This is a genomic window from Providencia sp. PROV129 (assembly GCF_028482245.1).
GTDB classification, from domain to species: domain Bacteria; phylum Pseudomonadota; class Gammaproteobacteria; order Enterobacterales; family Enterobacteriaceae; genus Providencia; species Providencia vermicola.
The window spans coordinates 345,667-403,337 of sequence record NZ_JAMPQD010000006.1; the positions used below are offsets into that span (position 1 = coordinate 345,667).

Genomic DNA, 57,671 nt, shown 5'->3' on the forward strand with positions numbered 1-57,671 from the left:
GGCAGCAAACCTATGGGCAGCAGCAGAAAACATCGATAGTTCAAGAATGCAAAGCAGGGTTTATCGCAATTAAAATGGTGGATGGCCGGTTGGCATTTAAGGCACCACCACTCATCCGTAGTGGTGAAATTGCTCAAAATGAAAAAATAAAGGTATTTAAAGGGTTGGGGATCACCGAAGATGATGTTGTTGACAGTAATTGGGTAGATAACGGCCCAGGTTGGATGGGGATTCAGCTTAAGTCAGTGGACACACTCTTAAATATTAAGCCTGATTATTTTCAACTGAAGGGCTATGATATCGGCTTGTGTGCGATTTACCCTGAAGGTAAAGATAAACAGCTCGAAGTCAGAGTTTTTTGTGGTACCAGTTCAGTAGAAGACCCCGTGACAGGAAGCTTTAACGCGGGTGCGGCACAATGGTTAATCCCTCAAGGAAAACTCCCAAAACAGTATACTGTTGGCCAAGGGCAGTGTGTTTATGGCGAAGGGCGAGTGTATGTGAGTGCAGATGATGACGGAATTTGGATTGCTGGTGATGTAATTAACTGCATCAGTGGGACGATTGAACTCTAATTATTTGGTTATCATAAGGTTGCCATTCATTAGCAACCTTATGATATTCATTAGACTAAACGCGGATAAAACGGGTAACAAATGCAATAAATACTAATAATACAGAAATCATTAAAAGGGCAGTCGCTAGTGTTAATTGGAATGCGACAAAGCCAATTACTGCAGGTCCCGCCAAGATCCCTAAGTAACCCAATGTCGAAATCGCAGGTACAGCCAAGGCTTCTGGCATCGTGTTTTGTTTACCCGCTGCAGAAAACATCACAGGAACGATATTCGATGAACCAGCTCCCACTAAAGCAAAACCAATAATTGCAAGGGTTAAATAAGGGGAAATAACTGCGATTACGAAACCAAGGCAAGCTAGGAGTGCACCTAGAAAGACTACACGAGCTGAACCGACCCGCATCACTATTTTGTCACCCAGTAACCGGCCAATCGTCATTGTTGTAGCAAAAGCAGCAAAACCCAAACCACCTAAGGTCTCTTTAAGACCATGGTGTTCGATTAAAAATACGGCCCCCCAATCTAGCACAGCCCCTTCGGCAAGGAACACAGCAAAACAGACGATACCAATCACCAATACAATCCCTTTAGGGATAGCAATAAGCGGGCCTGTTGGGGCATTCGCATACGTAATTAAGCCGTTATAACAGATGGCTAATAAAACTAACGCAATAACAGAAACAAAAATAGACGCTAAAGTCGCGGATACCCCTAAGAGCAGAACTAAGCTCATAGTACCTGCACCCGCAATTCCCCCGACACTGTAGAATCCATGAAAGCCCGACATAATAGGCTTATCTGAGGACTTTTCCACAATGACGGCTTGCACATTCATCGCACAATCGGTCAAGCCAATAAAAATACCAAATAATAATAAGCCTGCCACCAGAAAAATGATGCTAGAAAGTGACGATAAAACAGGAAAAAGCATACAAAAACCAATAGTTGCGATAACCATCAAGCGGCGACAACCATATTTGGCGGCTAATGCTCCTGTCACTGGCATGGCAACAAGTGCACCACCACCAAAGCAAAGTAGTAACATGCCAAGTGTTGCATCATTTGCTCCTGTATTGACTTTGACATAGGGGACGATAGCCGCCCATGCTGCGGTAACAAAACCAGCGATAAAAAAGATAATGCGCGTGGAAATTTGCTCCCTTTTCGCAGATGCTAAGTGAACAGTGGTATTAACGTGTTGAGTAGATTGCATTTTTTATAATACTTTTTTAAATGATAAATTAACTACCTGAATTTAGGATAGTCAGAACGCGCTCATGAAGGATTGGGCAACCCGTTGCGACGACAGCCCCGCCAGATTCTGCACGTTTTCCTTCAAGTGTGGTAACGACTCCACCCGCACGCTCTATAATAGGGATTAATGGAACAATATCATAAGGTTCCAGTGCGAATTCAACACAAATATCAATTCTTCCTGCTGCAAGCATTGCCATCCCATAGCACTCTCCACCATAGCGGGTCATTAAAACACGTTCATCGAGCGCCTTAAAGTGAATATCAGGTCGAGATAATATTGGTTCTGGGGACGTCGTATGTAATATAGCCTGTTCTAATTTAACGTTTTTTCGAGTAGCTAAACGAGAATGTCCATGCGGGCTACTCGTCCAACTGCCATGCCTATCTGCCCAAAAGCGTTCCCCAATATAAGGTTGGCTCATCATGCCCATCACGGCTTTTCCCTGTTCAGTCAGGCCGATTAAGTTAGCCCAAAGTGGAATACCACATAAAAAAGGGCGAGTACCGTCTATCGGGTCGAGTACCCATTGAATGTCACCATCCCCTGAAATTCCATACTCTTCACCCATGATAGAGTGATTTGGATAGGTTTTAGTGATGTGTTCGCGCATGGCTTTCTCAGCCAGCTTGTCTGCTTGCGTGACAGGGTCAAAACGATAATTAGCCTTTGTCTTGTTTTCAACCACACTGAGCTCACTAGTGCGGTAATAATCGAGAGAGATTTTCCCCGCAATATTTGCGAGTTCATGTAAAAAGAAGCTGTCAGGTAGCGGTAAGTTGTTCATATCTTCTTCCTTATTACGTTGTAAAGAGGGATTGACATAATTTTGTGCTCGATTATGATCACTTTAAAATAATTAAGAGGTATTACATGCTCGATTATGCAGCTTTTCCAGAGCAAAGACAAAATAAAATTCGCCAATTGTTACGTGAGCAAGGGCGAGTAATTTGTACTATCCTTGCCCGTAATATGCAGGTTTCTGAACATACAATTCGTAGGGATTTAAATGAATTAGCTCAAGAAGGCGTTTGTCGTCGAGTACATGGCGGAGCGGTGAGTATACTTGATGAATTAGGCTCGTTCGAGCAAAGAATCGAGCAAAATCAAGCGGAAAAAATTAAAATTGCACAGGCCTGTAGCTTGTTAATTAAACAAGGGGCGTGTGTATTTATTGATACAGGCTCAACGAATCTAGAAATTGCACGCAATTTACCTGCACATATTGCGTTTACCGTGGTGACAAACTCTCCCGCCATTGCAATTGAATCAATGAAAATGCCGCTTTGCGAAGTGATTTTAATTGGTGGGAAATTAAATCGTGAAATTGGTGCCAGCATTGATACATCGGCAGTTAACCAAATTGCTCATATTCATTTTGACCAATGTTTTATTGGTGGCTGCGCTTTAGATCCACAGATGGGGGTGACTATTTTTGACTATGAGGAAGCTGAGTTAAAAAAAACACTCATTGAGCGTAGTAACCAAGTCATTATGGGGGTTACTGCAGATAAGTTACCAGGTGTTGCCCGCTACACAATTGCAAACTGCGATCAAATATCTATTTTGGTAATGGATAAGAATTTGAACTCAAATATCGTTGAATTATTTGCAGAGACTTCACTAAAAATAGTGATGACAGATTAACAAGTGGAGCATGATAAGAACCAACTTAATAACCTTATTTTATATAATGGCGAATAAAAATAACTCATGGTTTCTCTATGACAATTAAACTGACTGTACTTTTAACTTCTTTTTGTTCATTTAGTGTACTTGCTGCACCTAGCTCATATCAAAAACAAACCTTACTCAATGATGGTAAAGAAATTCATTATTACGTTATTCAAAAAGGTGATAACAAATCGCAAGATTTGCTAGTTTTATTGCAGGGTTCAGATTGCAAAAGCGTGGTAAATAACCCCAATATGGTTAAAAACTTTGGTGCAGTTTTTCCCAGAAACGATATTTTATTAGTTGAGAAAACAGGGTTGAATAGTTTAGTCGGCGCAGACGGTGAAGAAGCGTCAGAAGAAGATTGCCCTGTAGAATATATGTCTCAAGATTCTCCTATTGAGCGAGCGGATAATTATGTGGCGGTATTAAAACAACTCAAAAAAGATTATCAACATATTATCTTATTAGGGGGTAGTGAAGGGGCGTTAGTCACGCATTTAATTGCAGCTAAAGGCGACTTTATTTCGGCATCCATTGCGCTAAATGTGGGTGGGCAATATTTTATCGATGATGTGCTTTATAGCATTAAAAATAATACGCCAAAGGAAGATGTCGCTAATTCATTAGAGGGCTTTAATCAATTTGCGCAGGCGGCAAAGCATAAACAATTAAATGATGACCAGTTTGTCAGTGGTCATGGGCCACGCTGGTGGTATGAAATGCTGACGATTGATAACTTGAAATTAGTGCAGGCAATTAAAACGCCGCATTTGGTTATTCAAACTATGGCAGACACGAATGTCGATGCTTACAGCACAGAAAGAATGATGAGCCAAACGAATAACCCATCAGTTAATTTTAAAAAATATGAAAAACTCGACCACTTCTTTAAGGATAATAAAGGGCAATTGCACACTGAGATGATTGTGAAAGATATTCAAAGCTGGTACAGCAATGCTGGATTAAAATAGATAACTAAATATAAGGTTTGTATCTGTGGATATACTGGGTTTTATAGTGACGTTGCTTCCAATCGTTGTTTCCCCAGGGGCAAGCTTTGCAATTGCGCTGAATAGTACATTAACTCAAGGAATGAAAGGGCTACTTGTTCCAATCATTGGGACTGGGTTAGGGATATTGACTCATGGCTTATTAGTTGGTATTGGTCTATCAAAAATTCTAGCCTCTTATCCATGGGCAATGCGTTCAATCGGTATTTTAGGAACATTATATTTAGTTTATTTGTCTATCACATTAATTAACACAGGTTTAAAAGTAGGTAAAAGTACAGCAAATAATGTGATAAGGACAGTTACGGTTAAAGATGCGTATTTAGCCAATCTACTTAATCCCAAGGCAATTGTTTTATATTTAGTGGTGGTATCAAACTTTGTTGGCACAGACCCTTCTCTAATCAGTTTTCTGGTTTTATCTAGTATACATGTATTGATGATGGCGGCTTGGTTGGCGGTATCATGTGGAAGCCTTATTATCTTTTCCTCATCAATTCAAATTAATACACTGAGAAAATATATTAATATTGGTGGTGGTATATTGCTGTTACTGATTACACTCATGCCGTATTTATTTTAAATAGCATGTACCTTTATGGCTCAGGTACACGCTAAATATTTATTCCGCAATAAAACTTAAGTAGCTAAAAATAGGCTCAAAACCCAGTTTTTTGTAGATTGAAAGCCCGTCTGATGATGCCTCTAATACGCACTGTTCAAGACCTTGCTGGTTGCAAACTGCTAATGCGTGTTTGATAAGTATTGTCGCAAATCCTTTTCCCTGAAATTGAATATCAGTGCCAATATCATCCAACCGTGCAGTTTTATCATTTACTGTTAAAGTTAAGGTAGATACAGGTTGCTCACCAGAAAATAAGACAAAATGCATCATATTGGTTTGTTTGTCTAATGCCCTTTGGTGGTAACGAATATATTCATTAATGACGATGCCGTCCTCTTCCTCATCATCGGAATCTGCAGGAAATGCGGTAATCAACGGTTGTGCCCAATCACTCAACCGTTCATTACATTGCTCAATTCGGTAGCCAGTCTCAATTGATGGTGGCTCCTTAAATAAAGACAGTGAGGATTTTGGTAAAATCATTGCTGTAGACTCGCCATCTGCAATGAAACCTCGCTTCTCAATTTCTTGCTCAAATTGGGGCAGTTCGTCTTGATGAACAACTAATATATAAGGTTTAGATTGTTGCTTAAATGTATTTTCTGCCTTTTCAAACTCGCTAAGATTAGTACCTTGGTGCAGGTATATAAAATTGAAAATAGGTAAATTGAGTTCAGAAAAATAGCTAATAGTATTTTCACTAATCTTTAAAGTGTCGGAACAAATAGCAGACCAAAAATGTTCTTCTTGTTGGTAAAATAAGGTTTCGTTATTATTCATTATTGATATCCAGTTTTTTTAATCATGTTCAGATATAATTGTATAGAAAGCCTTGCTCCAACAGTAGAGTAAAGGCAAGCCACAGCACGAAAACAACCATTTGGTTGCATTTTGGCGATGTTATAAGAAAATGTGTTTTCAATAGGTTTTTTAATAAAATTTAGAGAAAAATTATGAATGATGCACCAGATACAATTACGTTTTTTGAGCGATTACTGCCATTGGTGGTATCTGGAAAAAAGGTAATCACAATCCGTGATAAAAGTGAAAGCCATTACGTACCAAACACAACCGTTAAGGTATATGCGCTTGAGACAGGGAAATATTATACCGAAATTGAAATACTCTCTGTTGAGCCTATTTTCTACAATGATATTTCTGAGTACCATGCAGAACAAGAAGCAATGACATTAGATACATTGAAAAAGCTCATTAAAGAAATTTATCCGACAGAGCAATCTTTATATGTGATCACCTATCGGTTATTAAATTAACCATACGTTTTTTTAGCAATTTGAATAAAAGCCTTTGTCGCGGGTGACAGTTGGCTTTTATCATTAACAGCAAAGGCGATATTGCGTTTAACTGGCGGGTCTAGTGGTTTTACAACAATATTTTGAATGTAATCTGGAATTGCAAGCTGTGCAACAATTGAAACAGCATCACCGCGAGCAACTAAAGCAAATGTACTAAGTAATTGCCGCGTTTTAAATTGGATTCTTGGTGTCAGCTTTTGTGCATGAAATAAGTCTAACACGAGTTTCCCAGACCCTGCCTGCGTTAAATTAAAAGGGTATTTGCACAATTCTTTCAATGAAATACTTGGTAGGTTTGTCAAAGGATGATTTTGAGGGAGAATAGCCACCATTTGGTCGTCTTTTACTTTAAAAGTATCAAACCGTTCATCAGGTAACACAACTACACCGATATCAATACGCTTTTCTTGTAACCACTGAGCGACAGTTTCGTCATCACCTTCATCAACCACAATATTAATCAGCGGGTATTTTTGGCGAAATTGGGCTAAAAGTGGTGGCAATAAGTTTAATGATGATCCAGGGCCAAAAGAACCAATCCGTAAAACACCTGCTTGTAAACCATTGGATGCAAGAGCTTCTTGTTTTATAGCTTCTTGGATATTTAGCATATGGTGAGAATGCAATAACAGTGTTTTACCTATTTCAGTTAATGTTGTTTGATTTTGCTCACGAGTGAATAGCATAACATTGAGATCTTTCTCTAAGGATTTTATCGCGTGAGAAACGGCGGACTGGGAAATATTTAGTTTCATTGCCGCTAAAGTAAAACTTCTTAATTCAGCTACGATGGTAAAGATTTCAAGTTGCGTTAATGTCATGAGTAAACACTCATTAGTTTATGATGTTAGATTAGGGTTAGCTTATCAGTGGGAAAGAAATTAACAAGATTTATCTTTATCGCTGAGAGAACAAAATGCAAAACACAGTAACGATAGCAAAAAAGCGCTCACTAAATATTATTGTCATTCAAATGGTGTTTGTTTCAGTTATTTGGGGAGGTACATTTATTGCGGGTAGAGTTATCCAACCTGAGATCTCCCCTTTATTGTCTGCAACATTACGTTTTCTTTTTGCTAGCCTTTCATTAATTTTAGTTTTGTTTATTGGCCGTATTGGTTGGAAACGCATTTCAGTGAAGCAATTTTGCCAAATTATAGTGTTGGGGGCGAGTGGGGTATTTATTTATCAAATTTTATTTTTCTATGGGTTACAAATTATTCCTGCGTCACGAGCCGCTTTATTAGTCGCAATTAACCCTGCAATGATTGCATTAATTTCATTTATTCTATGGAAAGAGAAAATTTCAATTAAAAAAAGCATTGGAATCAGTTTTTGCGTAATAGGTGCAATTATCTTATTGTCTGATAAAACACCAGACTCAGATGGGGTTGTGGTCAGTAGCGGTGATTTAGCTATTTTAGGTTGTGTGATTAGCTGGGGGATATATACCGTCGCAGGTAAAAACGTTATCCAAGAAATAGGGGCATTACATACTGTGACTTATGCGGTTTTGTTTGGCACTATCTTATTAGTCCTTACATCTGTTTATACACAAGAAATGAATTTTGGGGCGCTGTCTTTGTTATCTGTGGGCGACTTAATCAGTTTAAGTTATTTAGGTGTCTTAGGGTCGGCTATTGCTTATGTATGGTATTACCAAGGTGTTGCACAACTAGGGGCTGCGGGAGCAGGATCATTCATTGCGCTTAATCCGTTAAGTGCTGTTATTATTGGTACGCTTTTTCTTAATGAAAAAATGAGTTCAATGATTATCATTGGTGGGGTATTCATCATACTGGGGATAATGATAACGAATAAGAAACAGTAAAAACTGAGTTGCTCGCCAGTATGTGTAGAGCAACTTATTTTATATTCTAAACTAAAGAGTTTTGTACATAATGTACTCAAGGGTTTGTTGGGATTTACTTTTAAATAAAATTTCCTTGAAGATTTGCAGCCCATTCGATTGGTATAACTGGATTGCCCGAGAATTACTGGCAAGCACATCTAACCAGAGTGCGTTAGAGCCTTTATTTATGGCTATATTTTCAATGAGTTTGAAGGTTAATTTCCCATAACCTTTTCCTGTCGCTGAGGGTAAAAAATAGAGTTTATTTAATAACGTTCCAACGACTTGAGTATCGGGTATTTTTTCTTGATGTGTGAGCTTCACTAACCCTATAGGAAACTCGGATTCAATAACATACCACTCTATGTTTGTCTGGCTAATATCATGGATGATTTTATCAGCACTGTATTCCTGATTTAAGTATTCAAATAACTCATCTTTATTATTCCAGAGCACCGCAAAATGGTGCATATAGCTTTGCATACCAATTTCATGGAGAGTTAATGTATCTTGTTCACTGGCTAATTTGAGTGTGATAGGCATTGGTGTCATTGCGCTGTCTCTATGTCTACTAGGTGGATTGATATCCATTAATAAAAATGAGCTTATCAGAGGATTTTTGATACAAAGAATATAATGAAAATATTAGGTAAAAGAAAAGGGCAAAAATGCCCTTGGGGATAAACTGGAGCGATTAAATTGTTTGGCTAATATCTGCATAAGCAAACAAGGCTTGTGCACCGCCAGTATGAACAAACAACACAGGTGTTTTTTCGGCTGAGTTTTCTAAATAGTCAATTAAACCCGCCATAGCTTTTCCAGTATATACAGGGTCCAGTAATATGCCTTCTTGCTGAGCAAGAAGTGCAATCGCTGCAAGACCTTGCTGGTTAGGCATCCCGTACATGGGAGCAAAAAAACTATCCCATAAAATGACGTCAGGCACTTGATTCAAGGCTAATAGCTGGGCTAATTCATTCTGTAGCTTTTCAACTTTAGGGGCTTGGTCTTGCTGCTTTCTTGAGACTGTCACTCCAATGACTTGGCTTCGAGGTAACAATTCTTTTAATCCAATAGCAAGACCTGCATGTGTGCCAGCACTACCTGAGGCAACGATGACTTTATCAAACTCAATGTTTTCTGGTTTCTGCCCAGCAATTTCTACCGCACATTGAATATAACCTAATGCGCCTAAAGCATTAGAGCCACCAACAGGCACAATATAGGCATCACGAAGTGACTGTGATGTAATGAGTTCTTCCATTTGGGCTTGTGGATCAGTTAATTCATCGCACATAACACAGCGCGCACCAAATAAATCCGTCAATAACTTATTACCATTATGCAGGAAATTTGTGTCATTGCTTTGAATTGGATTTTCTAATAAGGCCACACATTCCAAACCATACATAGCAGCAACTGCCGCGGTTTGTCTAACGTGGTTTGATTGAATTGCACCCGCAGTAACAATAATCTTTGCATTTTTTGCTAGTGCATCTGCCATAAGAAATTCAAGCTTACGTAATTTATTCCCACCCATAGCGAGAGGGGTCATGTCATCACGCTTAATATAAATTTCACGGCCAAACCTTTTCGACAAGTTATCAAGACGATGAAGTGGTGTTGAGGTTTTTAATAAATCAACTTTTTCAAATTGGCGTAGTGTTTGTTGAATTGACATCTAAATTTCCGTGTAATTAGTGGGTAAAACCAAGATAAAGGTAAATAGCAAGCACGACACTGGCCGTCACTAATGCATAAGGCATTTGTGTGCGAATATGTTCAATATGCTCACAATCTGTTGCCATCGAAGCCACAATAGCATCTGCAGAAATAGGCGACGTCATATCACCAAATATTGAGCCTGAAATCGCAGCGCCAATCATATACTCTACAGGCATTCCTACTGATAAGCCTAATTGCACACCAATTGGGATCATAATTGCAAATGTTCCCCACGATGTACCTGTTGCTAACGACATAATTGCGCTAATAATAAAAATAAAGCCAATGGAAAAACCAGGTGCCATTACCCCTTGGGTAACTTCAGCAATATAAGCACCGGTATTGAGTTCAGCAGAAACATCGCCCATTAAGAATGCCAAAATCATAATAGAGCTTATTTTTAGCATGTTGGCATAACCAATAAATAACTCTTTAAAAAAACTATCGATATTTAATAGACGACGACCAATGAACCAACAAAATGACACAGTAGTACCAAACATTACTCCCCAGTAAACAGAGGTTGAGCCACTACCTTTACTGAAATCGCCATCACCAGTGATATAAAGAGCGATAGGCACCATTAATACAGTGGATAAAATAGGAATAAAGAAATTTAGCGAAGAGTGAGCATTTGGATGATTGATAATCTCTTCTTCATTGTCTTGAACATTAGATGTTGAAATATTTCCAGCAATAAACGCTTGTTGATACTTGTCTTCCGCTTTTTTCATCGGTCCCCATGAAAAATTCATGAAGACATAGATTAAAATCGTACCGAGGGATAACCAAGCCATCAGGTTATAACCAATAGAGGTAATTAAAATATCAAAAGGCTCACCTGTAATTAACCCTTGTGAAATTTGTACGCCAATTAATCCCATGATAACGGCTCCCCAGCCATTAATAATGGCGGAAGAACAAACCGAAACGCATGCAGTTTGAATTAGATAAGACATTTTTTCTGGTGCGACGCCATATTGACGTGCCAAATTTTTGGTAGAAGCACCTGCAACTAATTGGTTAATGGAGCTTTCAATAAATATGAGGGAGGTAATCACAATAGCCAGTAATTGTGTTGCTGTACGGTTTTTGATTAACCGAGTTTTATTTGTCAATAATTGAACGAGGGCTCTAACACCCCCAGTAACAACAACCAACCGCATAATTCCACCAATCATCACCATAAAAACAATAGTGCGAGTATTTCCTGCGGATGAAAAGGTGTTAATAATACCATCAACGGTGCCTTTAACACCTAAAAGAACGTTCTGATCATTAATAACCGTAAAACCTACAAGTATTCCTAACATTAGGGAAAGCATTACTTGGCGGGTGAGTATTGCCAATATAATTGTCACAATAGGGGTGATTACTGTCCAAATACCATAGTCGTGCATGTGTTTACCTGTTAATCCTATATAAAAATTTAAATTTTTGACTTTATAATTATCGAAAAATCATAGCATTAATTGGTAAAGGGTAGAATATGTTTGTGCGTTTAGAAATGTGTTGTGACAATAAAAAAGAATAAGGCATTCAGTAAGATGGCCTTATTCTCTTAAACATTACAGTAATGAAAGCCATTCTTGTTTTGTAAGTCGGCTTATTTCTTCAGTTTTTGTTTCGCCAATTAATTTAATAAATTGAGGTGCCAAGGTTTTGTAATATTTAAAACCACATTTTTCTTGTGCAATTTTTGATTGCTCATTGCCTTGAAAATAGCCACACCATAGATTATCTAATTTTAGGTCTATGAATCCATGGCGAATAATTTCTTTAATAGATTCAGGTATCAATCCTTTACCCCAAAATGGTACGCCGATCCAATAGCTGACTTCAGCATCATTATCCCCTATAGGGAAATTACTTTCATGGCTTAAAGATAATCCGATTAGGCCAATTGCGCGCTTGTCTTCTTTTAAAGTAACGGCATAAATTTCATCGCGCATGAAAATCTCTTTAATAATCATACGACTTTCTTCAACGCTTTGATGTGCAGGCCAACCAGCAACTGGGCCTATTCTTTCGTCTTTTGCATAAAAATATAGATCTTCAGCATCCGTTTCTTGCCATGGACGTAAAATCAGTCGTTCTGTATAAAGTACCATCTGTTTTCCTCTTAATGATGGAAGTAATTAATGCGTGTATTTTAGGTATTAATGAGTAATATTTAAGAGGTAAATTTGTTCATTTTAGGTACTTATGACAACTATTGTGGACTGAGGCACTGTTTGCTAAGAGGGACAAACGTGATGTTAAGCATACAAACATGTTTGATTAATATTCCAGAAGCGCTCCGCATTGGCGTGACCAATATGGATAAAATGCAGAAAAAACAATTATCTTCATCATACGTAACAGTGTGCATTTGTTTGCAAGGCTGCGCGATTTTTAGTATTAATTTTAGGCAGTACCGAGTACAAAAAAATGACCTGATTGTTTTATATGATGATACCTTTGCCATGCTACAAGCAAAATCACGATGTTTTAACCTTGAATATTTGTTAATTGATAAAAAATTTGCCACCTCTATTGCTTATTCGCTGCCTCAACAGTTATTTGCATTTTTTAATGACTACCCTATTATTCAAATCCCTATAGAAAAGCATGAGTTGTTTGATTATTGGAAAAAAATCATGCTTTCAATAGTGATTGAACGTGGAGAATATTGGCAATTACAATTGAAAAACCATTTGCAAAATTTGTTTTTGGAAATCAGTAATGGCACTAAAACGATTTTAGTTAAACCTGAAAAACGAAATAGGCAAGAGCAACTTTGTTGGCGTTTTTGGGGCTTAATCACACGGCATTGTAAACAGCATAAAGAGGTTAAATTTTATGCTGAAAGATTATCGATAACCCCATTTTATTTATCAAAAATTAGCCAAAGCTTCTTTAATGATCCACCAAAGGTGTTGATAGATAGACAAGTTATTTTAGAAATAAAAGCATTACTTGAGATTGGCAAATTATCAATAAAGGAAATAGCAGATGAAGTTAATTTCGAAGATACCTCGTATTTATGTCGTTACTTTAAACGGCATACAGGAATAACGCTGACAGAATTTAAAAAAGGAGTAAGGTTTAAAACGGGGAAAAGCTAGAGAGGCTCTATTTTGGTTGAATATTTCTTTATAAAATCAATGAAACACCGTAGGCGAGGTGATACCGCTTGGTTTCGGTAATAAACGGCATTAATGGGCTGGCGAATAACTACGGTTTCTTTTTCTAAAACTTGCACCAATTGACCACTGGCAAATGCGTCCATGGTTACAAAATCGGCAGAGCATAAAATTCCAGCGCCTTGCATTGCGAGGTGGAATAAGACTTCACCACTTGTCCCTGCAATATTGGGTTTAATTTTAAGTAAATCTTCATTTGAATTTTTTACGGGCCAAATATTCAGTGAGTCGGGTTGAGTAAAGCCCAGTAAACAGTGTTTTTTTAATTCGTTGCTATTTTGTGGCACACCATACTTTGCTAAATAAGCAGGGCTGGCGACTAATCGCTTTTGACTAAAACCTAATAAGGTGGCATTGAGTGATGAGTCTTTTAGTACGCCAATGCGAAAAGCCACATCAATTCGATTTTCTAATAAATTAGTGACACCTTCATAATTATGAATTTCAAGTTCAACTTGTGGGTAACGCTCATGGAATAACGGGATCAGCGGGGCAATTACATGTGTCAAAAAAGGGGTTGAGGCATCAATACGTAGCTTACCGGAAGGGATGGCTTGGCGGACAGATAGCATTTCTTCTGCCTCGTGAGCGAGATCAATAATCTCTCGCGCTTTTTGCAAAAATGCGGTGCCTTCATCACTGAGCTTGATCGAACGTGTTGTTCGGTAAAGTAACGTTGTATCCATTTTTTTTTCAAGCCTAAGTAATGCCCGGCTTACCGTTGAAATGGTCATGTTTAATTGTTCGGCAGCTGAAGTAATAGAACCAGAGTCAACGACACTGATAAAAGCTTGAAGTTCTTCAAAGGTTATTTTCATTATTGCATTTCCAGCAAAAGTTATTTTCACCTTAGCGTCTTTTTCATTGGCTTTCAATATGGAAAAATTCAGCCCATTAATAAATGTTAATAATTTATTTCAATAAGGCTGAAAAAATGAGAATTAACACTGCACTGTTGGCACTAGCAGTAGGCGCTTTTGCTATTGGAGCAACTGAATTTTCCCCAATGGGAATGTTACCTTATATTGCTGATAATATTCAGGTTGATATTCCATCCGTTGGGTCAATAGTTGTTATTTATGCCCTTGGTGTGATGATAGGTGCTCCAATCATGACATTATTACTGGTGAAGAGAAAACCGAAAGTGGCATTGGTATTCTTAATGTCTATTTTTACGGTAGGAAATTTACTTTCAGCAATGTCTCCCGATTTGGTGACCTTATCAATTTCACGTTTTATTACTAGCTTAAACCATGGTGCATTTTTTGGGTTAGGGGCCATTGTGGCCGCGAGTGTTGTTCCACCGAGTAAGCAAGCTAGTGCAATTGCAGCCATGTTTATGGGATTAACTATTGCCAATATTGGTGGTGTTCCGCTCATGACCAAATTAACCCAAGTCGTGGGATGGCGGGAGGCATTTTATTTAATCGCCGCACTTGGATTATTAACTATTGCGAGTTTAATTTGGGCTTTACCCAACAACCTTCAAGGGCGAGACGTTAACGTTAAAAACGAATTACGTATTTTACGACGACCACAAGTGATGTTAGGCATGTTATCGACAGTATTAGGAGCAAGTGCAATGTTTACCCTATATACTTATATTACTCCGATGCTGATGGATTTCATCGATGCTTCCGATCAAATGATTACCATCATGTTAGTGATTATCGGTGCGGGTTTTACAATGGGTAACTATTTAGGTGGTTTATTTGCAGATAAATCATTATTCGGCACGCTGATCATCTTTTTCTTAATGTTAGCGTTAAGTATGGCAATATTCCCATTCATAGCGACTAATGCTGTTGGTGCAGGGTTAGGTTTATTATTCTGGAGTATTTTTAGTTTTGGTATTGTCCCACCAATACAAATTTTAGTGATGAATGCAGCTACAGGTGCACAGGCGTTAGCTTCCTCCGTTAATATTGGTGCATTTAACTTAGGCAATGCGATTGGTGCAGCGATTGGTGGGGCGGTATTATCCTATGGCTATAGTTATTCAATGATTAGTTTTATGGGTACTTTCGTTGCTGTTTTAGGTATTGTTGTCATTTTTGTTATTTTTCGCAAAAAATCTGATACGAAAGTTGAGACTGAGATTGTTTGTGGCTAATCGAAAAGCAATAAACGGAAAGTCGAAATATAAGGTCTTTCTTTAATGTAGAAGAAAATCTTCAACAAATAAGAAAGGCCAAACATGAATTCAGATAAAATTTTTAGCAAAGTTGCCTATTCAAATTTATTTGCTCAAATGTCAGAGCAAATTGCTTTAGCGGTAACACCTCTTGTTGCTGTACTGATACTAAACGCCTCTGCCAGTGACACAGCTTGGCTACAAATGTTGCAGACATTGCCTTTTCTTATTGTGTCACCATTTATTGGTATTGTTGCCGATCGACATAGTGCTCGCAACCTAATGATATGCTCTGAAGCGATACGTATTGCCGTTTTAGGAATGATTTTTGCGTTATTATTTTCAAAGCTGCTTTCATTCGCATTATTAATTTTGTTTGGATTTATTGGCGCTGTTGGTACGGTAATCTACAGTGTTGCTACTTCAGCCTATATTCCAGCCGTGATCCCTAAAGACCACCTAATTAATGCGAATCGATGGATTGAACTTGCTCGAAGTTTATCTTATACGGCGGGACCTGCGCTAGGTGGTGTACTGGTTGGTTATATTGGTGCGTCATCTGCCTACAGTTTCGCCATTATTTTATCGGTGATTGCTTTAATTTTAATTTTTCAATTGCCCAAAGAGCACAAGAAAACGCTAGTTTCAACATCACTATTAAAACAATTAAAAGAAGGTGCTGACTATATTTTCCATAATCCGTATTTAAAGCCTATTTTATTGACGGCATTATTTTTTAATACAGCCTGGTTTATTATTCAGGGAGTTTTTACGGCATATGCAGTGACAGTATTACAACTTTCAGCACAGCAAATTGGTATTGCGATTTCAGTTTACGGAATAGGAATGATTGTTGGCGCACTTGGTCTACGCCACTTATCTTTGCAGTTTAGCTATGGGACTTTGGTAATATTTGGGCCTGTTTGTGGTTTATTCGGTGCGACAACCTTGCTATTTACTGTCTGGAATTCATCATTTTACTTAGTTTGCTTTGCTTATTTTTTATTTGGTGCTGGACCAATTATTTGGACGATATCCACAGTTTCATTACGCCAGTCGGTGACCCCCAATTTGCTGATTGGGCGCGTTTCTGCATTGATGTTAACGACTTCATTTGGTGCTAGGCCATTGGGGTCAGCCATAGCCGCAATTATTGCTACATTATCGGGTGTAGAATATTGTTTATGGGCAGCTGTTTTTTTCTTTGCTATCCAATTAGGGATTATTAGTCAGTCACCTGTTCGGGCATTAAAAGCCATGCCTGCAATAAGCAGCTGATGTCATAATTAAAAAGCAAGCTGCGGAGATTCTTTATGTGGCTTATCCGTCATAATGACGTTATTAAATTAGGAAAGGACATTATCATGACGATTAAAAACATATGGAAAACACCAGAACAGCGCTGGCAAGCAGTTGTTGAAAGAAATAAAACAGCGGATGGCCATTTTGTTTATGGTGTAAAAACGTCACTTATTTACAACCATCCATCTGCGGCTGGGCGCTTGCCTAAACGAGAAAATATTGAATTTTTTGATAATGAAGCCCAAGCGATTGCACAAGGTTATCGCCAAGGAAAACGACATCGTACAGAGGCAACGCAATTAACACAATTTTATAAACAGAAAATAGAAAAAGCTTGCCGTTATATTGAGCAAAATAGCCAGTCGTTAACGCTGGCCGAATTGGCAGATTATGTCGGGATCAGTCGTTACCATTTTCATCGATTATTTAAATCACAAACGGGGTTAACGCCAAAAGCTTATGCGGACGCTTTTCGGCATAAAAAATTGCAGGCTCAACTGCAAGAACAAGAGCGTATTACTGATGCAATTTATGATGCAGGGTATCAATCAAATAGCCGTTTTTATGAAACATCAACACAGCGATTAGGCATGACGCCACGAGCTTGGAAATCAGGTGGAAATGGTAGCAAAATTTATTTTGCACTTGCTTTATGTTCATTAGGAACAGTATTGGTTGCACAAAGTCTGATCGGCGTATGTGCAATTTTACTTGGGGACGATCCTGAAAAGTTACTTAATGATTTACAAGATAAATTTCCAAATGCTGAATTAATCGGTGGTGATATCAACTTCGAACAAGTTATTGCTGACGTTGTTGGTTTTATTGAAGCACCAGAGATTGGTTTTAATTTGCCGCTTGATATTCAAGGAACTGTATTCCAACAGCGTGTATGGCAAGCCTTGCGTGATATTCCTGTTGGAAAAACGGTTAGCTACAGTGATATAGCAAAAAAAATAGGGAACCCTAAAGCGGTTAGAGCAGTCGCGAGCGCATGTGGGGCAAATATGCTAGCGGTGGCTATTCCTTGCCACCGAGTGGTGAGAAATAATGGCGAACTATCAGGTTATCGCTGGGGTATCGATCGTAAACAGGCCTTATTATTAAAAGAGGCACAAGGTAGTTTAACCAAAATCAGCGAGTAACTCGATTAAAGTGCAAAGTTAATAATCGAGTTTATTAAGGAGCACCTTAATAAATTATTCATAATCGATATTAATATTTTCTTATTCTCTCATTTAGTTGTTCATAACAGAGATAAATATAATCTTTATTTATTAAAATGTGAGGTCCCCATTTTATATCCTTTAAAAATCAATTTGATAACAAGATTTTTTACATGGGGGATGGCTGATTTATATTTTTTGCCCTTTATATTTTTCATATCTTTTCTTTTTGATAAACATATTTAGTTTTTTAAATAACCATAATATTGGCTGTAATAAGATAAAATTTGGGTATGGTTTACCCCTTACGTTTTTTTCATATTCCATAAGTAATCCTAATGTTCTGCTCATTTTTATTAAGAATTACATGGAGGAAAAATATAAAAAAGTGACAGATATGATTTTTTGCAAAATACAGATCAAAAGCACTAATTTTTGTATTACATTATTCATACGGGGAAAATGAAAAGGGTTTTGCTGTGTTACTGTACAAACAAATTGCACAAATGTTGCAAGAAAAAATTAAGCGCGGAGAGTTTCTTAGTGGTGAAAAGCTGCCATCAGTGAGGGACATTGGGAGAGCTCATGATGTCAGTATTACCACGGCGCAACTTGCTTATCGTGAACTTGAAAGGCTACAGCTCATTTATGCGGTACCTAAATCTGGGTACTTTGTGATCCCCGAAAAAACGGAATCTTTATTACCGAAAGTCGCGAATTATATTCAAAAACCTGTTCAGATCGCACAGTGGAATCCGACCATGGATTTTTTACGTGTTGCTGAACGAGAAGGTGTAACATCTTTGTCTTGTGCCGTGCCAAATATTGAAGATAAAAGTTTAGATCCATTGTGGCAAGAAATGACAATGGTAACACGTAGAAAGCAATCACTGACACTTGAATATGATAATTTACAAGGGCTTGCTGCATTAAGAGAACAAATTTATTTAATTTCAGATGATCGCCACCTTTTTACGCCTGATGATGTTGTCACGACAACAAGTGGGCATCAATCGTTATCTATTGCCTTGCAAGCTTGCACACAAGGGAATGATGTTGTTGCAGTCGAGTCGCCAACTTTTCCAGGGCTATTACAGACATTGTATGGTTTAGGAAGAAAAATAATTGAAATTCCTATTGATCCTGAAACAGGTATAAACCTTGAAAGGCTAGAAGAGGCTTTTGAGTGTTGGAATGTGAAAGCAGTGGTGGTGACACCAACGTGTAATAACCCGATGGGTTGTATTATGCCTGATAGTAACAAGCGGCGTTTACTCGAAATTGTTGAAAAATATCAAGGAACCGTCATTGAAAATGATTGTTTAGCGAGTTTGGCGTATCAATACCCACGGCCGTCAACGATTCAATCACTGGATCGAAATGGGCATGTAATTTTATGCAGTTCATTTTCGAAAACGGTTGCTCCAGGAACACGTACTGGTTGGATAATTCCAGGTAAATATAAAGAAAAAGTTTTGCACTTAAAATACTTATCCCATTGTTCTGGTGAAATTTTTATGCAACAAGTGATGGCTAATTTCCTAAAGGAAGGGCATTATTTTTTGCATTTACGCCGAATGCGTCAACATTATAGTGAGCTTCAGTGCCAATATAAGGAATTAGTGGAAACACATTTCCCTGCAAATACCCGAATATCGAGGCCACAAGGCGGTTTTTCACTTTGGGTGGAACATTTACCCGTAGATAACCGTAAATTACGGGATATTTTGCATCGCAATAAAGTCACAGTATTAACAGGAGAACATTTTTCTACAGGTGACTGCTTTTCTAACCATTTGAGGGTGAATTATGCGCTACCTTTGATCGCGAGGAGGCGAAATGCGATTAAAATTTTGGGGGAGGCATTAAAGGTCACAAGTGTATAATTTGGTGCTCCCCCCTATGACTTAAACTTATGTAAGATAGGGGGGTAATAAACGATTAATCAGCTAGCAATTTGTGTTTTACGGTTTTTAGTGATTAACATATAAATCAGATATAAAAGCGTAAAACCAGCTGTATACCCTGTAAAGGCCATCCAGAAAGTTTTCCAGTCGACAACGCCATTAATGGTATTGAGCTCAATAACCCAGCCACATAATACCGCCCCTAAGAATGTACCAAACCCATTAACGAGTGTAGTGAAAACGCCCTGAGCAGTGGAGCGAAATTCTGGGGCAATTTCTTTTTCCAAAAATAATGCGCCAGCGATATTAAAGAAATCAAATGCACAACCATATACAATCATAGATAAGAAGAGGGCCAGTGTGCCTATTGCCGTGAAATCACCATAAGCAAATAAACCTAATCGTAAAATCCATGCAATCATGCTAAGAAGTAAGATAGTTTCGATTTTGAATCTTTTTAATAAAATAGGCAGCAATAAGATAAAAATAATTTCAGAAAATTGTGAAATAGACAAGAAGATAGTGGGGTATTCAGAGAAAATAGAGCCTCTGGCTTCGGGGGCTAATGCCATATCCTGTAAAAATGGAACACCAAATGTGTTGGTTATTTGTAATACAGAGCCTAATAGCATGGCAAAGAATAAAAAAACTGCCACTCTTCCTTTTTTAAAAAGCAAGATAATATTATGACAACTAAAGTTAGATGTCTCAGCTTTTTTAGTATTGATACTATTAGTAGTAATGAAAAATATAGAAAATAGACCTAGAGCAATTGAGGCGGCAGCCCCTACATATAACTGGTAATAACTCATTTCTAGTTTTAATAAACTAATTGTCCACATTGCGACAATAAATCCGACAGTTCCATAAACTCTGATTTTTGGAAAATGAATCTCTGAATCTAATTTTCGTGTACCTAACATTTCAAACACAATACTATTACAAATTGAAATGGTTGGCATGTAAAACATTAAATGAATTAATGTGGCAATAAATAAAAGAGTGATTGTATCACTATGCGCCATGACGATTAAAAAAATTGCAGAAAGAAAATGAGTAGAAACATAAACTAACTTTCTATTATTAATTTTATCGGCAATAAATCCGATGATAATGGGTGAACATAACGCAGATATTCCTAATGTACTGAATATTAATCCTATTTCACCGCCCTTTAAATGGAGTGTATTAAAAAGGTATGAGGCAAACGTGACAAGCCATGAGCCCCAGATAAAGAATTGCAAGAAAGAAACTATTTTTAATCGAGTTGTAATACTCATGCCTGCACACCTTGATTTAACCTAAACATATTTAAATGCAATTGTTAATTTAACTGATTGATGTCATTTTTTTCATAATCAACAATAGATGCGTTTATCTGATTATTGTTTTTGCATTATAAGATAGTGTATTGCTCAGTTTATTGATGTAAAGATGGCTATTTATGAATTAGTTAGGCAGATGGTCGATTTTTAATCGCTATTAATACTTAACTTGTTACATCTAAGTCGTACAATTGTGTCTGTGAACGAAAGATAAAATATAGAATCTATTAAGAATAGTTTATTAATGCTCAATGTTTTAATCTGCTATTGCAATAAAATCAATTTTAGTGTTTAATCAGTAAACATTTCTATTACTTTCTCCCCTCTGTTTTCCTTGGTTTCTTTTATTCCCCCAGATATTCAATTTCAGTGTTACACCTCTTACCTATTAAAATGTTTTTCATTCATCGAATCATCATCTAATAATCCCACAATGGCTCTTCTCTGAAGCCTAACTTATTTTTTAACTTAAAATCTTAAAAGAGTATGCTATGACTTCATATCGTTGTTTACTATTTGTATTAGCAATATCGGTATACCTTGTTGGTGCAACTGAATTTATGCTTTCCGCAATAATGTTTCCATTAGCGAATGCTTTTAATGTACAAGCATTACAGATTTCATGGTTAATATCCGCTTATGCATTCTCATATGCGCTAGCTGCGCCTGTTGTCGGGTTCTTATCGGATAAAATGGATAAGCGCAAAATGTTACTCGTTGCGATGTTATTTATCTCAATTGATAGTATTGCAATAACGTTTGCTCCTAATCTCTTGATAGCTCTTATTTTACGTGTTTTTGGTGGCGTTGCTTCCGCTGCCTTAGTGCCGATTACGTTTGCTTTTATTTCTGATGTCATCGATGAAAACAAACAGGCCATTGCAATGGGATATGTCATGCTGGGAATGACGCTTGGTATTATTACAGGGCCAATTCTTGCAGGGGTAATGACACAGTATTTTTCATGGAGAATGCCATTTATATTTATGGCAGTCGGAGGGCTTTTGGTGTTGTTTATTTCCATTAAGGTTTTGCCGTCTGTTGCTTCGTCAACGGTAAAACAAGGCTCATTCAATATTTTTAAGCATGGAATGATCAGTAAATTTATTATTGCTAAAGGAATTTGGAATGGTATTACTGTTTGCCTATTTCTACTGGCAGGTGAAATATTACGAAGCAGGTATCAATTTAACAGTGCGATGACTGGTAGTTTAATGGGGTTATTTGGAATTGGTTTAATAATAGGTAATAGTATTGTTGCAAAAGTCGTTTCATACAAGGTTTCCGAACTATCACTGGTGCTAGCAATAATTAGGCTTTTATTCATGATTATTCTTCTCTTTATTAGTGATTGGTTAACATTAATAGGTGATTGTTTTTGTTTGTTTGGATTTGGCGTACTATTAGGTTTAATTTCACCTATCAGCACTTCGTTACTTGCCAGACTAAATGTGAACAATAAAGGTTTGATATTATCAATTTCAGAAAGCTTTAATAATATTGTGTTGTTATTGGCTATCCCACTTTTTTCTTGGTTGATTTCTGAAGGCCGTGTTTTAACGTCTACCATATTAATTAGTCTATTATTTAGTATAGTAATATTTTTTATTACAAGAGTAAAAGTAGCAATGAGATAGCAGTATCCTTGCTGATAAGCAGCAAGGATAGTGATTAGGCTACATGATCCAACTGGTTTTGCCGCAATCTCATTCCATTTAACATGGATAGCCAAGCTAAAAAAGTAATTATCATCAAGATAATAAAGATAAAATAAGCGGGTAATTCAGTTAAAATTACGCCAGTCATCATTGGGTTAAAAGCACCACCTAATAAACCTAACGATTGAGCTGAAAAATAACTTGCTTTCATACCTTCAGGGGCAATGCTATCAATCAACATGTATTCACCTGGAGCATAAATCAGTTCCCCTAAAGTGAAAAGAAAAGCACCAATAGCCCAAATATAGAGATTTTCTGCTGCAAACATGAAAGTGGCTAAACCCAGTAAGAAAAATAAACTTCCTAACGTCATTAACTTTTTCAAATTGTCTGGGGTGATCCGTTTTCCGACAGTGTATTGCAACGTTACCACAACGACCGCATTCACAGGGAGTATGACGCCGATAACGACTTGTGCAAAATCGCTATTTGCTACCGTAATAACATATTGAGAAATCCAAGTGGTAAACGTCCCAAAAACTAATGACCCTAAGAATGTTGATAAAATAAACCAAGCAAGTACACGGTCATGTAGCATTACAGCTGGGTTCCATGGTCGTTTACTGCCATCCTGATGCTGTGCAGGTTTTATACTTTGAACAAATCGCTGAATGAAAAATATCGGGAAGGCTGCCGAGATAGCGGCCAAATAAAATGGCAAATTGATACTGTACATTAACAGCCAAGTTCCAATAGGCGGACCGATCGTCCATCCGATATTGATAAAAGTATAATTTAAGGAAAAGACTTTAGCTTTTAACGATAAGGTCAGAGTATCTGCAAAATAAGCTTTAAGAACAGTAGAAAAAACAGAATAAGAACAATTGATCAAGGAGAAAAATATGATCACTAAAATGGCATTATTGGAGAGGGGAATAGCAATGAATCCGCCAATAAATGCAACTACAGCAAGTAGCATGCACCGTTTTTTGTCAACCCTATCGGCGAGCATACCAAAAGCCATGCTAAATAGCACACCAACAACCATCGCCAATGACATAGCTACCCCAACAGTATCAATTGCCATTTGATACTCTCGGGTTAGGTAAATGGCCATAAATGGTAGTGTTGCCCCACGGCCAATGGTCAGAAGTAAAGACGATGCAAGTAACGCACTGTTAGATATACTGAATTTCGCTGACATAACACACGACCTAGGATTTTTATTATTGTTAACTGTTTGTTTCAACTAAAAGATATTGTAATAAAATACATAAAATCAGTGCGATGAGAAATGGACAATAATGCGCTAAATAGAAAACAATATTTTGAGGAGATCAATCTGCCATTATCGATTAATTATATTGTAATATGAAATCAGTTAAACCGTATTAAACGTTATATGCTGAGAATAAATCGCACTAAAGTCGGGGGAATAATTTAGGTAGGCTCTTTTTGTTTTTAAATAGAAAGATGTATAACTACACCTCTCTATTTAATCAACGGGCATTAAACTTACAGTGCCGCAGTATAGACACGGCGACTTACATCAAGGGTGATGTCTTGGTGCTCGCCTAATTCAACCATATTATGTGCTTCTAAACTTTTTACTAGGGGCTCAATAACATCGGATGAAAGCTGATAATCACTAAAATGTGTGCCTACATTCATGGCTTCGAAAAACTGACGGGTTAACTCAATCGATTTTAATGCTTTCTCTTGGTCGTTCCCGTTTGTGATCCCCCACACTCGTTCAGCGTATTGTGCCAATTTTGTTTGTTTTTGTGGCAATTTCTCAAGCAACATTGATGGCAGCACGATTGCGAGTGTTTGTGCGTGATCTAAACCATAAAGCACAGTAATTTCATGGCCTAACATGTGAGTAGACCAATCTTGTGGAACACCAACACCAATTAAGCCATTGAGTGCTAACGTCGCTGTCCACATTAAATTTGCACGGATGTCATAATCTCTTGGGGTTTCGAGTGCTTTAGGACCAATGTCTATGAGCGTTCTCAATAAACCTTCTGCGAAAGAATCTTGAACATAGGCATTCACAGGATAGGTTAAATACTGTTCAATAACATGAACGAATGCATCAACTACACCATTACTAATTTGGCGAGGTGGGAGTGTGTAGGTTTTCACTGGGTCAAGAATTGAAAACTGTGGAAAAACCTTATCACTCATAAAGGCTAACTTAGACTGTAATTCTTCACGTGTAATTACGGAGCCTTTATTCATTTCTGAGCCAGTTGCGGGGAGGGTTAATACAGTCCCAAAGGGTAATGCAGTTTGAATTGTTGTACCGCCCTTTGTAACAACTTCCCATTTGTCACCAGGATAGTTAACTGCCGCAGCAACAAATTTTACGCCATCAATCACTGAGCCACCGCCAACAGCGAGTAAAAAATCAAAGCCTTCCTTTTCTATTTTATCAACCGCTTTGATGAGAGTTTCATAGCGCGGATTAGCTTCTATCCCACCAAAAAGTGAAAAATGTCTTGAACCTAAAGCGCGTTCAACCTCATCTAATGTGCCCGTTTTACGTGCGCTTTCACCGCCAAATAAAATGAGAACTTTTGCACTTTCAGGGATCAATCTGCCTAATTCACTTATCTTTCCATCCCCAAAAACGATGCGTGTCGGGTTATAAAACTCAAAGTTATTCATATATAAGCCTTAATAGAAAAATTTCTTGGTTAAACGGCAAAAAAGTTACCGTATTTGATAGCTTAACAAGAAATAGTATAACTTCTAATAATATTAGAGTTTATCAATTTGATGGCTTTGGTATATTATTTTTTAGTTAAGTAATTACATTGTTATAATATTTACTCCTGAAAGTAAAGAAAAGACACATTAATAAATTATTGTTTGCTATCTTTAAGATTCCACAACTAAATAAAAGGAATTAAGATGGAAGTATTAGCAGGGGAGCAATTAGAGGAAACGTTAAATATAGACTCATGGGTTAACCTAATGGACGAGGTTAATCAATTAAAAGCAATAACTATAGGTATAATATAAGAAAACAATGGTTCTCAATATGAATATAATGTTTTGTACGCCAAGCAAAGTTAAATAAACTTATTAGGTGGTGATGACGTATTGATAAGCAATGGCGCTAATGGATTATTAGTGGATGAAAAGGGAGAGAATGTATTTATTATCAACGGTGACTTACTAGGTTGGAATTCGATTTATAGTTTGGGTGGGGAAAATACGATTTATCTCGTGAATTTTAAGCATATGTTATTAGAGAAGCACCAGATCATATCAGCAACACAACACGTTATCACTACGAGTCAGAAAAAGGGCGAACAATAAAAATATTTCAATGCCTGAATAGACAAGCGCCCAAAATTGTTCATCAACAATGGGACAATGATAGTCGGTCAGATAACGTATTGCAAAAGTTAGAGTATTTAGTGAGCACACTCGCTTCTGTCCGTATGCAAGATGAGACACTCAGTACCACGAGTGGTGATTTAAATAATACTTTAGCGACGTGGGAATCCGTAAAACTAGTCAAAAATCATCTGATTTAGACCATAATATTTTAAATTAATCAGTATTTTGGGTATTTAAGCAAGTTTTTTGGCTTGAATCATCTTTGGAGACAGTAAGTTGCAGTAAACTTACTGTCTGTTTAATGCTAACATTTTCCTATGAATTTAATGTATGCATTTTTTAAGATAATTTTTTGCCATGTAAGGGGGGCCAAGTGATAAAACGTTTTATGAATCTAGAGCTTCCTCCTGAACCCATAATTAATAGCAATTGCGTGAGAAAACGCCTCAAAAATAGCATTTGTGATAACTGTTCTACCAGCTGTCCAGTGAATGCTATCTCGTTTAGTCACATGGATGCGAAAATTGATAATGATCTTTGTTTCCAGTGTGGTAACTGTCTTTTCTCCTGTCCTGTTGATGCTATTGAAAATATTTCGCCTCACGAACGTACATATCAACAGGATTATTTAGTAGTTAACTATGATGAGCCTGTCGCAATGACGGAAGAACTGATTGTTTGGCATAAACAATTTCAAATTCGGGGTATTCAAATAGCGGAACCCTTGGTTGATAAATGGTTACCAACGATAGCGGCTCTCAATCTTAAGTTAAAAACATTACAAGAGCCTATTTGGCAGCTACGTATTGAGCAACCTCTTGCAGTAGATAGTGGGCGCCGTATGATGCTCTTTCGTCAAAAGTTAGACCAGAAACCCCTGAGTAAAGGGCAGGTGAAAACAGGGCTTAATGCACGGAAACAATTTTATCCAGAAGATAGCTGGTTCAAGATAGAACTTGAAAACGAAAGCTGTATTTTATGTGGGGCGTGCGCGAAAGTATGTGATGAAAACGCGATACAAATTGGCGATAACCAATTCATTTTAGATGAAAAGCGTTGCACAGGCTGTATGAGTTGCCAAGTGGTATGCTTTCCAAAATCGATTCAAGTTTATGAGCACACAGCTAAGCATAGCGAGCCTACCGTATTTCATTACTATGATGCCAAATGTCATACTTGCCATTTACCCTTTTTTTCGTGGGAAGAGGATGTGCAAACTTGCCCAATATGCTCGCAGCATAAAAAGCAGGGGTGGTTATAGAAAAGGTGCTATCAAAGAGCACCTTTTTAGTTAATTTGCTGAACCTAAATGCTCAACTACTAGTTTTGCAATCTGTGGGTTAATGGCTGGGGGTGTCTCATGGCCCATACCTTCAATAATGGCGATTTTTGCGTTCGAAATGTTATCTGCGATATCTTGACCCGCTTCAACGGGGAATAACGGGTCAATTGAGCCGTGAATAACTAACGTAGGAACATTAATGTGGCTCAGATGTGGACGCATATCACCAGTCACCGCGACAGCAACAATTTGGCGTTTAGTACCTTCAGGTGAATAGTTTCGAGCAAGGGCTTGTTGCACATAATCGCGGTAATATTCCTCATCAAATGGGCAACAACTTGAGCTAATACGGCGATAAAAGGCAAGTTGCCCAGCCAGATAAGCCTCAAAATCTTCTTTGGGGTTTGCGCCTGAACTCATCAACATTTGCATCACATCAGGGGCACTTTGCGGTAAGTTGGGGTTCCCTGTTGAAGACATAATCGGGGACAAAGTGATTGTGCGTTCAGGGTATTTCGCCGCAAATAATTGAGCGATCATTCCGCCCATTGAACGACCAATTATATGCGTTTTATCAATTGATAAGCTATCTAATAAATGCACAATATCGTCCACCATATCGAATAACGTATATGCGATATCGAATGGTTGTCCTGTTTGCATTTTTTGAATCAATTCCCCTAGGTTGATTGGAGGGAAATTATCCATATGAGGAGATAAACCCGCATCACGGTTATCAATTCGGATAATATAAAAACCTGCGCTAGCGATTTGTTGGCAAAAATCTGTTGTCCAACTAATGTTGTGGCCGCCTAGACCTGGCACGAGTACAACGGCAGGGTTCTCAGGAGCGCCAAATGCATCATGAAAAAGTGAAATAGGTTGCTTGGTTGTCATTTTTTTTCCGCTGAATTGAATGTTGTGCTATTTATGCCGCCATAGTGTAGCAAATACTAGCCCCAAAAATGGATAAAGGTTGCTAAGAAAGCGAATGTAGCAGCATTGCTGTAATTTTGCAGAAAATAACACAGTTTATTATCTAACAGATATAAATCGGCTAAATATTAGCACTATAAGTGAAAAAAGAAGTAAAAACAATGCAGTAAGTATGTTTGTATTTAATGAGTAGGTGGAAACAATAAGGCTGCCTAATGCTGACCCAAAAGCAATTCCTCCATTGAAGAATGCGATATACAAGGCGCTCGTAATCTCAATTCGCGAAATGCTATATCCGATCATCCAATTCATTAAGGATACAGAGACTCCACCGTATGCCACTCCCCAAAGTGCGATGATAAAATAGCCCCAAAAAACGTTTAATGGCAAATATACAAATAAAATTAGGCTGATAATTATTAAACTAATTATCCCAAAAATAGATAGCTTTATATTTCGGCTAGAGGCCATCCCGAAGATAAAATTGCCTAAAATTCCTGTAATACCATAAAGAAGCAAAGCAAAACTGATTTGATGGTTGTCTAAATTAAAATGTGCAATTAATAATGGGCGAATATAAGTGAACACCATAAAGTGGCCAGAAACTAATAATAGCGTGAGGAGTAGGCCAGCAATTATAATCGGGCGTTTTAGTTGTTCAGCAAAAGCGTCTTTTGTTGTTACTGAATTTGTAGGTAGCTTAGGTAAATAAATAGCCATCAATAAGGTTAAAATAAATGATAAAACACCCATAAAGATAAATGCGCTACGCCAGCTCCATATCCCCCCAATAAAAACGCCAAGCGGGATCCCCATAACGGATGCGGCCGCAACACCGCCAAAAATCAGTGATGTCGCAAATCCAATATGCTTTTTGTCCACTAAACGGGGCGCAATCCCACCCGCAATTACCCAAATAACCCCAATACAAAGTCCAACAAGTATTCGACTGACAAATAGTAACCAAAAATAAGGCGTGGCAGCGGCTAATAAATTACACACCATCAGTAAACTTCCCCCAAAGATAAGCAGGGTTTTTCGGTCTATTTGTTTAGCAAATAAAATAATGAAAGGCGAACTAAGGGCAGCGACGATGGCGGGCAAGGCCATTAATAAACCGCTTAATCCCACAGAGACAGAGAATTGCTCAGAAATAGGTGTTAGCAATCCTACAGGGAGCATCTCCGTCGTGACAACAATAAAGGTTGCAAGGGTAAGGGATAAAACAGCCATCCATGAACGAAATGGATGAACAGATGGCGAAGTTTCAAAAGAATTGCGTGACATAATGTTCCTACAGATAAATAAATGTGTTGAAAAAGTTTATAGGGGACGATATATAAGATAAATGATCGATTTGTATTAACATTGGGGAATTATCGTGGTCAATAAGGCGTCGCTATCAATAGATAACTTGCTTGATTTAAGAGTGTTTGTTGATGTCGTTGAAACAAGCAGTTTTACGCGCTCAGCAGAACGTCTGTCGTTATCGCGATCTGCAATTGGCAAGTGTATTACACGCTTAGAGAGTCGATTACAGACGCGGTTATTTAATAGAACAACGAGAAGTATTCATCTGAGTGATGAGGGCCAGATTGTTTATGGCTCCGCGCTAAAAATATTACAAGAAATTGAAAATGTTGAAAATATTCTTAGTCAAGGCCAACAGCAGCCTCGGGGCCTATTAAGGATTACGGTTCCCGTGGTTTTTGGTAAGCGTTTTATTATGCCTCTCGTGCATGATTATTTAGCGCGTTGGCCAGAGGTTGAAGTCGATATTGATTTTTCTGATGATTATTGCGATATCGTTAAAGACGGTTTTGATATTGCTATTCGTATTGGCGGTAATGATGATAATCGCTTGGTTCGCAAAGTGCTTGCTCCACACCGTTTTATTACCTGCGCGTCACCTCAGTATCTTCAGGAGTTTGGTTACCCAACAACAGTGCAATCGCTGGAGCAGCATAATACATTGATTTTTTGTCATCGTGGTTTGAATGTACCTTGGCAATTTAAATTGGGTTCAGCGGTGCAAAGTTATATGCCGAAAGGGCGGCTTGTGTTGAATGATACGGAAGCGATTTTAAATGCGGCATTACAGGGGCATGGCATTTGCCAATTGGGTGCTTTCTTGGTGGGTGAGCAAATCGCGCAAGGAAATTTACGTCCTATTTTAACCGAGTTTTCGAAGCCAGAGGCACCGATTTGTGCGTTATATCCAACAAAACGCTATTTGCCACCGAAAGTACGTCAGTTTTTACAGTTTTTTGACGAGTATTGGCAAGGGCGTGCAATTTGGGAGGAAAAGGAGAAACGATAAGGTGATTTTTCAGCCTATTCTGTAAAGCAATTAAAAATCATTAGGATATGATAGCTACCAAGCAATTCGTTGCTTAAAGATAATTTTTAACTATAGATTTTTAGGTTTTATATGATTTATTTTATTTCAGATACCCATTTTTGCCACTCTAATATTATCAACCTGTGTGATCGTCCTTTCAAAAGCACTAGCCACATGAATGATACGTTGATTCATAACTGGAATGCTTATGTAACAGACCATGATGAAATCTACATCTTGGGGGATTTTTTATACAAAGGTAATGGGGCGGATGCGAATAAAATTTTGCGCAGGTTATCGGGCAAAAAATACCTTATTCGTGGTAACCATGACAAGTTTTTAGATGATCCAGAGTTTGATTCATCACTCTTTGAATGGGTGAAGAGTTATTACGAGTTGGATTATCAAAAACAAAAATTTGTTTTATTTCACTATCCTATCTTAGAATGGCAAGGTTTTTTTCGTGATGCAATCCATTTATATGGCCATGTGCATAATTCAGGAAAAGACCCAGAACAACGTAAACGCTTAGATATTTTAGGGCCTCGAGCGATGAATGTTGGCGTTGATGTAAATAATTTTTTCCCTATTAGTATTAAAACTATTCTAAAACGTGCAAATGGTTAATTATTTAATAATAAACAAGTCTATTTTTTAGCATACAAATAAACAGAAGCACGTGAAACACCAAGATGCTGTGCAACTGTTTCCATGGATTTTTTGACGTCAAGCAAGCCTTCGCTACGTAAAATTTCTATGAGGTTTTTTCGTTCTTCCGCTTTTAATGTCCGCGGTGTTGCGGCAAGTGTCGCGGCATATTGATCGATTCGATGACGAATAGCTTCTGATCCATTGGGCTCAATATGTTCTTTGATTGGGCTATTTCCAACTTCAATAAATTGCGACAATACACTTTGCATCCCCCGAAATAACGTCATATCTAAATTTAGGCACAAAGCAGCAACATATTCACCATTCTCATTTTTGATACCAATAGATGTGCTTTTAACGGGGCGTCCATCGGAAAATTGATTGGTATAATTGGCGACAATATTAGGAAAATCAGCAGATTCAATGCGTGCTAAGCCGAGTTCTGTGGTAGGCTCGCCTACTTGACGACCAGACAAATTATTATGAATCGATAAAATTGAATGTTCGGGGTTTTTTAGGTCATGAACGACAACCTCACAAAATGGTGCAAAAGTTTCGCTCAGCCCTTTGGCGATTGTTTCGATTTGCGCCAATAATGTATTTTCCTTGGTGCTAGACATAAAACCCCCTTATCTAAAAGCGTTAATTTATTAATTTTAACCCATTTTTTATCTCGCTAATAGATAAAGGGTGGAGAGTTACTGTGAAACTAATTCAGCAAAGCGATTGATATCGACATTACCACCACTGACAATAATACCGACTCGTTTACCTTGGAATTGGTCTTTTTGCGCTAACGCAGCAGCATAGGATAGACAACCCGTTGGTTCAACAACCACTTTCAGGCGCTCTGCATAAAATTTCATTCTGTCAATAAGTTGCTCATCGGTAACAGTAAAAATATCATCGACATTATTTTTAATAATTTCAAATGTATACTGCCCCAAATGTTGGGTCTGCGCGCCATCAGCGATGGTTTTTGGTGTATCGATATGGACAATTTTACCTTGGCGGAAAGATTGCTGTGCATCGTTACCCGCTAACGGCTCGACACCATAAACTTGACAGTTAGGGGATAATTGGCGAGCAGCAAGTGCACAGCCAGATAGCAAGCCGCCACCGCCTAAGCAAACAAATAAGGCTTCCAATTCACCCACCTCTTGGAACAGCTCCATAGCGGATGTGCCTTGCCCTGCAATAATATGAGGGTGGTCATAAGGTGGAATGATGGTTAAACCCTGTTGTTCTGCGAGTTGCTTGCATAATGCTTCGCGGTCTTGCGTGTACCTATCGAAATGCACAACATTGGCGCCATAACCTTGGGTCGCCGCAACTTTAACAGCAGGTGCGTCGTTTGGCATGAGAATTGTTGCTGGTATATTCAGTAATTGGGCTGCAAGGGCGATACCTTGTGCGTGGTTACCGGATGAAAAGGCAATTACCCCCGCTTTTTTCTGCTCTGGTGTAAATTGGGCAAGTGCATTGAATGCGCCACGAAATTTAAATGCCCCCATCCGTTGGAAATTTTCGCATTTAAAAAATAGCTCACCACCAAATTCTTTATTGGCGGTTGTTGAGGTGAGTACAGGGGTTTTGTGTGCAAACCCCGCGATGCGCTTAGCTGCTGCTTCAACATCTCGATAAGTTGGTAAAGTTAAACCCGTCATTTTATGCCTCGTTGAAATTTTTTGAATTAGCCTAAAACCGCAGTTGCTTCAATTTCGAGCGCTGCGTTAAAGTGAAGTTCAGAAACACCTGCAACAGCGCGAGCAGGGCGAAAGTCACCTATCCACGCTGCATAAATTTGATTAAATTCCTGCCAATCATTCATATCAGCTATATAAACACGCACTTGGACTAAATTTGCTTTTGTTATATTGGCGGCTGACAAGCAAGCGTCAAGATTTTTTAATACTAATTTAGCCTGAACGTTAAAGGGGGTATCAGTGATTGCTTGCCCTGAAACATCGACGGGTAATTGACCCGAAATAAACATAAACCCATTAGCGCCCACACAATGGGAATAGTGGCCTCGTGGCGGGAGCAGAGTAGGGGCATTGATATATTGAATTGACTGGCTCATAGCAACCTCGAACTTGACAAAAAAGCACATATTAGACTTTTAGTCTAATATTGTATTATATGTACAGTCAATCTGTTTTTGAAGAAAAAAACATCAATGCTTGATGCTAATATGAGAAAAAATACAGAACAGTTTGCAGTTAGGGTTTTTGCGGATTGTTAGCTGTGGTGTTGATCATGAATATTCTTGCTTGGTAATTCGCCACTCATTTATTCAATAAAAGCGAATTTTTTAGTGAAAGAAATTGCAAAGATTAGAATGAGTAAAATTAAAAATCGTTCACAATGAAAGGGAGTTATCTTAAATAAAAGTGATTAAGAATAATCAAATTGTGACGAGAAAAATAAAATGGTAAGAAGTTGTTATATAAAAACTTTTAGGGATACGACATGGCGAAGTTTACGTTTGATATACTTTCTATTTTTGGGAAAAAAAGCAGTAAAGTGGCTGAACAATATGTTCAAGAAGCGGTTTTACCGTTATCCGTCTTGGATGATTCTTTACCCAAAATGGTGGTTGAATATGTACTGGAAGGAACATCGCCAGAAGTCTTGGTAAAATTAAGCCAACTGGATACCGAAAAAGCCGTTATTTTATTAGACAAACCAGGCACTGTGGATTGGTGGTGGGGAGGTAATAATTTTAATACGGGCCAATATAATAAAGTGATCCGTCAAGGGAGTAATGCCCGCCATAAACTGTATTCCAAAGTCGGCGATGGTGTGAGTGCAGAGCAAGTTGCGCGATTTGCCAAAGTATTAGCCGCTGCCTGCCAAGATATTAATATTAAAGTGCTGACATCCGAATTACCGTCATGGGTAAGTTATTTAGTCGGCGATGCATTTTCCAAAACCTTCGACAATTCTCGTGATGAAAAATTAGATCACCGTAAGCATTGGAATGTGGAATTGTTGTCTGAGATGATTAGCAAAGAAACAGATAAGCCCGCTAACTCAGTGTTGTATATTATCTTCGATAGACAACATTTGTCGGATTACCACTATGAGAACTTAAACCGGTTATTTGTTCTCCCAGGCTTTAAAGAATATTTAATTGCACAGCAAGGTTTTATTAAGCAGACATTGATTGGTAATTTGTCTGCCGCAGGGCAAGTGCAGCTAATCAATGTTCTGAAAAAAGATAAAGCATTATATTCGGTGTTTGCAGATTGTTTAGTGACATTTGCAACCAGTTCATTAAAAACCGTACGCAGTGCCGCAGAGCCTACACTGTCTATTCTACCTGATGAATCAGTCAAACTATATTTGACCAAAGTGCTAACAGAAGGAACACCAAAGCAGCGTACGCAAGCCGCGGATTTATTTGCCCGAATTGGTAAAGATAGAGAAGTTCTCGAAGCTGCATTGCAAACGGAAACCAACAAAACGGTATTGAAAAGTATTGAAAGTGCCATTTCACGTTTTTCGGTGATGGATAGCGCCAGTGAAATTGAGGAAACTGCGCTGCCAGCGCTTGTTGAACTTGAAGACACCCCACTACCAGAGAGTGCAAAAGATATCTTAATCAATAACTTCAATGAGATGCTGCAAAAAGCCAAAGAAAATGCAGAGAATGAAATTGAAGAGAATAAAAAGCAAAAGCACACGTACAACTGGGCACAGCGTCATTATAAAGAATTCCAAAAACTGGATGCGAAAACCTGCGCAAAAATTATTGATAAGTTGAACTCAGGCAAAGAGGTGATTACTGACCATGAATACAATGTGGTGAAATTCAAAGAGCGTATTAATAATCTCCCAGAGTTTACGTTATTTCATGCATTACGTCTGATTAGTCATAACCGCACGGGAATGGATCATTTTTCTCATTATTACCTGACCCGTGAAGTTCCACCACGTATTATTGGCCAAATTGAATTACGTCAATTAGAACAGGTATTAACTCATTGCCATTATCAACAGGCTCACCGTCTAATTGCAGATTTCTGTTTGCGTTCATACAATGATGGCTTAAAACTGTTTAATCAACCGCAGCAAGTTTGGCCGTTCTTTACGCAATACCCTGATTTTATCGCCGAAGCATTAGGGTTAATTCCGCAGCAAGCAAAACAACGCTACTACCAAGAATATGATGCTTCAAGTGGTATAGAAGTATTAGCGATGTTACCAACTATTCCTGCTCGCTTTATTCCACGTATTATGGAACTCGCGTTAGGAGAGAATAAAACGCATCGTTTAAGTGCGCAAAAATTACTCGAAACATTGCCGAATATTCATGTTAATGCAGCAGAAGGTTTAGACTCAGGTAAACAAGAAATTCGTGTGACTGCCATTGAGTGGCTAGCGCGCCTTAAACACCCTGATTCTTTAAAACCTCTATATGCATTATTGAAAAAAGAAAAACGTGAAATTGTGCGTGCTGCACTATTAACGGCGTTGGAACAATTTGGGGAAGACATTTCCAGTTATTTATCACCAAAAGTCCTATTAGCTGAAGCACAAAAAGGGCTTAAGGGTAAAGCGCCAGCAAGCATGTCTTGGTTTAATTTAGATTCTTTACCTGCACTGACTTGGCAAAATAATAAACCTGTCGATGGGGAAATTATTCGCTGGTGGGTTATTTTAGCTGTGAAATTAAAAATGCCAGCAGGTAATGGTTTATTACAGCGTTATATCAGTTTGTTATCAGTGGATAGCCAGCGTAAGCTTGGAAGCTTTATGCTCAATAGCTTTATTGCTCAAGATACCGCAGGCCCATCGCTAGAAATGGCAATGGCAGAAGCAGAACGAGATGCACCACAGCGTTTAACCAACTACCAAGATTGGGTAAAACGTTGGCCAGAGTATTACAGTCAGTATGAAAATTACACCCTTGAGCAGTGTATTAATGACATTAAGAATGAAGTGCTTCGCCGTTATTTAGGGTCAGCGATTACCGATAAAGGCATGCTAGCGCTCATTTGTGGTATTGAAGGGCACATTGCAGTCACCGCGTTACGTAATTATATGCGTGATCATTATCAGCGTCGCGCACAGATTGAAGCCATGATTGATGCGGTAGCAACCAGCAATGACCCGCTCATTATTCAATTATTACTCTCACTTTCACGCCGTTATCGTACCGCTTCTGTACAAGAAAAAGCACGTGGTTTAGTGGCTCAAATAGCGGAGCGTAATGGCTGGAGTGCCGATGAACTTGCCGACCGGACTATTCCAACAGCAGGAATGGATGAAACAGGGGTACTTGCCCTTGAGTATGGCGAGCGTACTTTTACTGCAAAACTAGATCCCCAACAAAAATTGGTGTTGTTTAACCCTGAAGGCAAAGAGATCAAAGCATTACCAGCCGCCCGTAAAACGGATAATGAAGAGCTGATTAAAGAATCGAAAAAATTACTGAGTTCCAGTAAAAAGGAACTTAAGCAAGTTATTGATCTACAAACTGCACGCTTATACGAAGCAATGTGTGCGGAACGTTTGTGGACTACACAAGACTGGCAAGAATATATCCAAGCTCATCCGATTATGCGCGGTTTGATTGAAAGGCTTGTCTGGATGGAAATAGATAACGATAAGGTTATCAATGTATTCCGTCCTTCAGATGATGGTAGTCTGCTTAACCTTGAGGATGATGAAATCGAGTTAAGCGCAGGGTCATCAATTAAACTGGCTCATGCTGCGTTGATTTCGGAAGATGAAAGAAAAGGTTGGTTGGTCCATTTTAAAGATTACAAAGTGAAATTTTTGTTCTCGCAAATGGAACACAAAATCCCTGAATTAGACCTCGCACTCACTGAAATCGAAGATCGCAAAGGTTGGCTGACAGATACCTATACGTTACGTGGTGTGCTCACCAAAATGGGGTATCAGCGTGGCCAAGCGGAGGATGGCGGTAGCTTTATGCATTACTCGAAACACTATGCTAGCCTAGGTTTCTATGTCTACATTGAGTTTAGTGGAAGCTATGTACCAGAAGAAAATATTCCTGCGGTCTTGTACTCCTTAAGCTTTGAAAGTGGTCAACAAAGCTCATGGAATCGCAGTTACATAGAGTTAAAAGATATCCCGCCAATTTTATTAGCTGAAAGCTATGCGGATTACTTAAAAGTGGCTGACGCCTGTGCAGGATTTGACCCTGAGTGGGAAAAGAAAACACCTTGGTAATTAGGGTTTAATAGGATAACTCGATGAGTAACAAAGAAACAATAAAAGGGCATGTTCTGCGTGAAAGCGCAGAAATTCGTTTTGCTGATGAACTGGAAAAACTCACACAAGCCGATAGCCATAACCCAAAACCACAAGGTTGGCTACGTTCACCACGCGCGGTTAGGCAGTTTATTTTAGGTGATGAAGCTCTGGGTATTACGCCGAAGTTTTTTGGGGATGATGCTTTAGTTGACCGCGCAATAGTGACCTTGTTAGGTAAACAGGGTCTGATGTTAGTCGGAGAACCAGGAACAGCAAAATCCATGTTATCCGAATTATTAGCTGCAGCAATCAGCGGTGATTCGGGCTTAACTATTCAGGGAACAGCTGGAACAACCGAAGATCACATTAAATACTCATGGAACTATGCGTTGCTATTGGCAGAAGGGCCTACGGAAAAAGCGTTGGTTAGCTCACCACTTTATCAAGGCATGCTGGAAGGAAAAATTGTGCGTTTTGAAGAGATCACCCGCTGCCCACCAGAAATACAAGATGTATTGGTCAGCTTAATGTCTGAAAAACAGATGATGATCCCCGAAATGAAAGACAATGCGAGGATCAGTGCTAAGCAAGGCTTTAATTTAATTGGTACAGCCAACTTGCGTGACCGTGGCGTGCATGAAATGTCATCGGCATTAAAACGTCGCTTTAACTTCGAAACGGTGAGGCCGATTCAAGACCCTGCGTTTGAAATTGAGCTAATAAATAAACAGCTTACCAGCGAACTAGGCGAGCTAAATGGCTTGGTGACTGTGCCTGCGAATGTGATTGAGTTATTAGTCACCACTTTCCAAGAGCTACGTTCAGGCAATACCAAGGATGGCGGCAATATCAAAACCCCAGATGCGGTGATGTCGACAGCAGAAGCGGTGAATATCGCTTATGCGTGTGCGTTAGAAGCCCATTATTTGGGAGACGGAACGTTAAGTGCTGGTGCAGTCGCTCGTCAGCTAATTGGGGTTGTACTCAAAGATAATGCAGATGATATCAAGCGGATGCGTTATTACATTGATAATGTCGCACGAGAAAGAGCCAAACAGAGCCCCGAATGGAAAGCATTCTTTGAAGCTTCCCGTCAGTTTTGGCAATAGGATTGTTAACGTGTAATGCATGGCGAGGTCTTTGGCTTCGCCCATATTTATCAATCAGGGAATATTACGGTGAGTTTGCCTTCCATACCTTTACCCGAACGACTCGAACAAGCATTGATGAGCTGGCAACAGCTTGAATCAGAAAAGATTTATTTTGCTCCCGTTCGCCATCACAGTCCAGCTTGTGCCTACAGCACGGCCTCATTGATTGAGCAGATTAACCCTGATTATGTACTGATTGAAGGACCTGATAGTTTTAATGGGTTGATTTCAGGGTTGCTGCATCAAGACACACAACCGCCCGTCGCTATTATGGTGCAAACGGAAATTAAAGCAGGCGCATTAAAGGATGGAAGTGACACTGTCACTCGGTCGGCTTATTTCCCATTTTGCGAATATTCCCCAGAATGGCAAGCACTTAAGCAAGGCTCACGATATAAAGCACAATTACAGTTTATTGATTTACCTTGGGCTGCGCAGGTTAATATTGATGAAACTGATGAAGGGCAAAGTCAAAGCCTGCAAAAAGAGCGTTATTTAGCACATAGCTTATTTATTGCACAGCTAGCAAAAAAAAGTGGTTGCCGTGACCATGATGAGCTTTGGGAACAACTATTTGAATTACGTACTTTTGAGCAGCTCACTGATTGGTCTGCATTTTTTAAAGACAGTTTCATCTGGTGTGGGTTAGCTCGTTTAGATTATGAGCCTGAAGTCCTTGAATCTGAAGGCTCTACACAGCGTGAATCCCATATGCAAGCTCATATTCAAAGCATTAAAACGAAGCAGCCAAACGCCAAAATTGTTATCGTGACTGGCGGATTTCATACCCTCGCGTTAATTGAAGGTTTAGCTGAACGGGCAACTCAACAATTTGCACTCACGGCGATAGCTCAAAAGCAGTTTGTAAAACAACAAAAAACCGCTGAAAACGAGAGTGCATGGTTAATACGTTATAGTGACGATAAGCTTGATGCACTAAACGGTTATGCATCAGGTATGCCATCCCCCGCGTTTTACCAAAAAGTATGGGAAACACTATTGCAACAGCGCCAAGACCGTGAAAATGGTCGAGTTCGCCCAACTCAGGTGTATCGGAATAAATTGGGGATCGCGTATCTGGCAAAGGTGGCGACTATTTTGCGCGAAAAGCAATTTGATGCGGCTCCTGGTTTTTTATCGGTAAAACTGGCCGCGGAACAAAGCATTCGCTTAGCGGCCTTTCGTGGGCATGCAGGGACAGGGCGCTATGATTTATTGGATGGACTACAAAGTGCATTTATTAAAGGCAGCCTTGATGAGAGCCAAGATGAACTTTGGCATGAAATTAAAACCTGCTTTTCAGGTTTTCGCCTAGGCCAAATCCCCAAAGGCACAACAACGCCGCCGTTGGTAGCACAAACCTATGAGATGGCAAAAGGGTTTCGCTTTAAGCTTGATGACACATTAAGCAAAATCAGTCGGTTAGATGTGTATCGTAATAAACAACATCGCCTACGTAGTCGCTTTTTACATTTATTGGCTTTTTTAGATATTCATTTTGCAAAACACCTTTCTGGCCCAAATTTTATGTCAGGAAACCAAATGGATGTGTTATTTGAAGAGTGGCAATATGCCTGGACGCCAAATGTGGAAGGCGAGTTAATTGCATTATCAGAAAAAGGGACTCAGCTTAAAACGATCGCATTGAATCGTTTATTTGAAATGGAAAAAAACCTTGAGCAACAAGGGGTCAGTCGTTCAAGCCAGAGTGCTGTGACATTATTAATGCAAGCGGCGATCATTGGCTTACATCAACGCATTCCTACACTATTTTCATTGTTAGATAGTTATATTCAGCAAGATACAAAATTCGAATCATTAGTAGCTTGTGGCCATAAGTTAGTACATTTATGGCGAGGAAGACAGTTCTTTGATATCGAAGAGAATTTTACGATTGAAGCTCGTTTGGATGCTTTATTGCAGCAAGTTTTTTATTGCTTTGAGCAAATTACTCAAGGGGATGAGCAGCAGCAAGAAATGTATTTTAATGCGCTACTTTCATGCCGCGAACTGGTGACATTTATGCCTGAAATTAATAAAAATCACGATTATTATCACGATTTTTATCACCAGTTGGCTCGCTGTAAAGACCAATTAAACCATGTCCCTTTATTAAAAGGGGCCGTGGATGCTCTGCGTTATTTGGGTGCAAAAACCGATGAAGAGACATTAGTTAACGAGATCCAAAGTGCGTTTAGTGCAGGAAGTGACCCAGAAATCGCTATTGGCTATTTTATTGGCGTAATGCGCGCTGCCCCTGAATTAACTTTACGTATTCCACTCTTAATCGACTCTTTGAATGATTTACTCAGTAAATGGGATGAAAGTCGATTTATTCAGGTGCTGCCAGATTTGCGCTTTGCATTTAGCCAACTGACGCCAAAACAAAATGCACAAATGGCACAGTATATCGCGCAAAACTTATCAATCGAAGCACAAGATTTGACGCTGCACCAAACAGAATTTAATGAGAAACAAATGCTGCAAGCGTTGCAATTAGAACAACGACTACAAAATCAGCTTGTTGAGCTTGGTCTACAACGTTGGTTCACTCACACGTCGGAGGCGAAATAACGATGAGCAAAAAAGAGATGCCATTGACGCCAGAACAACTGCAACTTGCTAAACGCTGGCGTTTAGTATTAGGCCAATATGCGGATAACGCGCTGGGGCAAGCGGCATTCAGTGCGGAAGAGTTAAAAATCGAGCGCTCATTGGATTTTTTATATCGCCGTGAATATCAACGGCGTGGACTGCGACAAGAAGGTGGTCGTCACGGTTCTTTAGATGCATCGCAACTTACCGCAGTGAATTGGTTAAACCAAGCGCGGAAGTTATTCCCAAATAGTACGTTTGAGCGCATGCAATCACAGGCGCTTGAGCGTTATGAAATCAGTAGCTTACTTAAAAACCCTGACGCATTGAATGCCATGGAACCCACGAAGGCATTAGCAAAAACGCTAATGAGTTTACGGGGAAAAATGAACGAAGATACGCGTGATGCAGTGAAAAATATCATTCGCAAAGTCGTGGATGATATTCTCAGCCAAATGCGTAATCAGTTCCGCCAAGCATTAACTGGGCGGAGGAACCGTTTTCGCCGTTCGTTAATTCCAAATAGCCGTAATTTCGATTGGCGTGCGACTATTGCTGCAAATTTAAAAAATTATGATCGGCAAAACCAACGGTTAGTCATCAAAACCCCGTATTTCAACTCGCGTCAACAGCAGCACTTGCCGTGGGATGTAATTTTGTGTGTTGACCAAAGTGGTTCGATGGCCAGTTCAATTATGTATGCGGCAGTCTGTGCCAGTATTTTAGCCGCATTGCCAACAGTCAGGGTTTCACTCGTGGTTTTTGATACGCAAGTTGTTGATTTAAGCCATTTAGCCCATGACCCTGTTGAGGTTTTAATGACGGTACAATTGGGCGGTGGAACCGATATTGCCAAAGCGATGCAGTACTGTGAAAGTTTGATCCGTAACCCTAAACGTACGGTTATCAGTTTGATAAGCGACTTTGAGGAAGGCGGGGCACTAAATCATCTACTTAACTGCACACAGCGCCTACACGGTCAGCAAGTGAAACTTTTAGGCTTAGCCGCGTTAGATGACGATGCATTGCCTGTTTATGATCCTGAAATTGCCCAAAAATTGGCTGATAGAGGAATGCATGTCGCGGCATTAACCCCTGAGCACTTTGCTCAGTGGCTGGCGGAGGTGATGCAATGAGTTGGCAAACCATTTATTACCAATATGATGACGATGCGTTAGCGGTGTTTGCAAACGTGGGGTTATTACGCAGAGCGCGCAAAGATTTAGAGAACCAAAAGGTTAATCCTAGTGATCTGGTTGCTGGGCAGTTTGACAGTGATGGGCAAGCGGTGAAGTTAGATGCACAAGGTGTACAAAAAGCGACCTGTAATTGCAGTGCATCAGGTTGTTGTAAGCATATTTTGGCCGCAGTTCTTTGGGTTCAGAATAATGTGCCAGATGAAAATATTCAGGGTATTGAAGATAAGGGGATGCTTAGTGAGCCAGAACCATTATTGCCTGAATTACTCGCATTAGAGTCAACGTCATTGATTAAACTCGTCTCTAAAGCCGACTGCCGCTTAGCTATCCGCTTGTTAGCCGAGTGGCAAGGGCGTGAGCTGACTTTTGATGATCAATGCAACCAGTTAAGAGTGATATTAGCCGAATATGATGAGCCAATCATTTACCTGAAAGGCAGTGGTTTTCAGGGGATGATCTCCTCGGTCCCCGAAAAACAGAAAAAAGCGGTTCACCTTGCGGTGATTGCTAAACTGTTGATGCAAAATGGTGTAGTTTGGCAATGGCCTGATGATTTAGCCCCTGCGCCTGATACTGCACTGTCATTAACTGATGATGACAAAACCGTTATCGCCACCATTGGGCAATTTATCCAAGATTTGTTACGTCAAGGGTTGTCACACATTAGCCAAAGTAGCGCCACGCAATTGCATCTGTTGAATATGTCGGCGAAAGCGGAAGGTTTACCTCGGTTAGCCAATTATTTGAAAAGGCTGAGCCAGCAGGTGAAACTGCTAGCAGGTAAGCACTTTACGATGGATGAAGGGCAAGTTTTGCGGTTAATCGCCGAAATTGCTGCCTATTTGCAGCAACTTTCAACGGCAGATGCAACACAGCTTGCAGTGCTTAAAGGTTTGCAGCGCCGTCAATACACTGACAAAATATCGGTACTTGATTTAACACCAATTGATGCGAATTGGTGGCAAACCCAAAACGGCGCAATTGGTGCGACGTTTAGTTTTTGGGATAACCAAGAGAAAAAAATCATTCAATGTACACAAGGGCGTGCAAATAATCTGGACCCGATGTTCAACCGTTCAAGCCTCTGGCAAACGTTATCCATTTGGAAGCAAACTGCCGATAATTTGATGCGAACACCGTTTAAATTACATGATCCGCGGCTTTCGGACGAAGGTAAATTATCGGCCAGTGGTGACAGTTTTGCTGAAAAAAATAACCAAAAGCTGTTAGCAAACGATGATTACCAAACGCTTCAAAGAGAGTTGGGGTTTACCCACTGGCAAGAGGCTAGTGAATTTCTTTCAAACTTATCCAGCGAAAATGTTTATCAACCCGTTATCTTACACCTCGCTGATTATGAACAGTTATATTGGAATGAGACTGAACAATGTATTTTGTGGGCGATATCTGATAGTGAAAAAAATAGGGCGTTTTTGCGATTAAATTGGGAAGGGAATGAAAACCATAAAATCGAAGAGTTACGCTTTATTACCAAGGAAAAATGGCCTATTGCCGCAGTGAGTGCTCTGGTCAATCATACTTCACAAGGTATTCAGTTAGTGCCTAAAACATTATGGTTGAAGAAAGAGCAAGGTATTGAACTGTTTTACCTTGATTTTGAATCAATCCCTCGCAAAAAACAACGTTCAGGTTTTTTCAGTAAGATAATGGAATACATGGAGAAAAAGCAGCAAACGAGCAATACTTTTGTGCCTGAAACAACGCTCGCAAGCCAATTGACTCGTCCAATTTTGTCAATACTGGAAACCCAGGCTTGTACGGGAAGGCAGCAGTTTTCTTCATCCCAACAAGCTGAAATTGGTTATGTCATACATATCCTTGAGGATTTGGGCACGTTATGGTTAGCCAACCAGGTCAAATTGTTAACTGCTTCAGGGGAGATCCCCCCCGAAAACGTATTACGATTAGTGTACCTATGCGATAAATTTGAGCGCTTGCAAATGCCGTTACCGTTTCAATTTGTTTAAGATTCAAATGTTGCGAGAAATGTCCGTAATAGTTGGTTGAGCGCCTGTTGCTCTTCCAACGTTAATTTAGCGACTAGCCTTGCTTGGTTTTGCGTGTGAGCCTCAATGACTTGATTAATCAGATTCAGTCCTTCCTCAGTCAGTGACACTAAAAAGCCACGGCCATCATCTGGGTTAGTGTGGCGGGAGACTAGCCCCGCTTTTTCCAGTTGATCAATGCGATTTGTCATAGTTCCTGACGTGACCATTAGCGTAGTTAGCATGTCCCCTGGGCTCAGGGTGTAAGGCGCACCAGAACGCCGCAAAGTTGCAAGCACATCAAAACTTGACCGATTAAGGCCAAATTCAGCGAAGACTTTTTCCATTTCACGAGTGAGATGATAGGCAACATTGCCTAACCGACCAATTAACCCCATTGGGCTAATATCAAGGTCTGGGCGCTCACGCTCCCATTGTTCAGTGATTTTATCGATTCTATCCATAGGTAAATAATGGGCATTATTTATCTTGACGTCAAGGCAAATAAAAATTATCTTGATCTCAAGATAAATATTGAGAGTTATACTATGAATCGCTATGTTGTTTTATGTTTAACAGCGTTAGCCCCCATTGTGTGGGGAAGCACTTATCTCGTTACAACCGAAATGCTACCTTCGGGCTTGCCGTTAACGTTGGCTGTTTTGCGTGCATTACCCGCAGGATTATTACTGATACTCTTTTTGCGCCAGTTGCCATCAGGGATTTGGTGGTTGCGTGTCGCCATTTTAGGGGCGTTGAATTTCTCACTGTTTTGGTGGTTATTATTTATTGCGGCTTATCGTCTGCCAGGCGGGGTTGCTGCAACCGTTGGCGCTGTGCAGCCGTTAATTGTGTTATTTTTAAGTCACTGGTTATTAAGTAACCGCTTATCAAGTGTTTCTGTCATTGCCTCATTCAGCGGTATTGTTGGTGTGGCGATTTTGCTGTTAACACCAACGGCTACCTTAGATTGGGTAGGGGTGATGGCTGGGTTGGCAGGGGCATTTTCAATGGCCGCTGGCACTGTATTAAGTCGACGTTGGCAACCTTCTGTAAGTGCATTGACCTTTACATCATGGCAATTAACCGCAGGTGGTTTGATTTTATTACCTTTTGCCTTGATCTTTGAGCCTGCATTACCCGTATTAACATCCGTGAATATTGTCGGTCTTAGCTATTTAACCTTAATTGGTGGGGCGTTAACATACGCGTTATGGTTCCGCGGATTGGCGTTATTAGGGCCGAGTTCAGTCGCATCCTTAGGTTTCCTTAGCCCTGTTAGTGCTGTGGTCTTAGGATGGTTTTACCTAAATCAGCAGCTGAGCACTTTACAATTTATTGGCATGATAGTGATCTTAGGGAGTGTTTGGGTGAGTCAGCGTGCAGAAGCACGTAAAGTACGGTGAAGTGGCATTTAATTGCGTATTATGCAAATTACCCTAGTTAAATTAATGAGATAAGCGCTTATGTTATTTTCTGATGACGAAAACATGATTGAGATAGCCCCTGATGCCTTCTTGCTAAAAGGTTTCTTACTGGGGAACAGTAAGGTGTTATTACAATCATTAAATAATATTTTTTCGCTATCCCCATTAAGAAATATGGAAACCCCAGGTGGGTATCGCATGTCAGTCGCGATGAGCAACTGTGGTGAGTGGGGTTGGGTGACTGACAAAACAGGGTATCGCTATACTAATAGTGACCCTGTCACTAATAAGCCCTGGCAGCCGATGCCTGGGATCTTTCGTCAATTAGCACAAGACGCAGCAGAAAGAGCGGGTTTTCTGGGGTTTGAACCCGATGCATGCTTGATTAACCGTTATGCAGTTGGGGCTAAAATGTCGCTTCATCAAGATAAAGATGAAGCGGATTTTTCACAGCCGATTGTTTCGTTTTCATTAGGGTTGCCCTGCATATTTGATTTTGGCGGAGCCATACGTGAAGCGCCTAAAATAGCGCTGACACTGGAACATGGGGATGTGCTGGTTTGGGGAGGGAAGTCGCGTTTAAATTACCATGGTGTTCGAACCATCAAAGCGGGTGAACACCCATTGTTGGGGCCATACCGCTTTAATCTGACATTTCGGCGTGCACAAAAATAACGGTTTATAAGCGTTGGTTTTGCTTACATATTTCGTTGGGGGCTGTTATTTTAGCGTATCTATAAAATTGTATCAGAGAACGATAAAAAAGATCATTGAATAATAAATTAGTTGTCTCTATAACTATTTGCTAATTATTTACATAACAGGGCATTGGTAGGTGAATTAATGTACAGCTTTACAAATGATTATAATGAAATTGCACATCCTGAAGTGATGAAAGCATTGAATGATTTAGCAGGGAAACGTTTTACAGGTTATGGTACAGATGGTCTATGTAAGAAAGTGGCAGATCAAATTAAACAACGTATTGGCCAGCCGAATGCAGATATCCATTTCTTTAATGGTGGGACGATCACCAATTTAACGACGATTTCTCATATTTTACGTCCACATCAAGCCGTTATTTCCGTTGTTGGTGGCCATATTGATGTTCACGAAACAGGGGCTATTGAAGCGTCAGGGCATAAAGTCATTACGGTAGAGTCTGCTTCGGGTAAGCTTACGCCTGTTCATATTAAAAAGGTGCTGGCCGAGCATCCAGATGAACATTCGGTTCAACCCAAATTAGTTTACATCAGTAACTCTACTGAAATTGGTACGGTGTATCGCAAAGCCGAATTGGTTGCTTTGCGTGAAATCTGTGACGCCCACGGTCTATTGCTATTTATGGATGGCGCACGTTTAGCATCCGGTTTGATGTCCACCGTGAGTGACTTAACCATTGAAGATATCGCACAACTAACGGATGTTTTCTATATTGGTGGAACAAAAATTGGCGCACTGACTGGGGAAATATTAGTGCTTTTAAACCCAGCAATAAAAACCGATTTTCGCTATAGCATTAAGCAAAAAGGCGGCTTGCAAGCCAAAGGCTGGTTATTAGCTGCGCAGTTTGAAGCATTATTTAATGATGACCTTTATTTCCAGTTAGGCCAACACATTAATGATACAGCAAACCAGCTTGCCGATTTCTTTACAGAAAAAGGATTCGGCTTTTTAGCGCCAGTGGAATCAAACCAAGTCTTCGTGATTTTACCTAATTCGCTGAGTGACAAGGTATTGAGTCATTATGTGGTCAGTAAAGTTTGTGAACCAACGGCAGATACAACGTGCTTACGTTTTTGTACCTCTTGGTCAACAACGTCACAAGATATTGAAAAGCTAAAACAAACTTTCAATTCGTTAATCTAATTTTCCTTAGATATATTGCCCGCATGAATTTGTGGGCAAATCTTTCCGATTTCTCGCATATCGTTTTCACAATTAAAACGGCACTATCCTGATATCTATTTAATTGTTCTGGTCGCGAGTATGCCTTGGACGTTTTCCCATCCTGCGGTGGTTTTTCCCATTAAACAGGCCAAATATTTTCGCTGGTTAAGTCTGCCTGCGCTTATTTTAGGTAGCTTGAGCCCAGATTTATACTATTCGTTGACGTGGTACCACACTGCGGCACTGGCGCATGACTCTATTGGGTGGTTTTATACTGGGTTACCGCTATGTATATTGGTTTATTGTTTAACGCAAAAAATGGCACCAGCACTGAATAGAATAAGCCCTTTTATTATTCACACTATAAATGCACCATCTGTTCGACAAGGGGTAATTTTTGTTATTTCCTTGTATATCGGGGCATTAACCCATATTGTTTGGGACAGTTTTACGCATGAATCTGGGGCATTTGTCCGAGAAATTTCATTTTTGCAAATGAAATTATTTGCGATGTCTGACAGCCAAGAAATTGCTTTTTATAAATTATTACAGCACGTTGGCTCGGTGGGCGGCTTAGCCTACTTGTGTTATCAATACTTTCAATTTCATCGTACGCTGCCCCATGAAATTAAAATCGAAAACAATAAAAAGCTAAAGCGATTAATCGTGCTTGGTGGCCTTGCATGTATATCGACGCTACCTTTGGCCTATTGGTTAACGCCGAAGACAAATGGTTTTAATTTCAATCGTTTTGTTTATTTAGAGTTAACACTAACGGTTCCTGTGTTATTGATCATCGTATTGATCTTTGCATTTAGGCTCAATGTCTTATATCAACAAAACAGGATAGATAGCGATTAGTTTTTTCGTAACCCATCAATCATTTTATCAATCGCATGAATGCTTTGCTGTAGGCGTTCTTGGCTATTGGATTGAGAAATCCAATAAGCCGATTCGGCAAGTCCACCATTGATTAAAAAGGCAAGGGCGCGAGTATTAACATTGCCAATGATTTGCTTGCTCATTAATTCCTGTAACAAGAGGTCGACTTGCTCAGTACATTTAAGGTTTGATTTTGCAATGTCTTCAGCAATAACGGATTTGGCATCTCGTAAGATAATCTGTTGATAGTCAGTTTCTAACGCCATTTCTAAATAGGCATGACAGCGTAGGCGGAAGTTATTCCAAAGGTCAGTGGAATCGGCAGAAATTTTTTGTAATCGGCCATTCATTTGGTTATCAATTTGTTCGACAACAGCTGCAAATAAGCCTTTTTTATCGCCAAAATGATGATAAAGGGCACCTCGCGTTAAATCAACGCTTGCTGCAATTTCATCCATGGACGTTGCGGCAAACCCCAAACGGCTAAAATGTTCTCGTGCCGTGGTTAATAAAAGCTCGCGGGTCTCTTCCATTTGAGCTTGAGTTCTTCTTGCCATAAAACCTCTTACAAACACTGAATATAGTTATTTACATACACTATGTATGATTATATCATCATTATACATACTCGTTGTATGTATAATGAATTTATCACATGGAGCTTACATGCTAAGTCGCTATCAAGAACTCTTTCAAGCTGAAGGAAGCCAACGCTTTGTTATTGCAGGGTTACTGGCTCGTCTAGCGTTACCGATGATGGGCATTGGGATTATCACTATGCTGGCACAATTAAGGGATAGCTATACTTTAGCAGGGCTAATTTCGGCAACGTTTGTACTTACTTATGCATTATTATCACCACAAATTTCCCGATTAGTTGATAAACTTGGACAGTATCGCGTGTTACCTGTGGTCACGCTTATTAGTTTATCTGGGGTTTTGTTGCTCGTCACAACAACATGGTTTGCATTGCCCGATGCTGGGTTATTTATTGGTGCATTTTTAGCAGGTGCTATGCCCAGCATGTCTGCCATGATTAGGGCACGGTGGACGGAATTGTATAAAGGTCAGCCCATTTTACAAACGGCTTATTCCCTTGAAACTGTTTTTGATGATGCGACATTTATTGCAGGGCCTCCACTGTCTGTGGGATTGACGGTTATTTTGTTTCCACAAGCGGGCTTATTAGTTGCCGCTGTTTTATTATTGTTGGGTGTGATACTCCTTGTACAACAACGTAGTACGGAACCCAATGTTACCGTACATGAAACCTTATCACCGAAGCAAAAGCCGATTTTGTCGATGATAAGCTTACAACTGCTGATCGCATTAATGATTGCATTAGGGATCATTGTTGGGTCAGTGGACATCTTAAGTGTCACACTCGCGCAGATACAACAACAACCTGCTGCGGCAAGCGTAGTCTTGTCAGCTTATGCAATTGGTTCTTGTGCAATGGGGCTCGTTTTCGGGGCGCTCAATCTAAAAATATCGTTACCGCGTTTACTGGTTATTAGCGGGTTAATGACATTCTTATCTATTGTACCGATGTGGTGGGTGAGCGGCGTTTATTCCCTCGCATTTGTGGTGTTTATTTCAGGTTTATTCTTTGCACCAACAATGATTATTGCGATGTCATTAGTGGAAAATATCGTTCCACCAAATCGATTAACGGAAGGGATGACTTGGTTGCTCGCTGGACTAAACATTGGTGTGGCTATTGGAGCCATGATGACGGGGAAAATGGTTGATACTTATGGGCTGAACGCGGGGTTTCTCGTGGCAATTGTTGGGGGCACTTTGGTCGTGTTATCCACCGCATTAAGTTACGTCCAACTCAATGCGCAACAAAAAATGACGAAAAAGTGCGAAACCGGGTGTCTATAGTACTAAAAGTTTAATAAAATAAGTATAAACAATAAGAGGTTATAAAATGCACAAGCCAATATTTAGGCAAGCAACACTTGGTGATGTCGATACGTGTTTCGCGATTGAAATTGAATCGTATGAAGGCGACGAGGCAGCGACAAAAGAAAAAATAGCAACACGTATAACACAGTATCCTCAAGGTTTTTTATGCATGGAAGTGGCTGGCGAAATCGTTGGCTTCATAAATGCAGGCTGCGCGTGGGATGTGGTGATGTCCGATGAAGAATTTAAAGAGCTTATCGGCCATGATGCACAGGCTCCGAATGTGGTCATTATGTCTGTTGTGGTTCACCCAAACCATCAAGGAAAGGGCTATTCATCCATGTTGATGACCGAATTTATTGCATTAATGCGAAACAATAACAAAGAAACTATTCATCTAATGTGCAAAGAACGTCATGTGGATCTGTACAAGCATTTTGGCTACCAATATGTCAAACCTTCTGAGTCAGATCACGGTGGAATGACATGGCATGAAATGGTCATGGTGCTTTAGCTATCAAATGAAAACCAAGTTTATTTCAGATTAATTGTTAATATTATCAGTGATAAGCTTGGTTGATGTAACTTTAAATTAAACCCTACCAAAATCACTTCAGTACTGTTTCTTGCCGTTATCGTGTTATGATATCTCCATAATATACCGCTAAGTTTTGGATAAAATAATGGAAATATGGGTTGATGCGGATGCGTGTCCTAAGGTTATCAAAGAAGTTTTATATCGCGCAGCTGACAGAGAAAATGTGCAAATTACATTTGTTGCCAACCAACGCTTGTCAGTTCCGCCATCTCGTTTTTTAAAAACCTTACAAGTTCCCGCAGGCTTTGATGTCGCAGATAATGAAATTGTTCTTCGTGCTCAAAAAGGGGATTTAGTGATTACTGCGGATATTCCCCTTGCTGCCGAAGTGATGGAAAAGGGGGCTTCTGCATTGAATCCTCGGGGTGAGCGTTACAGCGAGGCGACTATTCGCGAACGCCTGAATATTCGTGATTTTATGGATACGATGCGGGCAAGTGGTGTACAAACAGGCGGCCCTGCAAGCTTAAATCAACGGGATCGCCAACAATTTGCAAATGAATTAGATAAATGGTTATTACAACGAAAAAAAGTGTTAAGTCAATAATACGATTTGTCGAATAATCCCCCTTATTTTGTGCAGTAAATCTGTATTTTAAAATAGAGTTGATAATAATTTCGTGTCTATAATAGAAAACCCTAAATTTTCGAAGACAAAATTATGGATCCGTTACATAGCATTATTATCACTCTATTTTTATTTATACTGACGTTTTTTAATCCTGGCGCCAATTTATTTATTGTTGTCCAAACCACGCTTAGTTCAGGGAAAAAGGCGGGGTTAACCTGTGGCTATGGTGTCGTTTTAGGTAATGCCATTTATTCTGGTCTTGGGTTATTTGGGCTTGTGACCTTAATGTCAGAGTTTGGTGCGTTGTTTTCGTTAATTAAAGTACTAGGCGGATTGTATTTACTGTATTACGCGATTAGCGTTTTTAAAAATAAAACCCAACTCAATTTATCCACGGAAAATATTACGGAACATTTCCCGAAAGGTGTGTATTTTCGCCGTGGTTTAATTTCCGATCTTTCGAACCCGCAAACTGTGCTGTTCTTCATGAGTATTTTCTCAACCACTATTTCCCCCTCAACGCCATTATGGGCAAAACTGGTGATTTGGCTTGGGATCGTCTTGGCTTCATTGGTATGGCGAATTATTCTCTGCCAAACATTTTCTCTTTCATCGGTCAGACGAAGCTATTCGCGTATCCATAAAGTGGTGGGGAAAGTGGTCGGGTTGATTTTGGGGACATTGGCGACAAGGCTTATCTACCAAGGTGTTACTGAGCTAGTGATTAAAAAATAAGGGCGTTAGGCTTCATTTGACTTCGCCTTGTTATTGCAATTACAATGATCGCAATTGCAATAATGAAGGAGTGGAGCGCTAATGTTTACCCAAACAATGAAAATGCCAGCCGCAACGGCACAAACTCAAGCCGCCGCTAATTTGTGTTTACAACATATCAATCAGGTTGCTTGTGATAATGCCAATCACCCAAGCTCTCCAGCAAGCTTGCTTCATAAAGCGATTAAACATAATAACGCTTCGATTTGGGTTATTAATCAAAATGGCGCTATGGGCCAGCAAGAAACAGCGTGGCCAATTTGGTTTAATAGCCAAGAAACCTATGAGAAACCCTTGTTTTACTTTGTGAATACTCCCTTAATTGAGCAGTTAAGCACACTAGAAACAGAAACAAACCATAAAGGGATTTTCCTCAATTGTATTGATACCAATGAAAGCTATTTACCGAAAGGGGTTTATCCGTGGTTTCCATTAAAGCTTACGTCGATGGAAAATTGGCTAGCTTATGATATCGCGAACGCGCAAGAAGCCGCAGCTATCGTCCAACAAGCATTGACACATTTGTATGTAAATGGCGATAAGTCATTGGTGTATATGGCATTGCACAGTGTTAATCAAACAAATGAACCGTTATCTGAAGACGCTGCGATAGCCGCATTTAAAGGTATGTACCAGTTATCACGCAGTGCGCCAAAAATTGATATTCAATTGTGTGGGGCAGGAAAATCACTCGAAAGGGTTAAGCAAGCTGCCCAATTATTGCAAACACAATGGGGCGTTGAGTCCGAAGTGTGGAGTTGCCCAAGTTATACGCGACTCGCGTTTGATGCAAAACAGCAATACGCTTCTTCCCACCTTAACCACTGTTTAGGCAAAACCAAGGTACCCGTCATTGCGGTAACGGATTACTCACACCATATCGCTAAGCAAATAAAACCATTCATACCTCGAGGGTTTATGGCATTGGGTTCTGATTCTATTGATAAAAACGGGATTATTTACCCATCAGTAAATTGGATTGCCTTGTGTGCATTGAAGCAACTTTATGAGGCAAACCAGCTTCCTGTTGCTGTTTATGAAGAGGCAATTGAAAAACTAACTCATTAGATTGTCGCGGTATCGTGAGTGGTACCGCGATATTTGCGTTATTCTTTTGCGCTCCATGCGGCCTTATCAAGGGCACTCGCAAAATCATTGATTTCAGCTTCACTAAATTGACTAAGAAAATGTGTTTTAACTACATCTCGGTAGATTTCCCACATCTGTTTGCGTAGCTGTTTGCCTTTCTCTGTAATTGTGGCAAAAGATGCTCTTCTGTCATCGTCTGAACGAGAGCGAATGACGAGTCCTTCCTTTTCTAAGCGGTCAATTAAACGCGTTAAATTATAGCGTTCAATCACCACGACATCTGCCAATTCATGCATTCGGCGCGTTCCGTTTTCACCACTTTCCAAGCCCCATAGAACATCATACCACGCATAAATAGGCAATTTTGCTTCGGAAAGTTTAGCTTCAATTTTTCTGATGATGATCCGATGTGCGCGGACAAAGGAAAACCACAAATCCGCTTGTTGAGTTTTCATATGACCTTTTTTCATTAAAGGGAGTTAGTTGCAATTGCAATTATAAAAGGATAAAGTCTTTTTTACTAATGTTGCATATGCAACTATACCTTTTGGTATGATAGTAATCGCAACTATAGCAATTGCAATTAAAAGCCAGTAATCCAGTTTGAGACGTAAACCTGCCCTGATGGGAAAGTAGATTTGGGAGAAAGTATGAACCACACAACAATAGAAAAAGATGTTGATCCTCAGGAAACCGCGGAATGGCTTGAGTCCTATGAAGGTGTTACCGAAGTTGATGGCCGTGAGCGCGCACACTTTTTACTGAATAAAATGGCGCAAGCAGATCAACGGAAATACGGTGATTTTCAGAGTATTGTGACCACGCCATATATCAATAGTATTCCCGTCCATAACCAACCGGAATACCCAGGCAATCTGGCAACTGAAGGGCAGTTAAACGCGTACATTCGTTGGAATGCGATGGCGATGGTGCTCCGCGCGGGGAAACACTCTAATGTGGGAGGGCATATTGCAACCTACCAATCAGCGGCAGTGTTATACGATATTGGTTTTACTCACTTTTTTAGAGGTAGAACGGATAATTTTGCTGGGGATATGGTGTATATCCAAGGGCACTCTGCACCAGGGATTTATGGCCGCGCCTACTTAGAAGGGAGAATTGACGAAGAACAGCTCGATAATTTCCGTCGTGAATCTGTACGCCGTGGTTTATCGTCTTATCCTCACCCGCGTTTAATGCCTGACTTTTGGCAGTATCCGACGGTATCGATGGGGCTTGGTCCATTAACCGCTGCATATCAAGCGCGTTATATGCGTTACCTTGAATATCGTAATCTTAAACCTCATCAAGGCCGTAAAGTTTGGGCTTTCCTTGGGGATGGGGAGATGGATCAACCAGAATCATTAGCGGCAATATCACTAGGTGGGCGAGAAAAACTGGATAATTTAGTGTTTGTCGTGAACTGTAACTTACAAAGGCTCGATGGCCCAGTGCGTGGTAATAGTAAAATTATTCAAGAGCTTGAGTCGGTATTTAAAGCGGCTGGTTGGAATGTCATTAAGGTTATTTGGGGAAGTGCTTGGGACAAACTACTGGAAAAAGACACTTCTGGTTTATTGATGCAACGAATGATGGAGTGTGTTGATGGTGATTACCAAACATTCAAATCACAAAGTGGTGCTTATGTGCGGGAACATTTCTTTGGCAAATACCCAGAGTTGCTTGCTCTTGTGGCGGATATGAGTGATGACGACATTTGGAATTTACACCGTGGGGGGCACGACCCAGAAAAAGTCTACGCTGCCTATCACCAAGCGGTAAATACCAAAGGGAAACCTTCTGTAATTTTAGCCAAAACGGTAAAAGGTTTTGGGATGGGGGAAGCGGGTGAAGGGCAAAATATCAATCATCAATTGAAAAAGATGAGCCAAGACGCGGTTCGTGCCTTTCGTGATAAACTCAATTTACCTGTGGCAGATGAGCAATTAGACGAAATTCCATATCTCAAACCTGAAGCTGATAGCCCAGAAGCCCTGTATATTAAGAGCACGCGCCAAGTTTTGGGAGGCTATATTCCTGCACGTTTTGGCCAAACAAGCCCTGTGGCTATTCCGCCTTTAGCCAGTTTTGCTAATTTATTCAAAGGCAGTGGGGAGCGCAATATGTCCACCACGATGGCATTTGTGAACATTTTGAATGTGTTACTCAAAGATGCCGAAGTTGGCAAGCTGGTGGTGCCAATTGTGCCTGATGAATCAAGAACCTTTGGGATGGAAGGGCTATTCCGTCAAATAGGCATCCACTCCTATTTAGGTCAGCTTTATACTCCACAAGATGCGGGGCAATTAAGTTACTATAAAGAGGCAAAAGACGGGCAAATTCTGCAAGAAGGGATCAACGAATCTGGAGCTATTTCCACATGGATAGCCGCCGGAACGGCATACAGTAACCATGATGTGCCAACCATCCCTTTCTATATTTTTTATTCCATGTTTGGTTTACAACGTGTGGGTGACCTAGCTTGGGCGGCAGCAGATGCGCGTACCAAAGGTTTTTTACTTGGAGCGACCTCTGGGCGCACAACCTTAATGGGCGAAGGTTTACAGCACGATGATGGTCACAGCCACGTTTTATCTTCCGTGATCCCAAGTTGCGTTTCTTATGACCCGGCATATGCCTATGAATTAGCAGTGATTATCCAAAATGGTATGCAACGCATGTTCGTTGACCAAGAAGATATTTACTATTACATCACACTACTTAATGAGGGTTATCCGCAACCCGCTATGCCAGAAGGGGTGGAAGACGGTATTCTAAAAGGCGCTTATTTATTTAAATCTTATGATAATGCACCTGAAAGTTCACCACGGGTTCAATTAATGTCAAGTGGCTCTATTATGCGTGAAACCCTTGCTGCGGCTGAGCTTTTAGCGACTGACTTTGGGGTGAATAGCGACATTTGGAGCGCGACCAGCTTAAATGAATTACGGCGCGAAGCGATGAAAATAGAGCGTTGGAATATGTTGCATCCTGCAGATGAGCCTAAAAAACCGTATGTACAACAAATGATTGAGCCATACAAAGGGCCATTGGTGGTTGCGACGGACTATATGAAAATCGTAGGTGACCAAATTAAACCCTATGTATCAGATAGAAAATTCATCTCATTAGGTACGGACGGATTTGGGCGTTCAGACACTCGTGAGGCATTACGCGAATTCTTCGAGGTTAACCGTCACTTTATTGTGGTGGCTGCACTGAAATTATTAGCAGATGAAGGTTTGATTGCTCGTTCAGAAGTTAACCGAGCATTACAACTTTATGAGATAAATGTGGATAAACCTGCTCCTGATTCGATAAAATAGCCTTATAAATGAATGTGTATAGCGCAGCGGGGTACTATCCCCGCTGTTGCTATATTCAGATAAACAAGGGCTTAACATGAGCAACATCGCATTATATCTCGGTTCGTTCTGTACATTTATCGCTGCATTACTGCATTTTGCGTGCTTGTTTCTCGGCGCAAAAGGATATCGTTTTTTAGGTGCAGGAAATTCTATCGTTGAAAAAGCGCAAAAAGGCTATTGGTATCCGCATTTTACGGCTATTGTTGTCGGAACTATCCTGCTTATATGTTCTGCTTATGCATTGACAACAGCATTAGGGCAGCCGATTTTACCGTTTCACCAGCCTATTTTGTTCGCTATTGCGAGCGTATTTTTACTTCGAGCCGCTTTATTTCCATTGATAAAAGCGTGTTTTGCAGGAAATAGTGACTTATTTTGGTATGTCAGCTCGTCCGTGTGTTTTGTGATGGGGATGCTGTATTTAGTTGGCGTGGTTTTTATCTAATCGAGAAAGACAAAAAGAGGCTTAAGCCTTTTTTTGCTAACTCTGGAGTATATTGCCGTTTTCTATGGCAACATGGTATTCCGCCAACGCTGCCGCTTCTTTCGGTTCATGAGTGACTAATAAAATAGTGATACCATTGCGTTTTAATTGATTCACTTGCGACCAAATTTGCTCTCTTGTTTGCCAATCTAAGCTGGAAAACGGTTCATCTAATAAGAGCAAAGATGGCGATGAAATCATCGCGCGAGCAAGTGC

53 protein-coding genes (2 of these 53 only partly in view) are annotated in these 57,671 nt (G+C 39.7%); 32 read left to right on the forward strand and 21 right to left on the reverse strand.

Going from position 1 to position 57,671, the window contains the following annotated elements; all coding sequences use genetic code 11:
- Positions 1-575 carry the 3' portion of a PhzF family phenazine biosynthesis protein gene (locus tag PSF27_RS04465; protein WP_272680940.1) on the forward strand. 253 nt of this gene lie to the left of the window's left edge, so only the last 575 of its 828 coding nucleotides appear in the window; its start codon lies beyond the left edge, outside the window; its stop codon occupies positions 573-575.
- A gap of 55 nt (positions 576-630) precedes the next feature.
- On the opposite strand, the gene PSF27_RS04470 is transcribed toward PSF27_RS04465, so the two are convergent.
- Both PSF27_RS04470 and hisN read right to left on the reverse strand, forming a co-directional pair.
- Positions 631-1,791 carry an MFS transporter gene (locus tag PSF27_RS04470; RefSeq protein ID WP_272680941.1) on the reverse strand — a complete coding sequence of 387 codons (1,161 nt, stop codon included), beginning with the start codon at positions 1,789-1,791 and terminating at the stop codon, positions 631-633.
- Positions 1,792-1,819: 28 nt separating this feature from the next.
- Positions 1,820-2,620, reverse strand: coding sequence for a histidinol-phosphatase (hisN, locus tag PSF27_RS04475; protein WP_272680942.1), 801 nt, complete (start codon positions 2,618-2,620; stop codon positions 1,820-1,822).
- A gap of 86 nt (positions 2,621-2,706) precedes the next feature.
- Here hisN and PSF27_RS04480 point away from each other — a divergent pair, with 86 nt between their 5' ends.
- The 3 genes from PSF27_RS04480 to PSF27_RS04490 all read left to right on the forward strand — a co-directional run bounded on the left by PSF27_RS04480 (position 2,707) and on the right by PSF27_RS04490 (position 5,103).
- Positions 2,707-3,480: a DeoR/GlpR family DNA-binding transcription regulator gene (locus PSF27_RS04480; protein ID WP_272680943.1), complete on the forward strand. Its 774-nt coding sequence runs from the start codon at positions 2,707-2,709 to the stop codon at positions 3,478-3,480.
- Between the two features lie 77 nt (positions 3,481-3,557).
- Entirely contained in the window at positions 3,558-4,481 is a 924-nt protein-coding gene (locus tag PSF27_RS04485) for an alpha/beta hydrolase family protein (RefSeq protein WP_272680944.1), read from the forward strand.
- A 25-nt stretch (positions 4,482-4,506) separates the two neighbouring features.
- Entirely contained in the window at positions 4,507-5,103 is a 597-nt protein-coding gene (locus PSF27_RS04490; protein ID WP_272680945.1) for a LysE family translocator, read from the forward strand.
- A gap of 39 nt (positions 5,104-5,142) precedes the next feature.
- On the opposite strand, the gene PSF27_RS04495 is transcribed toward PSF27_RS04490, so the two are convergent.
- Positions 5,143-5,925: a GNAT family N-acetyltransferase gene (locus PSF27_RS04495; RefSeq protein ID WP_272680946.1), complete on the reverse strand. Its 783-nt coding sequence runs from the start codon at positions 5,923-5,925 to the stop codon at positions 5,143-5,145.
- 173 nt (positions 5,926-6,098) lie between these two features.
- Here PSF27_RS04495 and yqfB point away from each other — a divergent pair, with 173 nt between their 5' ends.
- Positions 6,099-6,419 carry a N(4)-acetylcytidine aminohydrolase gene (gene yqfB, locus PSF27_RS04500; RefSeq protein ID WP_272680947.1) on the forward strand — a complete coding sequence of 107 codons (321 nt, stop codon included), beginning with the start codon at positions 6,099-6,101 and terminating at the stop codon, positions 6,417-6,419.
- On the opposite strand, the gene PSF27_RS04505 is transcribed toward yqfB, so the two are convergent.
- Complete coding sequence (locus PSF27_RS04505; protein ID WP_272538436.1) at positions 6,416-7,282, reverse strand: LysR family transcriptional regulator; 867 nt, start codon at positions 7,280-7,282, stop codon at positions 6,416-6,418. The genes yqfB and PSF27_RS04505 overlap by 4 nt on opposite strands.
- Before the next feature lie 95 nt (positions 7,283-7,377).
- Between PSF27_RS04505 and PSF27_RS04510 the strand changes: the two genes are divergently transcribed.
- On the forward strand, positions 7,378-8,292 hold the full coding sequence (locus tag PSF27_RS04510; protein WP_272680948.1) for a DMT family transporter: 915 nt from the start codon (positions 7,378-7,380) through the stop codon (positions 8,290-8,292).
- Positions 8,293-8,343: 51 nt separating this feature from the next.
- Here the strand turns inward: PSF27_RS04510 and PSF27_RS04515 are convergent, their stop codons facing one another.
- The 4 genes from PSF27_RS04515 to PSF27_RS04530 form a co-directional block, all read right to left on the reverse strand.
- Positions 8,344-8,865: a GNAT family N-acetyltransferase gene (locus tag PSF27_RS04515; RefSeq protein WP_272680949.1), complete on the reverse strand. Its 522-nt coding sequence runs from the start codon at positions 8,863-8,865 to the stop codon at positions 8,344-8,346.
- 142 nt (positions 8,866-9,007) lie between these two features.
- Positions 9,008-9,994, reverse strand: a complete 987-nt coding sequence (locus PSF27_RS04520; RefSeq protein WP_206084348.1) for a D-cysteine desulfhydrase — start codon at positions 9,992-9,994, stop codon at positions 9,008-9,010.
- 16 nt (positions 9,995-10,010) lie between these two features.
- Positions 10,011-11,438 carry a Na+/H+ antiporter NhaC family protein gene (locus PSF27_RS04525; protein ID WP_272680950.1) on the reverse strand — a complete coding sequence of 476 codons (1,428 nt, stop codon included), beginning with the start codon at positions 11,436-11,438 and terminating at the stop codon, positions 10,011-10,013.
- A 168-nt stretch (positions 11,439-11,606) separates the two neighbouring features.
- Entirely contained in the window at positions 11,607-12,149 is a 543-nt protein-coding gene (locus tag PSF27_RS04530; protein WP_272680951.1) for a GNAT family N-acetyltransferase, read from the reverse strand.
- A gap of 144 nt (positions 12,150-12,293) precedes the next feature.
- Here PSF27_RS04530 and PSF27_RS04535 point away from each other — a divergent pair, with 144 nt between their 5' ends.
- The gene (locus tag PSF27_RS04535) at positions 12,294-13,145 is read left to right on the forward strand and encodes a helix-turn-helix domain-containing protein (RefSeq protein ID WP_272680952.1); all 852 of its coding nucleotides are present in this window, start codon (positions 12,294-12,296) and stop codon (positions 13,143-13,145) included.
- Here PSF27_RS04535 and PSF27_RS04540 read toward each other — a convergent pair.
- On the reverse strand, positions 13,142-14,041 hold the full coding sequence (locus PSF27_RS04540; protein WP_272680953.1) for a LysR family transcriptional regulator: 900 nt from the start codon (positions 14,039-14,041) through the stop codon (positions 13,142-13,144). The genes PSF27_RS04535 and PSF27_RS04540 overlap by 4 nt on opposite strands.
- A 116-nt stretch (positions 14,042-14,157) precedes the next feature.
- Between PSF27_RS04540 and PSF27_RS04545 the strand changes: the two genes are divergently transcribed.
- The 4 genes from PSF27_RS04545 (at position 14,158) to PSF27_RS04560 (ending at position 19,711) form a co-directional block, all read left to right on the forward strand.
- On the forward strand, positions 14,158-15,336 hold the full coding sequence (locus tag PSF27_RS04545; protein ID WP_272680954.1) for an MFS transporter: 1,179 nt from the start codon (positions 14,158-14,160) through the stop codon (positions 15,334-15,336).
- 84 nt (positions 15,337-15,420) lie between these two features.
- The gene (locus PSF27_RS04550) at positions 15,421-16,635 is read left to right on the forward strand and encodes an MFS transporter (RefSeq protein ID WP_272538431.1); all 1,215 of its coding nucleotides are present in this window, start codon (positions 15,421-15,423) and stop codon (positions 16,633-16,635) included.
- Between the two features lie 86 nt (positions 16,636-16,721).
- Positions 16,722-17,804 carry a bifunctional DNA-binding transcriptional regulator/O6-methylguanine-DNA methyltransferase Ada gene (gene ada, locus PSF27_RS04555; RefSeq protein ID WP_272573612.1) on the forward strand — a complete coding sequence of 361 codons (1,083 nt, stop codon included), beginning with the start codon at positions 16,722-16,724 and terminating at the stop codon, positions 17,802-17,804.
- A 500-nt stretch (positions 17,805-18,304) separates the two neighbouring features.
- Positions 18,305-19,711 (forward strand): aminotransferase-like domain-containing protein, encoded by a 1,407-nt coding sequence (locus PSF27_RS04560; protein ID WP_206084369.1) that lies wholly within the window; start codon positions 18,305-18,307, stop codon positions 19,709-19,711.
- Positions 19,712-19,770: 59 nt separating this feature from the next.
- Here PSF27_RS04560 and PSF27_RS04565 read toward each other — a convergent pair whose 3' ends face one another.
- Positions 19,771-21,012, reverse strand: a complete 1,242-nt coding sequence (locus PSF27_RS04565) for an MFS transporter (RefSeq protein WP_272680955.1) — start codon at positions 21,010-21,012, stop codon at positions 19,771-19,773.
- A 536-nt stretch (positions 21,013-21,548) separates the two neighbouring features.
- Between PSF27_RS04565 and PSF27_RS04570 the strand changes: the two genes are divergently transcribed.
- Positions 21,549-22,694 (forward strand): MFS transporter, encoded by a 1,146-nt coding sequence (locus PSF27_RS04570; RefSeq protein WP_272680956.1) that lies wholly within the window; start codon positions 21,549-21,551, stop codon positions 22,692-22,694.
- Between the two features lie 34 nt (positions 22,695-22,728).
- On the opposite strand, the gene ydeE is transcribed toward PSF27_RS04570, so the two are convergent.
- The gene (ydeE, locus tag PSF27_RS04575; protein ID WP_272538428.1) at positions 22,729-23,919 is read right to left on the reverse strand and encodes an efflux MFS transporter YdeE; all 1,191 of its coding nucleotides are present in this window, start codon (positions 23,917-23,919) and stop codon (positions 22,729-22,731) included.
- Between the two features lie 311 nt (positions 23,920-24,230).
- Complete coding sequence (locus tag PSF27_RS04580) at positions 24,231-25,388, reverse strand: iron-containing alcohol dehydrogenase (protein WP_206086002.1); 1,158 nt, start codon at positions 25,386-25,388, stop codon at positions 24,231-24,233.
- 737 nt (positions 25,389-26,125) lie between these two features.
- Between PSF27_RS04580 and PSF27_RS20995 the strand changes: the two genes are divergently transcribed.
- Both PSF27_RS20995 and PSF27_RS04590 read left to right on the forward strand, forming a co-directional pair.
- Complete coding sequence (locus tag PSF27_RS20995; RefSeq protein ID WP_272680957.1) at positions 26,126-26,266, forward strand: hypothetical protein; 141 nt, start codon at positions 26,126-26,128, stop codon at positions 26,264-26,266.
- Positions 26,267-26,457: 191 nt separating this feature from the next.
- A complete protein-coding gene (locus PSF27_RS04590; protein ID WP_306803690.1) occupies positions 26,458-27,330 on the forward strand; it encodes an ATP-binding protein in 873 nt (290 codons plus the stop codon).
- Between the two features lie 30 nt (positions 27,331-27,360).
- On the opposite strand, the gene PSF27_RS04595 is transcribed toward PSF27_RS04590, so the two are convergent.
- A complete protein-coding gene (locus PSF27_RS04595) occupies positions 27,361-28,248 on the reverse strand; it encodes an alpha/beta fold hydrolase (protein WP_206086003.1) in 888 nt (295 codons plus the stop codon).
- A gap of 138 nt (positions 28,249-28,386) precedes the next feature.
- Entirely contained in the window at positions 28,387-29,574 is a 1,188-nt protein-coding gene (locus tag PSF27_RS04600; RefSeq protein ID WP_272680958.1) for an MFS transporter, read from the reverse strand.
- A gap of 94 nt (positions 29,575-29,668) precedes the next feature.
- Between PSF27_RS04600 and PSF27_RS04605 the strand changes: the two genes are divergently transcribed.
- Entirely contained in the window at positions 29,669-30,607 is a 939-nt protein-coding gene (locus tag PSF27_RS04605) for a LysR family transcriptional regulator (RefSeq protein ID WP_272680959.1), read from the forward strand.
- Positions 30,608-30,718: 111 nt separating this feature from the next.
- Positions 30,719-31,255 carry a metallophosphoesterase family protein gene (locus tag PSF27_RS04610; RefSeq protein WP_206086005.1) on the forward strand — a complete coding sequence of 179 codons (537 nt, stop codon included), beginning with the start codon at positions 30,719-30,721 and terminating at the stop codon, positions 31,253-31,255.
- Between the two features lie 20 nt (positions 31,256-31,275).
- On the opposite strand, the gene PSF27_RS04615 is transcribed toward PSF27_RS04610, so the two are convergent.
- The 3 genes from PSF27_RS04615 to PSF27_RS04625 all read right to left on the reverse strand — a co-directional run bounded on the left by PSF27_RS04615 (position 31,276) and on the right by PSF27_RS04625 (position 33,362).
- The gene (locus PSF27_RS04615; RefSeq protein ID WP_206086006.1) at positions 31,276-31,899 is read right to left on the reverse strand and encodes a helix-turn-helix transcriptional regulator; all 624 of its coding nucleotides are present in this window, start codon (positions 31,897-31,899) and stop codon (positions 31,276-31,278) included.
- Between the two features lie 78 nt (positions 31,900-31,977).
- Positions 31,978-32,946, reverse strand: coding sequence for a threo-3-hydroxy-L-aspartate ammonia-lyase (locus PSF27_RS04620; RefSeq protein ID WP_206086007.1), 969 nt, complete (start codon positions 32,944-32,946; stop codon positions 31,978-31,980).
- A 26-nt stretch (positions 32,947-32,972) separates the two neighbouring features.
- Complete coding sequence (locus PSF27_RS04625; RefSeq protein ID WP_206086008.1) at positions 32,973-33,362, reverse strand: RidA family protein; 390 nt, start codon at positions 33,360-33,362, stop codon at positions 32,973-32,975.
- A 389-nt stretch (positions 33,363-33,751) separates the two neighbouring features.
- On the opposite strand from PSF27_RS04625, the gene PSF27_RS04630 reads away from it, so the two are divergent.
- The 5 genes from PSF27_RS04630 (at position 33,752) to PSF27_RS04650 (ending at position 44,443) form a co-directional block, all read left to right on the forward strand.
- Positions 33,752-37,486: a DUF4132 domain-containing protein gene (locus PSF27_RS04630; protein WP_272516284.1), complete on the forward strand. Its 3,735-nt coding sequence runs from the start codon at positions 33,752-33,754 to the stop codon at positions 37,484-37,486.
- A gap of 23 nt (positions 37,487-37,509) precedes the next feature.
- The gene (locus tag PSF27_RS04635) at positions 37,510-38,619 is read left to right on the forward strand and encodes an ATP-binding protein (protein ID WP_206086010.1); all 1,110 of its coding nucleotides are present in this window, start codon (positions 37,510-37,512) and stop codon (positions 38,617-38,619) included.
- Between the two features lie 69 nt (positions 38,620-38,688).
- Positions 38,689-41,235 (forward strand): DUF5682 family protein, encoded by a 2,547-nt coding sequence (locus tag PSF27_RS04640; protein ID WP_272681003.1) that lies wholly within the window; start codon positions 38,689-38,691, stop codon positions 41,233-41,235.
- Between the two features lie 2 nt (positions 41,236-41,237).
- Complete coding sequence (locus PSF27_RS04645; RefSeq protein WP_272538423.1) at positions 41,238-42,392, forward strand: VWA domain-containing protein; 1,155 nt, start codon at positions 41,238-41,240, stop codon at positions 42,390-42,392.
- Complete coding sequence (locus tag PSF27_RS04650; protein ID WP_272680960.1) at positions 42,389-44,443, forward strand: SWIM zinc finger family protein; 2,055 nt, start codon at positions 42,389-42,391, stop codon at positions 44,441-44,443. Before PSF27_RS04645 ends, PSF27_RS04650 begins: the two co-directional genes overlap by 4 nt.
- Here PSF27_RS04650 and PSF27_RS04655 read toward each other — a convergent pair.
- Positions 44,440-44,925, reverse strand: coding sequence for a MarR family winged helix-turn-helix transcriptional regulator (locus PSF27_RS04655; RefSeq protein ID WP_206086200.1), 486 nt, complete (start codon positions 44,923-44,925; stop codon positions 44,440-44,442). The two genes, PSF27_RS04650 and PSF27_RS04655, sit on opposite strands and share 4 nt — an antisense overlap.
- Positions 44,926-45,009: 84 nt before the next feature.
- Between PSF27_RS04655 and PSF27_RS04660 the strand changes: the two genes are divergently transcribed.
- The 4 genes from PSF27_RS04660 to PSF27_RS04675 all read left to right on the forward strand — a co-directional run bounded on the left by PSF27_RS04660 (position 45,010) and on the right by PSF27_RS04675 (position 48,639).
- Positions 45,010-45,867, forward strand: a complete 858-nt coding sequence (locus PSF27_RS04660; RefSeq protein WP_272680961.1) for an EamA family transporter — start codon at positions 45,010-45,012, stop codon at positions 45,865-45,867.
- Positions 45,868-45,927: 60 nt separating this feature from the next.
- Positions 45,928-46,563, forward strand: coding sequence for a DNA oxidative demethylase AlkB (alkB, locus tag PSF27_RS04665; RefSeq protein ID WP_272680962.1), 636 nt, complete (start codon positions 45,928-45,930; stop codon positions 46,561-46,563).
- A 168-nt stretch (positions 46,564-46,731) separates the two neighbouring features.
- Entirely contained in the window at positions 46,732-47,757 is a 1,026-nt protein-coding gene (locus tag PSF27_RS04670; protein WP_206086016.1) for a threonine aldolase family protein, read from the forward strand.
- Positions 47,758-47,877: 120 nt separating this feature from the next.
- Entirely contained in the window at positions 47,878-48,639 is a 762-nt protein-coding gene (locus tag PSF27_RS04675) for a DUF4184 family protein (RefSeq protein WP_272680963.1), read from the forward strand.
- On the opposite strand, the gene PSF27_RS04680 is transcribed toward PSF27_RS04675, so the two are convergent.
- The gene (locus PSF27_RS04680; protein WP_272680964.1) at positions 48,636-49,217 is read right to left on the reverse strand and encodes a TetR/AcrR family transcriptional regulator; all 582 of its coding nucleotides are present in this window, start codon (positions 49,215-49,217) and stop codon (positions 48,636-48,638) included. The genes PSF27_RS04675 and PSF27_RS04680 overlap by 4 nt on opposite strands.
- Positions 49,218-49,326: 109 nt before the next feature.
- Here PSF27_RS04680 and PSF27_RS04685 point away from each other — a divergent pair, with 109 nt between their 5' ends.
- The 5 genes from PSF27_RS04685 to PSF27_RS04705 all read left to right on the forward strand — a co-directional run bounded on the left by PSF27_RS04685 (position 49,327) and on the right by PSF27_RS04705 (position 53,582).
- Positions 49,327-50,547: an MFS transporter gene (locus tag PSF27_RS04685; RefSeq protein WP_206086019.1), complete on the forward strand. Its 1,221-nt coding sequence runs from the start codon at positions 49,327-49,329 to the stop codon at positions 50,545-50,547.
- Positions 50,548-50,593: 46 nt separating this feature from the next.
- Positions 50,594-51,085 (forward strand): GNAT family N-acetyltransferase, encoded by a 492-nt coding sequence (locus PSF27_RS04690; RefSeq protein WP_272680965.1) that lies wholly within the window; start codon positions 50,594-50,596, stop codon positions 51,083-51,085.
- A 169-nt stretch (positions 51,086-51,254) separates the two neighbouring features.
- Positions 51,255-51,716 (forward strand): YaiI/YqxD family protein, encoded by a 462-nt coding sequence (locus tag PSF27_RS04695; RefSeq protein ID WP_272680966.1) that lies wholly within the window; start codon positions 51,255-51,257, stop codon positions 51,714-51,716.
- A gap of 114 nt (positions 51,717-51,830) precedes the next feature.
- On the forward strand, positions 51,831-52,475 hold the full coding sequence (locus PSF27_RS04700; protein ID WP_272680967.1) for a LysE family transporter: 645 nt from the start codon (positions 51,831-51,833) through the stop codon (positions 52,473-52,475).
- A gap of 81 nt (positions 52,476-52,556) precedes the next feature.
- On the forward strand, positions 52,557-53,582 hold the full coding sequence (locus tag PSF27_RS04705; protein WP_272680968.1) for a transketolase-like TK C-terminal-containing protein: 1,026 nt from the start codon (positions 52,557-52,559) through the stop codon (positions 53,580-53,582).
- Between the two features lie 38 nt (positions 53,583-53,620).
- Here the strand turns inward: PSF27_RS04705 and PSF27_RS04710 are convergent, their stop codons facing one another.
- Positions 53,621-54,058, reverse strand: a complete 438-nt coding sequence (locus PSF27_RS04710; protein ID WP_272680969.1) for a MarR family winged helix-turn-helix transcriptional regulator — start codon at positions 54,056-54,058, stop codon at positions 53,621-53,623.
- A gap of 195 nt (positions 54,059-54,253) precedes the next feature.
- Between PSF27_RS04710 and aceE the strand changes: the two genes are divergently transcribed.
- Both aceE and PSF27_RS04720 read left to right on the forward strand, forming a co-directional pair.
- Positions 54,254-56,929: a pyruvate dehydrogenase (acetyl-transferring), homodimeric type gene (aceE, locus tag PSF27_RS04715; RefSeq protein WP_272680970.1), complete on the forward strand. Its 2,676-nt coding sequence runs from the start codon at positions 54,254-54,256 to the stop codon at positions 56,927-56,929.
- A 76-nt stretch (positions 56,930-57,005) separates the two neighbouring features.
- The gene (locus PSF27_RS04720) at positions 57,006-57,416 is read left to right on the forward strand and encodes a hypothetical protein (RefSeq protein WP_272680971.1); all 411 of its coding nucleotides are present in this window, start codon (positions 57,006-57,008) and stop codon (positions 57,414-57,416) included.
- A gap of 36 nt (positions 57,417-57,452) precedes the next feature.
- Here PSF27_RS04720 and PSF27_RS04725 read toward each other — a convergent pair whose 3' ends face one another.
- Positions 57,453-57,671 carry the final stretch of an ATP-binding cassette domain-containing protein gene (locus PSF27_RS04725; RefSeq protein ID WP_272680972.1) on the reverse strand. 297 nt of this gene lie beyond the right edge of the window, so the window shows 219 of its 516 coding nt (coding positions 298-516); the start codon falls outside the window, past its right edge; its stop codon occupies positions 57,453-57,455.

What these genes read in the sequence shown, in the direction of transcription:
- PSF27_RS04680 (WP_272680964.1), bottom strand. Translation starts at nt 49,217, where the DNA reads ATGGCAAGAAGAACTCAAGCTCAAATGGAAGAGACCCGCGAGCTTTTA.
- PSF27_RS04540 (WP_272680953.1), bottom strand. Translation starts at nt 14,041, where the DNA reads ATGAAAATAACCTTTGAAGAACTTCAAGCTTTTATCAGTGTCGTTGAC.
- PSF27_RS04485 (WP_272680944.1), top strand. Translation starts at nt 3,558, where the DNA reads ATGACAATTAAACTGACTGTACTTTTAACTTCTTTTTGTTCATTTAGT.
- PSF27_RS04515 (WP_272680949.1), bottom strand. Translation starts at nt 8,865, where the DNA reads ATGACACCAATGCCTATCACACTCAAATTAGCCAGTGAACAAGATACA.
- PSF27_RS04670 (WP_206086016.1), top strand. Translation starts at nt 46,732, where the DNA reads ATGTACAGCTTTACAAATGATTATAATGAAATTGCACATCCTGAAGTG.
- PSF27_RS04705 (WP_272680968.1), top strand. Translation starts at nt 52,557, where the DNA reads ATGTTTACCCAAACAATGAAAATGCCAGCCGCAACGGCACAAACTCAA.
- PSF27_RS04525 (WP_272680950.1), bottom strand. Translation starts at nt 11,438, where the DNA reads ATGCACGACTATGGTATTTGGACAGTAATCACCCCTATTGTGACAATT.
- PSF27_RS04580 (WP_206086002.1), bottom strand. Translation starts at nt 25,388, where the DNA reads ATGAATAACTTTGAGTTTTATAACCCGACACGCATCGTTTTTGGGGAT.
- PSF27_RS04565 (WP_272680955.1), bottom strand. Translation starts at nt 21,012, where the DNA reads ATGAGTATTACAACTCGATTAAAAATAGTTTCTTTCTTGCAATTCTTT.
- yqfB (WP_272680947.1), top strand. Translation starts at nt 6,099, where the DNA reads ATGAATGATGCACCAGATACAATTACGTTTTTTGAGCGATTACTGCCA.
- aceE (WP_272680970.1), top strand. Translation starts at nt 54,254, where the DNA reads ATGAACCACACAACAATAGAAAAAGATGTTGATCCTCAGGAAACCGCG.
- PSF27_RS04660 (WP_272680961.1), top strand. Translation starts at nt 45,010, where the DNA reads ATGAATCGCTATGTTGTTTTATGTTTAACAGCGTTAGCCCCCATTGTG.
- PSF27_RS04635 (WP_206086010.1), top strand. Translation starts at nt 37,510, where the DNA reads ATGAGTAACAAAGAAACAATAAAAGGGCATGTTCTGCGTGAAAGCGCA.
- PSF27_RS04720 (WP_272680971.1), top strand. Translation starts at nt 57,006, where the DNA reads ATGAGCAACATCGCATTATATCTCGGTTCGTTCTGTACATTTATCGCT.
- PSF27_RS04645 (WP_272538423.1), top strand. Translation starts at nt 41,238, where the DNA reads ATGAGCAAAAAAGAGATGCCATTGACGCCAGAACAACTGCAACTTGCT.
- PSF27_RS04530 (WP_272680951.1), bottom strand. Translation starts at nt 12,149, where the DNA reads ATGGTACTTTATACAGAACGACTGATTTTACGTCCATGGCAAGAAACG.
- PSF27_RS04570 (WP_272680956.1), top strand. Translation starts at nt 21,549, where the DNA reads ATGACTTCATATCGTTGTTTACTATTTGTATTAGCAATATCGGTATAC.
- ydeE (WP_272538428.1), bottom strand. Translation starts at nt 23,919, where the DNA reads ATGTCAGCGAAATTCAGTATATCTAACAGTGCGTTACTTGCATCGTCT.
- PSF27_RS04590 (WP_306803690.1), top strand. Translation starts at nt 26,458, where the DNA reads ATGAATCTAGAGCTTCCTCCTGAACCCATAATTAATAGCAATTGCGTG.
- PSF27_RS04495 (WP_272680946.1), bottom strand. Translation starts at nt 5,925, where the DNA reads ATGAATAATAACGAAACCTTATTTTACCAACAAGAAGAACATTTTTGG.
- alkB (WP_272680962.1), top strand. Translation starts at nt 45,928, where the DNA reads ATGTTATTTTCTGATGACGAAAACATGATTGAGATAGCCCCTGATGCC.
- PSF27_RS04710 (WP_272680969.1), bottom strand. Translation starts at nt 54,058, where the DNA reads ATGAAAACTCAACAAGCGGATTTGTGGTTTTCCTTTGTCCGCGCACAT.
- PSF27_RS04520 (WP_206084348.1), bottom strand. Translation starts at nt 9,994, where the DNA reads ATGTCAATTCAACAAACACTACGCCAATTTGAAAAAGTTGATTTATTA.
- PSF27_RS04615 (WP_206086006.1), bottom strand. Translation starts at nt 31,899, where the DNA reads ATGTCTAGCACCAAGGAAAATACATTATTGGCGCAAATCGAAACAATC.
- PSF27_RS04685 (WP_206086019.1), top strand. Translation starts at nt 49,327, where the DNA reads ATGCTAAGTCGCTATCAAGAACTCTTTCAAGCTGAAGGAAGCCAACGC.
- hisN (WP_272680942.1), bottom strand. Translation starts at nt 2,620, where the DNA reads ATGAACAACTTACCGCTACCTGACAGCTTCTTTTTACATGAACTCGCA.
- ada (WP_272573612.1), top strand. Translation starts at nt 16,722, where the DNA reads ATGACGATTAAAAACATATGGAAAACACCAGAACAGCGCTGGCAAGCA.
- PSF27_RS04650 (WP_272680960.1), top strand. Translation starts at nt 42,389, where the DNA reads ATGAGTTGGCAAACCATTTATTACCAATATGATGACGATGCGTTAGCG.
- PSF27_RS04550 (WP_272538431.1), top strand. Translation starts at nt 15,421, where the DNA reads ATGAATTCAGATAAAATTTTTAGCAAAGTTGCCTATTCAAATTTATTT.
- PSF27_RS04470 (WP_272680941.1), bottom strand. Translation starts at nt 1,791, where the DNA reads ATGCAATCTACTCAACACGTTAATACCACTGTTCACTTAGCATCTGCG.
- PSF27_RS04695 (WP_272680966.1), top strand. Translation starts at nt 51,255, where the DNA reads ATGGAAATATGGGTTGATGCGGATGCGTGTCCTAAGGTTATCAAAGAA.
- PSF27_RS04535 (WP_272680952.1), top strand. Translation starts at nt 12,294, where the DNA reads ATGTTAAGCATACAAACATGTTTGATTAATATTCCAGAAGCGCTCCGC.
- PSF27_RS04690 (WP_272680965.1), top strand. Translation starts at nt 50,594, where the DNA reads ATGCACAAGCCAATATTTAGGCAAGCAACACTTGGTGATGTCGATACG.
- PSF27_RS04610 (WP_206086005.1), top strand. Translation starts at nt 30,719, where the DNA reads ATGATTTATTTTATTTCAGATACCCATTTTTGCCACTCTAATATTATC.
- PSF27_RS04505 (WP_272538436.1), bottom strand. Translation starts at nt 7,282, where the DNA reads ATGACATTAACGCAACTTGAAATCTTTACCATCGTAGCTGAATTAAGA.
- PSF27_RS04675 (WP_272680963.1), top strand. Translation starts at nt 47,878, where the DNA reads ATGCCTTGGACGTTTTCCCATCCTGCGGTGGTTTTTCCCATTAAACAG.
- PSF27_RS04620 (WP_206086007.1), bottom strand. Translation starts at nt 32,946, where the DNA reads ATGACGGGTTTAACTTTACCAACTTATCGAGATGTTGAAGCAGCAGCT.
- PSF27_RS04595 (WP_206086003.1), bottom strand. Translation starts at nt 28,248, where the DNA reads ATGACAACCAAGCAACCTATTTCACTTTTTCATGATGCATTTGGCGCT.
- PSF27_RS04625 (WP_206086008.1), bottom strand. Translation starts at nt 33,362, where the DNA reads ATGAGCCAGTCAATTCAATATATCAATGCCCCTACTCTGCTCCCGCCA.
- PSF27_RS04545 (WP_272680954.1), top strand. Translation starts at nt 14,158, where the DNA reads ATGAGAATTAACACTGCACTGTTGGCACTAGCAGTAGGCGCTTTTGCT.
- PSF27_RS04630 (WP_272516284.1), top strand. Translation starts at nt 33,752, where the DNA reads ATGGCGAAGTTTACGTTTGATATACTTTCTATTTTTGGGAAAAAAAGC.
- PSF27_RS04700 (WP_272680967.1), top strand. Translation starts at nt 51,831, where the DNA reads ATGGATCCGTTACATAGCATTATTATCACTCTATTTTTATTTATACTG.
- PSF27_RS04510 (WP_272680948.1), top strand. Translation starts at nt 7,378, where the DNA reads ATGCAAAACACAGTAACGATAGCAAAAAAGCGCTCACTAAATATTATT.
- PSF27_RS04655 (WP_206086200.1), bottom strand. Translation starts at nt 44,925, where the DNA reads ATGGATAGAATCGATAAAATCACTGAACAATGGGAGCGTGAGCGCCCA.
- PSF27_RS04600 (WP_272680958.1), bottom strand. Translation starts at nt 29,574, where the DNA reads ATGTCACGCAATTCTTTTGAAACTTCGCCATCTGTTCATCCATTTCGT.
- PSF27_RS04480 (WP_272680943.1), top strand. Translation starts at nt 2,707, where the DNA reads ATGCTCGATTATGCAGCTTTTCCAGAGCAAAGACAAAATAAAATTCGC.